Below are 57,671 nucleotides of genomic sequence, written 5' to 3' on the forward strand. Positions count from 1 at the left end.
TTCGGGTCGGGCTGGGGGGCCTGGGCCTTGGCTTTGGGGGAAAAGCTGGGGAGTGGAAAACCTTTCCCGGTTTTTTGGGGGTTTTTTGGGGTTCTCCCACCCCCCCGAAACACTCACGACATCTTCTCCAGACTTCCGGCGGGCTGTCCTGGTCACTGCGCGGACGGCCCGCCGGATCCCCACCCACGAGAACCGCCCACCGGAGTCCGGTGGGCGGTTCTTCGCGTCAGGCAGGAACCGGCCGCCCACGTAGTGAATGACTCATTCATGTCGTCAGACGACATGAATGAGTCATTCACTACGTTCGGGCCTCAGCGCACCCCGTAGAACTCCCGGACCCGGTCGGCGATGTAGTCCTGGTCCGCTTCGGACAGTCCCGTGTGCGTCGGCAGGCACAGGCCCTCGGCGGCGAACCGGGCGGCCTTCAGCTCGGTCCAGGACTCGCGGAAGTACATCGGCTGACGGCTCATCGGCGGGAAGAACGGCCGGGTGTCCACCCCCGCCGACGTCAGGTGGGCGCGCAGCTCCTCGCGGTCGTCGGCCAGCAGGTCGTACATCCACAGCACGTCCCGGCCCGGCATCCGCGTGACACCGGGGAAGTCGAGGCGCTCGTCGTAGCGCTTCTCGATCTGGGCGCGCAGCTCGAGGATCTCGTCGAAGCGCTCCACCTGGGCCAGCGCCACCCCGGCCTGCAGGTTGGTCATCCGGAAGTTGTACGCGAGCTGCTTGTGGACGAAGTCGTGGGCCTTGCCGGCCGCCATGCCGCGCAGGTGCGCCATCTGGGCGGCCAGCCGCGGGTCGTTCGTCAGGCAGATGCCGCCCTCGCCGGAGGACACGATCTTGTTGGCGTACAACGAGAAGCACGCGACGTCGCCGACCGGGCGGACGCCGTGCGCCTCCGCGGTGTCCTCGACGACGCGCAGGTTGTACTGGAACGCCAGGTCCATCACCGCGTCCATGTCGCAGCGGCGGCCGTGCACGTGGACCGGCATGATCGCCTTGGTGCGCGGGGTGATCGCGGCCTCGGCGAGCGCCGGGTCGAGCGTGAGGTCGCTCAGGCAGTCGACGAACACCGGGGTCGCGCCGGTGTAGGTGACCGCCCACGCCGAGGCCACGTAGGTGAACTCGGGCACCAGCACCTCGTCGCCCGGGCCGATGCCCAGCGCGCGCAGGGCGAGCGTCAGCGCCGCCGTGCCCGACGAGCAGGCGACGCCGTGCGCCTGGTCGTTCCACGCGGCGAACGCCTCCTCGAACCGGCGGACGAACGGCCCCTGCGCGGAGATCCAGCCGGTCTCGACCGCTTCGGTGACGTAGTCGATCTCCCGGCCCGTGAGGTACGGCTGGGAGACGGGGTAACGGATGGCCATCGGGTCCTCGCAAGCCTTCGGGGATACCGGAAAGCTGCAGGATGGGCCGGAACGGCAAGGGAAATCACCAGTGATCGCCGCGGAACCCGGGCATTGTCGAGTGTTTTCCCGAGTCGGCGGGGCGTCCAATGATGGCGATCAACGGCAGTCTCGGGTAGCCGTGGGCGTGGCCGGCCGGTGGACGTGGGAGAACCATGACAAAACGAGCATTGATCACGGGCATCACGGGGCAGGACGGCTCCTACCTCGCCGAGCACCTGCTCGGCCTGGGGTACCAGGTCTGGGGCCTGGTGCGCGGCCAGGCCAACCCCCGCAAGTCGCGCGTGAGCCGGCTGGCCGCGGAGCTGAACTTCGTGCACGGCGATCTGCTCGACCAGGCGAGCCTCGTCGCGGCCGTGGACCTCGTCCAGCCGGACGAGGTGTACAACCTGGGTGCGATCTCGTTCGTCCCGATGTCCTGGCAGCAGGCGGAGCTCACCACCGACGTCAACGGCATGGGCGTGCTGCGCGTGCTCGAGGCGATCCGGATGGTCTGCGGGCTCGACAAGTCGCGGGCCGCGCCGGGCGGGCAGATCCGCTTCTACCAGGCCTCGTCGTCGGAGATGTTCGGCAAGGCGGCCGAGACGCCGCAGAACGAGCTGACGATCCTGCACCCGCGCAGCCCGTACGGCGTCGCGAAGTGCTACGGCCACTACATCACCCGCAACTACCGCGAGTCCTACGGGATGTATGGCGTCTCCGGCATCTTGTTCAACCACGAGTCCCCGCGCCGCGGCATGGAGTTCGTCACCCGCAAGATCTCCAACGCCGTCGCGCGGATCAAGCTGGGCGTGCAGGACGAGCTGCGGCTGGGCAACCTCGACGCGGTCCGCGACTGGGGTTTCGCCGGCGACTACGTGCGCGCCATGCACCTGATGCTGCAGCAGGACGAAGCCGTCGACTACGTGATCGGCACCGGCCGGATGCACACGGTCCGCCAGGCGGCCGAGCTCGCCTTCGCCGCGGCCGGGCTCGACTGGCGCGACCACGTCGTCGTCGACCCGGGCCTGGTGCGCCCGGCCGAGGTCGAGGTGCTCTGCGCCGACGCGACCCGCGCCTACGCCGGGCTGGGCTGGCGGCCGACCGTGTCGTTCGAAGAGCTGATGCGGATGATGGTCGAGTCCGACCTCACCCAGACCAGCCGTGAGCTGGACCTGGGCGAGGCGCTGACGGCCGCCGTCTGGTAGGCACGCGCTTTTTCCCGAGAGGGACACCAAAGACATTCGCGCCCCGGGCGGCAGGCCGCCGGGCGCCGGGTTGGGCGGAGCAGCAGCCGTCCCGGGGCGCACCGCTCGCCGTCGTGTCGGGATGGGTTGCTGATTCATGGACAACGAACAGAAGCTCCGGAGCTACCTCAAGCGGGCGAGCGCGGACCTCGTGCGCACCCAGCAGAAGCTGGAGGAACTGGAGAGCCGCGCGGCCGAGCCGGTCGCGATCGTCGGGGTCGGCTGCCGCTACCCCGGTGGGGTCGCCGGGCCCGAGGACTTCTGGGAGCTGCTGAGCTCCGGGCGCGACGGCGTCACCGGGCTCCCGGCCGACCGCGGCTGGGACCTCGGCGCGCTCGCCGCGGACGGCGGCGAGGCGGCGATGTCCGGCGGTTTCCTGCTCGACGCGGCCGAGTTCGACGCGGGGTTCTTCGGCATCTCGCCGCGGGAAGCGGCCGAAATGGACCCGCAGCAGCGGATCCTGCTCGAGACGGCGTGGGAGGCGGTCGAACGCGCCGGGATCGTGCCCGCGACGCTGAAGGGCACCCGGACCGGCGTGTTCGTCGGGGCGATGGCCCAGGAGTACCTGACCGGCGCGGCGGGCCCGTCCGAAGGCTTTCTCCTGACCGGCAACACGAACAGCGTGCTGTCCGGCCGGCTGGCCTACGTCCTCGGCCTGGTCGGCCCGGCGGTCACCGTGGACACCGCGTGCTCGTCGTCGCTGGTCGCGATCCACCTGGCCGCGCAGTCGCTGCGCGCGGGGGAGTCGGAGCTCGCCCTGGCCGGCGGGGTCACGGTGATGTCCGCGCCGACGACGTTCGTGGAGTTCAGCCGCCAGGGCGGGCTGTCCCCGGACGGCCGCTGCCGCTCGTTCGCCGACTCCGCCGCCGGCACCGGCTGGGCCGAGGGCGCGGGCGTGCTGGTGCTGGAACGGCTTTCCGACGCCCGCCGCCACGGCCACCCGGTGCTCGCCGTGGTCCGCGGCAGCGCGGTCAACTCCGACGGCGCCACGAACGGCCTCACCGCGCCCAACGGGCCTTCCCAGCAGCGCGTGATCCGCGAGGCGCTGAAGGCGTCCCGGCTCGCGCCCGCTCAGGTCGACGTCGTCGAGGCGCACGGGACCGGCACCACGCTGGGCGACCCGGTCGAGGCGCAGGCGCTGCTGGCGACCTACGGGCAGGACCGGCCGGCGCCGCTGCTGCTCGGTTCGGTGAAGTCGAACTTCGGGCACACCCAGGCCGCCGCGGGGGTCGCCGGGGTGATCAAGGTCGTGCTGGCCATGCGCGCGGGCCTCGTGCCGCCGACGCTGCACGTCGACACGCCGTCGTCCCATGTGGACTGGACCGCCGGGCGCGTGGAGCTGGCCACCGCCGCGACGCCGTGGCCGGAGACCGGCGAACCGCGCCGCGCCGGCGTTTCGTCGTTCGGGCTGAGCGGCACGAACGCGCACGTGATCCTCGAGCAGGCCCCGGCCGCGGAGGAACCGGCTCCCGAGCGTGTCACGCGGCCGGTGCCGATCGTGGTCTCGGGCCGGTCCGAGGACGCGGTGCGCGCGCAGGCCGCGCGGCTGGCCGAGCTGCTCGACCGGGGCGCTCCGCTCGCCGACGTCGGGTTTTCGCTCGCCACCGCGCGCACGGCGTTCGACGTCCGGTCCACTGTGGTCGGTTCGGAGCCCGCCGCGGTCGCGGAGTCGCTACGGGAGCTGACCGCGTTCGGCGCGCCGCGGGTGAAGGGCCGGACCGCGTTCCTGTTCACCGGCCAGGGTTCCCAGCGGCTCGGGATGGGCCGCGCGCTGCACGCCGCGTACCCGGTGTTCGCGGCGGCGTTCGACGACGTCCTCGCCCGGCTCGAGCCCGGGCTGCGGGACGTCGTGTGGGGTGACGACGCCGCGCGGCTCGCGGACACCGCCCGGGCCCAGCCGGCGATCTTCGCCGTCGAGGTCGCGCTCTTCCGTCTCCTGGAGTCGTGGGGTGTGCGGCCCGCCGTGCTCGCCGGGCACTCGGCCGGCGAGATCGCCGCCGCCCACTGCGCGGGTGTGCTCTCCCTCGACGACGCCTGCACGCTGGTCTCGGCCCGCGCCCGCCTGATGGGCGCGTTGCCCGCCGGGGGCGCGATGGTCGCCGTGCGCGCGTCCGAAGAGGACGTTCGCGCGTCGCTTGTGGACGGTGTGGACATCGCGGCGGTGAACGGGCCTTCGGCCGTGGTGGTGTCCGGTGTGGAGGATGCCGTCCTGGCGATCGCCGCGCGGTTCGAGCGCACGACGCGACTGCGCGCCTCCCACGCGTTCCACTCGCACCTGATGGACCCGATGCTGCCCGCGTTCCGCGAGGTGGTCTCGGGACTGACCTTCACCGAGCCGTCGGTGCCGCTGGAGACGGCGGGCGACGTCACCGACCCGGAGTTCTGGGTGCGGCACGTCCGCGACACCGTCCGCTTCGGTGACGTCCTCGCACGCCTGGCCGGGTCGGGAGTGAACCGGTTCGTCGAGGTGGGGCCGGAAGCCGCGCTGACGCCGCTGGTCGAGGTGCCCGGCGCGCTCGCCGTGCCGGTGCTGCGCAAGGACCGCGACGAGACCACCGCCGTCGCCGAGGCGCTCGGCCGGCTGCACGGTGACGGCGTCGCCGTGGACTGGCCCGCCTTCTTCGCCGGCACCGCCACCCGGGTCGACCTGCCCACCTACGCCTTCCAGCGGCAGCGGTTCTGGCCGCGCGACACCGGCCGCGGCCGCGGCGACCTGCGCTCGGCCGGGCTGCGCAGCGTCGACCACCCGCTGCTGGGCACGGCGGTCGAGGTCGCCGACGCCCGCGGCCTGCTGCTGACCGGCCGTCTGGACGCGGGCACGCACGCCTGGCTCGCCGACCACCGCGTCGGCGGCGCGGTGGTCGTGCCCGGCACCGCGCTGCTGGAGCTGGCCGTGCGCGCCGGCGCCGAGACCGGCTGCCCGGACGTCGAAGACCTGACGCTCACCCGCCCGCTGGTGCTCGGCGCGGAGCGGGTCGTCGTGCAGGTCTGGGTCGGCGCCCCCGACGAGCAAGGCCGCCGGCCGGTGGCCGTGCACTCCCGCCCCGACGGCGAGGTCAGCTGGACCTCGCACGCCGTCGGCCGGCTGGCCGAACGCCTCGACGTCACAGCTTCGGCTCTCGAGACCTGGCCGCCCGCGGACGCCACGGCCGTCGACCTCGCCGGCTTCTACGACGAACGCGAGTACGGCCCGGCGTTCCAGGGCCTGCGGGCGGCCTGGCGGGCCGGCGACGACGTCTTCGCCGAGGTCGCGCTCCCCGACGACGTCGAGGCCGAGACCTTCGACCTGCACCCCGCGCTGTTCGACGCGGCGCTGCACGCGGCGGCGCTCTTCGGCGGCCCGGGCGGGGTGCCGTTCTCGTGGCAGGACGTCGCCGTGCGCGCGGTCGGCGCGACCGCGCTGCGCGTCACGCTGCGCAAGACCGGCGACGAGACCCTGGCGCTGGCACTGACCACACCGGACGGCGACCTCGTCGCGACGGCCGGGTCGCTGATCGTGCGCCCGATCGTGACCGAAGCCCCGGTCACCGGCGGCGGGATCCACCGCGTCGACTGGACCGAGCCCGTCACCGGCGTCACGGACGCCGACGCCGACGTCGTCACCCTGGCCGTCCCGGACGGCACCCCACCCGAAGCCGCCCGCGCGCTCGCGGAAGAGGCCCTGGAGCTGCTGCGCGAACGGCTGACCGAGGACGCGCGCCGGCTGGCGCTGGTCGTCCCGGCCGGGCTGCCCGGGACCGCCGTGCGCGGGCTCGTGCTGGCAGCGCAGCAAGAACACCCCGGCCGGTTCGTGCTGGTCGAGTCCGCCGAGCCGGTCGCCGAGGACGTTCTCGAGACGGCCCTGACCACCGGCGAGCCGCGGCTCCTGGTCCGTGACGGGCGGATCCTCGCGCCCCGGCTGGTGCGCACGACGACCGGCGAGCCGGGGGAGTGGAACCCGGCCGGGACCGTCCTGGTCACCGGCGGCACCGGCGAGCTCGGCCGCGCCCTCGCCGGGCACCTCGTGCGCGACCACGGCGTCCGGCACCTGCTGCTGGTGAGCCGGCGCGGAGCCGCGCCCGAGGGCCTGGTCACCGAGCTGGCCGGGCTGGGCGCGGACGTCACCGTCGCCGCCTGCGACGTGAGCGACCGCGACGCGCTGGCCGCGCTGCTGGCCGGGATCCCGGCCGCGCACCCGCTCACCGCCGTCGTGCACGCCGCCGGTGTTCTCGACGACGGGCTCCTCGACCGCCTCGGCGCCGGCCGCCTCGCGACGGTGTTCGCGCCGAAGGCCGACGCCGCGTGGCACCTGCACGAGCTGACCCGCGACCTCGAGCTCGACGCGTTCGTGCTGTTCTCCTCGCTCGCCGGCACGCTCGGCGCGGCCGGCCAGGCCAATTACGCCGCGGCCAACGCGTTCCTGGACACCCTCGCCCAGGAACGCCGGGCCGCGGGACTGCCCGCGGTGTCGCTGGCGTGGGGCCCGTGGGGCGGGGACGGCATGGCGGGCGCCGCCGGTGGCCGCTTCGCCCGGCTGGGCATCCCGGCGCTCACCGAGGCCGAGGGGCTCGCCCTGTTCGACGCCGCGCTGGCGGCCGGGGAGCCGGCCGTCGTGCCGGTCCGGTTCGACCTGCCGGTGCTCGCCGCCCAGCCGGACCCGCCCGCCCTGCTGCGCTCGCTGGCCGGCGGCCGCCGCGCGGTACGGGCCGCCGGGGGCGCCGGCCGGCTGGCGCAGCAGCTGTCCACTTTGGACGACGCCGGCCGGGTCGCGCGGGTGACCGACCTGGTCCGCCGCGAGGTCGCCGCCGTGCTCGGCCACGCCGGTGCCGCGGCGGTCGAGCCGTCGCGCTCGTTCGCCGAACTCGGCTTCGACTCGCTGACCGCCGTCGAGCTGCGCAACCGCCTCGACGCGGCGACCGGCCTGCGGCTGTCCGCGACCACGGCGTTCGACTACCCGACCCCGGTCGCCCTCGCCGACCACCTGCGCGACCGGCTGCTCGGCGCCGACGCGGGCGCTCCGGTCCGCACCCGGACGGCCGCCGCCGACGACGACCCGGTCGTCATCGTCGGCATGAGCTGCCGCTTCCCCGGCGGCATCACCTCGCCGGAGGACCTCTGGACGGCGGTGGCCGAGGGCCGCGACACGACGTCGCCGTTCCCGGTCAACCGCGGCTGGGACCTCGGCGCGCTCTACCACCCGGACCCCGACCACCCCGGCACGTCCTACACCCGCGAAGGCGGTTTCCTGCACGACGCGGGCGAGTTCGACGCCGCGTTCTTCGGCATGAGCCCGCGCGAGGCCGAAGCCACCGACCCGCAGCAGCGCCTGCTGCTGGAGGCGTCCTGGACGGCGATCGAGCGCGCCGGCATCGACCCGCGCACCCTGCGCGGCAGCACGACCGGCGTGTTCGCCGGCGTGATGTACCACGACTACGGCCTGGTGCTGGCCGGCGGCGACTTCGAAGGCTTCCAGGGCAGCGGGACGGCGGCCAGCGTCGTGTCCGGCCGCGTCGCCTACACCCTCGGCCTCGAAGGGCCCGCGGTCACCATCGACACGGCGTGCTCGTCGTCGCTGGTGGCGCTGCACTGGGCGGCCCAGGCGCTGCGCTCGGGGGAGTGCTCGCTCGCGCTCGCCGGCGGGGTGACGGTGATGTCCACCCCGAACTCCTTCGTCGAATTCTCCCGCCAGCGCGGCCTTTCCCCCGACGGCCGGTGCCGGTCCTACGCGGACGACGCCGACGGTGTCGGCTGGTCCGAGGGTGTCGGTGTGCTGGTGCTGGAGCGGCAGTCGGACGCGCGCCGGCACGGGCACCGCGTCCTGGCCGTGGTGCGCGGCTCGGCGGTGAACTCCGACGGCGCGTCCAATGGCCTGACCGCGCCGAACGGGCCTTCGCAGCAGCGGGTGATCCGTGCGGCGCTGGCCACGTCTGGTCTGTCCACTTCGGACGTCGACGTCGTCGAAGGGCACGGCACCGGCACCACGCTGGGTGACCCGATCGAAGCCCAGGCGCTGCTGGCGACCTACGGGCAGGACCGCTCGACGCCGTTGCTGCTCGGCTCGGTGAAGGCGAACATCGGGCACACGCAGGCCGCGGCCGGCGTCGCGGGCATCATCAAGATGGTCCTCGCGATGCAGCACGGCACGGTGCCGGGTTCACCGCACGCGGGCGAGCCGTCGTCCCATGTGGACTGGACGGAAGGCGCGGTGTCGCTGGCTTCGGCCGCGACGCCGTGGCCTTCGTCGGACCGGCCGCGACGCGCGGGCGTCTCGTCGTTCGGCATCAGCGGCACCAACGCGCACGTCGTGCTCGAAGCGGCCCCGGCCGTCGAGCAGGCGGCCGTCGACACGCTCGAAGACGCGCCGCTGGTGCTTTCGGCCCGGACCGCCGAGGGGCTGCGGGCCCAGGCCGCGAACCTGGCCCGGCTCGACTTCCCGCGCGGTGACCTGGCGTGGTCGCTGGCGACGACGCGGACGGCGTTCGAACACCGGGCCGTCGTGCTCGGCGCGGACCGTGCGCCGGCGCTGGCCGCGTTGGCGGCCGGCGCCCCGGCGCCCGGCGTGGTGAGCGGCGTGGTCACCGGCGGCGGGCTCGCGTTCGTCTTCCCCGGCCAGGGTGCGCAGCGGCTCGGGATGGGCCGCGAGCTGGCGGCGCGGTTCCCGGTGTTCGCCGACGTGTTCACCGACGTGCTGGACCGGTGCGACCCGGGTCTCCGTGACGTGGTCTGGGGTTCGGACGCGGCCGCGCTGGAGAGGACCGGCAACGCGCAGCCGGCGCTGTTCGCGTTCGGCGTGGCGGCGTTCCGGCTGCTGGAGTCGTGGGGCGTGCGCCCCGACGTCGTCGCGGGGCACTCGGTCGGCGAGATCGCGGCCGCGCACGTGTCGGGAGTGCTGTCGCTGGACGACGCGTGCACACTGGTGTCCGCCCGCGCGCGGCTGATGGAGGCGCTGCCGGGCGGCGGGGCGATGGTCGCGGTGCGCGCGTCCGAAGAGGACGTCCGCGCGTCCCTTGTGGACGGTGTGGACATCGCCGCGGTGAACGGCCCTTCGGCCGTGGTGCTGTCGGGGGTCGAGGAGGCCGTGCTGGCGGTCGCGTCCCGCTTCGGCAAGTCGACGCGGCTTTCGGTGTCGCACGCGTTCCACTCGCACCTGATGGACCCGATGCTGGACGCGTTCCGCGCGGTGGTCTCGCCGCTGACTTTTTCCCCGCCGGCGCTGACTTTCCTTTCTCACGGCGACGTGTGTTCGCCGGAGTACTGGGTCGAGCACGTGCGCACGACGGTCCGGTTCGCGGAGGCAGTCGAGGACGCGGCGTCGACGTACCTGGAGCTGGGTCCGGACGGCACGCTGTCGGCGCTGCTGGACCGCCCCGGAACGGTGCCGCTGCTGCGCAAGGACCGCCCGGAGCCGGAGTCGGCTCTGTCCGCGCTGGCGACCCTGCACACGCGCGGCTGCCGGGTGGACTGGCGCGAGTACCTGGGCGGCGGGCGCGTGGTCTCGTTGCCGACGTACCCGTTCCAGCGTGAGCACTATTGGGCTTCGGCTGCCCCGCGGGTTGCGGAGCAGCCGGAGGGCCCGCTGTGGGAGGCAATCGGCCGCGGCGACGCGTCGGAGCTGGCGGGGTTGCTGGACCTGGGGGAGGAGCAGCGCTCATCCCTGGAGACGCTCCTCCCGGCGTTGACGGGCTGGCGCGACCGCCGGGCGGCCGAGGAGACGGCGAAGTCCTGGCGGTACCGGACGGAGTGGCACCCGTTCCGGACGGCGGAAACCCCAGCGTTGAGCGGCCGTTGGCTGCTGGTGACGGCATCGGCGGAGGAGGGAGCCGAGCTCGAGGCCGCACTGGCCGCCCACGGCGCAACGGTGACCCACATCGTGACGGCGGCCCTCACGGCCGGCGATCCCGCGGCCACCGGGCAACCCGCAGCCGAGGCAGTGTCGGCGGCCGGCGACCCCGCAGCCACCGAGGCAGCTGGCGCCGTGCCGCCCTTCGACCACTCCGCCGTCGACCGCGCCACCCTCGCCGCCGCGCTCGCCGCTGCCGGGCCCGCCGAAGGCGTCATCCACCTCCCGACCCCGCACGACCGCGGCCTCCGCGATCTCCTCACCCTCGTCCAAGCCCTCGGCGATGCCGACCTCGACCTCCGCCTCTGGTGCCTCACCACCGGCGCCGTCGCCACCCCCGGTGACCACGCCCCCGATCCCGCCGCCGCACGCCTCTGGGGCTTCGGTCGCACCGTCGCGCTTGAACAACCCGCGCTCTGGGGTGGCCTCGTCGACCTTCCCGCCACCCTCGACCTCCCCGCCACTCGCCGCCTGGCCGCCGTCCTGGCCGGCACCGGTGAAGACCAGATCGCCCTGCGGGCCCAAGGCGCTTTCGGCCGCCGGGTCGTGCGGTACCGGCCGGTCGAGGCTCCGGGCCGGTTCCGGGCGCGCGGCACCGTCCTGGTCACCGGGGGCACCGGCGCGCTCGGCGCGTCCGTCGCGCGGTGGCTCGCGAACGCCGGGGCCGACCACCTCGTGCTCGTCAGCCGCCGCGGGTCCGACGCGCCTGGCGCGGACGAGCTCGAACAAGAACTCACCGCCGCCGGGGCGCGCGTCACGATCGCGAAAGCCGACGTCGCGGACCGCGCCGCCGTCGAATCCCTGCTCGAGCAGCACTCCGACCTCACCGGCGTCGTCCACACCGCCGGGGTCGCGCAGGCGATGGACCCCGTGCACACCACGGACTTCGCCGAGCTGACCCGCGTCACGGCCGCCAAGACCGACGGCGCCGCGCACCTCGACGCCCTGCTCGCCGGGCACGACCTCGACTTCTTCCTGCTCTTCGGCTCCGTCGCCGGCGTCTGGGGCAGCGGGGGCCAGGCCGCCTACGCCGCCGGGAACGCCTACCTCGACGCCCTCGCCGAGGCCCGGCGCGCCACCAGCCGCCGGGCGACCTCCATCGCCTGGGGCGCCTGGGCGGAGGAGGGCATGGCCACCGACGAGCACGTCGCCGGTCAGCTGAGCCGGCGCGGCCTCGGGTTCCTCTCGACCGAAAACGCCCTCGCCGAGCTCGAACGCGCCCTCGTGCGGGACGACACCACCGTCGTGGTCGCCGACGTCACCTGGGACACCTTCCTGCCCGTCTTCACCGCCACCCGCCCCACCCGGCTCTTCGACGCGTTCGCCGAGGCCCGGCCCGAACCGGTGAGTGCCGTCGTCAGCGCCTTCGCCGCCCGCTTCGCCGGGATGTCCGAGGACGAACGCGACCGCGCCCTGCTCGACCTGGTCCGCGCCGAAGCCGCCGCCGTGCTCGGGCACGTCACCGCGGACGCCGTCGCCGAAGAACGCGCTTTCCGCGACCTCGGCTTCGACTCGCTCACCGCCGTCGAGTTCCGCCGTCACCTCGCCGAAGCGACCGGCCTCGCCCTGCCCGCGACGCTCGTCTTCGACCACCCGACCCCGCTCGCGCTGGTCGCGTTCCTGCGGGCCGAGATCGACGGTTCGGGCACCGCCGACGCCGTCGTCGCGACGACCGGCGCCACCGACGAGCCGATCGCCATCGTCGGCATGGGCTGCCGCTTCCCCGGCGGGGTCACCACGCCCGAAGAACTCTGGACGCTGGTCACCGGCGGCGTGGACGCGATCTCGTCGTTCCCCGGCGACCGCGGCTGGGACGCCGCCGGCCTGTTCGACCCCGACCCCGAACGCGGCGGCAAGACCTACTCGACGCTCGGCGGTTTCCTCGAGAACGCCGCCGAGTTCGACGCCGGCTTCTTCGGCATCTCGCCGCGCGAGGCGCTGTCGATGGACCCGCAGCAGCGGCTGCTGCTGGAAGTCTCGTGGGAGGCGTTCGAACGCGCGGGCGTCGACCCGGCCGCCGTCCGGGGCAGCCGGACCGGCGTGTTCGTCGGCTCCAGCTTCCAGGACTACGGCGTCGCCACCGGCGACGGCACCGAGGGCCACCTCGTCACCGGCACCATCCCGAGTGTCCTTTCCGGACGGTTGTCGTACCTGTTCGGGTTCGAAGGCCCGTCGGTCACCGTCGACACGGCGTGTTCGTCGTCGCTGGTCGCGCTGCACCTGGCGTGCCAGTCGCTGCGCTCCGGCGAATCCGAGCTGGCCATCGCCGGCGGCGTCACGGTGATGGCGTCACCGGACCCGTTCGTCGCGTTCAGCCGCCAGCGGGCCCTCGCCTTCGACGGCCGCTGCAAGGCGTTCTCCGACGAAGGCGACGGCATGTCGCTCGCCGAAGGCGCCGGGATGCTCGTGCTGGAAAGGCTTTCCGAGGCTCAGCGGCTCGGTCACCCGATCCTGGCCGTGGTTCGCGGCACCGCCGTCAACTCCGACGGCGCGTCCAACGGCCTCACCGCGCCCAACGGCCCGTCGCAGCAACGCGTCATCCGACAGGCGCTGGCCAACGCCGGGCTCACACCGTCCGAAGTGGACGCTCTCGACGCGCACGGCACCGGCACCGCCCTCGGCGACCCCATCGAAGTCCAGGCGCTGCAGGCCACTTACGGCCGGGACCGCGAGCGGCCGCTGCTGATCGGCTCGGTGAAGTCCAATATCGGGCACACCCAGTCGGCCGCGGGCGTCGCCAGCCTGATCAAGATGGTGCACGCTATGCGCCACGGTGTGCTGCCACGCACGCTGCATGTCGGTCGGCCGTCCACGAAGATCGACTGGTCGGCCGGGGCGGTCGAGCTGCTCGCCGAGGAGACGGCCTGGCCGGAGACCGGGCACCCGCGCCGCGCCGGCGTTTCGTCGTTCGGCATCAGCGGCACCAACGCCCACGCGATCATCGAAGCGGCGCCCGCTCTCGATGCGGCGCCGGAGCCGTCGCACTCCGGAACGGTCGTGTGGCCGCTGTCGGCGAAGAGCGCGGCCGCGTTGAAGGCGCAGGCCTCGCGGCTGCTGGACTTGCTCGACGACCCGCGCCCTGTCGACGTCGGCTGGACTCTCGCCCACGCCCGCGGGACGTTCGAGCACCGGGCCGTGGTGGTCGGCGAAGACGCCGCCGACCTGCGGCGCGGCCTGACCGCGCTCGTCGGCGACACCGCCGATCCTGCGCTTGTGCAGGGTGTGGCCAAGCGGTCCGGCGCGCCGGTTTTCGTTTTCCCCGGCCAGGATTCGCAGTGGCCGGGCATGGCCCGTGAGCTCCTGACCTCGTCCCCGGTGTTCGCCGCCCGGCTGGCCGAGTGCGCCGCCGCGCTCGACCCCTTTGTCGACTGGTCGCTGGGGGACGTGCTGCACGAGGACGCCTTGACTCGCGTTGACGTTGTACAGCCGGTGTTGTGGGCTGTGCTCGTATCGCTGGCGGAGCTGTGGCGTGCGCACGGCGTCGAACCGGTCGCCGTGATCGGGCATTCGCAGGGGGAAATCGCCGCTGCGTGTGTCGCGGGTGCACTGTCCCTTGAGGACGGTGCGCGCGTGGTGGCGCTGCGGTCGAAGCTGATCGCCGAATGCCTGTCCGGGCACGGCGCGATGCTGTCCGTCGTGGCGGGCGGCGACGAAGTGCGGGCGCTGATCGGCGACCTGGCCGACCGGATCGCCGTCGCGGCGGTGAACGGGCCGCGTTCGGTGACGGTGTCCGGCGAGCCCGCCGCGCTGGCGGAGTTCGAGGTCCGGCTGGCCAAGGCCGGGCTGATGCGCTGGCGGCTGGACGGGGTCGACTTCGCGGCGCACTCGCCGCAGGTCGACGGGATCGCGGCCGAGCTGGCCGAGCTGCTGGCCCCGGTGTCCCCGCGCGACACCGGCGTCCGGTTCTACTCGACGGTCACCGGCGGCCTCGTCGAGCCGGGGGAGCTGACCGGTGACTACTGGTGCCGCAACCTGCGCGGCACGGTCGAGTTCGCGGCGGCGCTGGCGGCCGCGGTCGCCGACGGGCACGCGGTGTTCGTCGAGTCGAGCCCGCACCCGGTGTTCGGCATGGCGATCGGGGAGCTGGCCGAGACGGCCGGCGTCCCGGTCACGGCGCTCGGCACGTTGCGCCGCGACGACGGCGGCGCCGACCGGTTCCTGAAGTCCCTCGCCGAGGCGCACACGCGAGGGGTGGCGGTCGACTGGGCGGACACGCTCACCGGCGGCCGCCGCGTGGACCTGCCGACCTACGCGTTCCAGCACGAGCACTACTGGGCCATCGACGAAGCTCCAGCTCCCACCGCGCCGGCCGACGACGAGCTGTGGCAGGCCATCACCCGCGACGACCGGGCGGGGCTGACGAACCTGCTCGACCTGGACGATCGCCAGCAGTCCGCTTTGGACGACCTGCTGCCGGCGTTGTCGGCATGGCACGCCCGCCGCGACGAAGAGTCCACGGTGGACGCCTGGCGCTACCGGATCACGTGGCGCCCGGTCCGCCCGGCCGGGACGACCCTGTCCGGCACCTGGCTGGTGCTCGGCACCGGCGTGGAGGGTGAAGAGGAGATCGCTGAGACCCTGCGCGGCCACGGCGCCGAGGTGCGCACGGTGGTGCTCGGCGAAGACCAGATCGGCCGTGAGGATCTGGCCGCGGCGCTTGGCGCGGGCGGCTTGGGCGGTTCTAGGGATGTCACTTTGCTCGGCGCCGCTGACCTGGGCGGTTCCGAGGATGTCGCCGCGCTCGCCTCGCGCGGCTCGGCCAGTGCCGAGGATGCCACTTCGCTCGGAGCGGGTGGCTCGGCCGATTCCCCAGATCCCGCGCCCGGGGATCTCGAAGGCATCACCGGGATCGTCTCCCTCCTCGCCACCGACCACACTCCGACCGACCACCCCGGGCTCGACCGCGGCCTCCTCCGCACCCTCTCGCTCGTCCAAGCCGTCGCCGGGAGCGAGCCTGCTCCGCGCGTCTGGGCGCTTACCCGCGGGGCCGTCTCCACCGGGCCTTCCGACCCCGTCCGCGACCCCGCGCAAGCCCAGGTCCACGGCCTCGGCTGGTCCGCCGCCCTCGAACACCCCGCGCAGTGGGCGGGGCTCGTCGACCTGCCCGAAACCCTCGACTCCGCCGCCGCCCGGCGGCTCGTCGCGGTGCTAGCCGGGGCCGGGGACGAAGACCAGTTCGCCGTCCGCTCAGGGGGTGCCTTCGCGCGGCGGCTCGTGCCCGCCCCGGTCAAAGACACGCCGCGGCGGGCCTACCGCGCCCACGGCACCGCCGTCATCACCGGCGGGACCGGCACCCTCGGCCCGCACCTGGCCCGCTGGCTCGCCGCCGAAGGCATCGAGCACCTCGTGCTCACCGGACGCCGCGGTCCCGACGCGCCCAACGCCCAAGCGCTCCGAGACGAGCTCGGCACCTCGGCCGAGGTCGTCTCGCTCGACGTCACCGACCGGGACGCCGTCGCCGGCCTGATCACCAGGCTGAAGAGCGAGGGCCGGCGGATCACCACCGTTGTGCACACCGCCGCCCACATCGCGCTCGCTCCGCTCACCGGCACCACCCCGGCCGCCTTCGCCGAGGTTCTCGACGCCAAGGTGACCGGCGCCGCCAACCTCGACAGCGTCCTCGACGAGCTCCTCGACGAAGGCGAGCTCGAGCACTTCGTGCTGTACTCCTCGACCGCCGGCCTGTGGGGCAGCGGGGACCACGGCGCCTACTCCGCGGCCAACGCCCACCTCGTCGCGCTCGCCGAGCAGCGGCGCGCCCGCGGGGTGCCCGCCACCACCGTCGCCTGGGGCATCTGGGCCGACGACCGGGAGCTGGGCCGGGTCGACCCCGGCCGGATCCTGCGCAGCGGCCTGCGGTTCATGGAACCCCGGCTCGCGCTCGCCGGGCTCAAGCGCGCGCTCGCCGACGACGAGACCTCCCTGCTCATCGCCGACCTCGACTGGGACCGCTACCACCCGGTGTTCACGTCGGTGCGGCCGAGCCCGCTGTTCTCCGAGCTGCCCGCGGTCCGGCGGCTCGCCGCGACGGCCGACGACACCGCCGACGCCTCGGCGTTCGCGAGCCGGGTCCGGGCGCTGCCCGCGACCGCCGGCCGCCGGCTCGTCGTCGACCTCGTGCGGGCCGAGGCGGCCGCCGTGCTCGGGCACCCGAGCGGGGACGCCGTCGAGGCCGACCGCGCGTTCCGCGAGCTGGGCTTCGACTCGCTCACCGCGGTCGACCTGCGCAACCGCCTCGAGGTCGTGACCGGCCTCAGCCTGCCCAGCACCGTGGTGTTCGACTACCCGAACGCGGCCACCCTCGCCGGCTTCATCCTGTCCACAGTGGATGGTCCGGTGGCTGGAGAGACCGTCGTCGCGGCCACCGCCGTCGACGAGCCGATCGCCATTGTCGGCATGAGCTGCCGGTTCCCCGGCGGCGTGACTTCACCGGAAGCGTTGTGGCAACTGGTCATCGGCGGTGGCGACGCGATCTCGTCGTTCCCGCCGGACCGCGGCTGGGACAACGCCGGGCTGTTCGACGCCGACCCCGACCGCAGCGGCAAGACCTACTCGACGCTCGGTGGTTTCCTCGACGGCGTCGCGGACTTCGACGCGGGGTTCTTCGGCATCTCGCCGCGTGAGGCGCTGTCGATGGACCCGCAGCAGCGCCTGCTGCTGGAAGTCGCCTGGGAGACCTTCGAACGCGCCGGGGTCGACCCGGCCGCGGCGCGGGGGAGCCGGACCGGCGTGTTCGTCGGCGCCAGCTACCAGGACTACGGCTCGACCGTGCTCAACGCGGCCGAGGGCTCCGAAGGCCACATGATCACCGGCGCGGTGTCGAGTGTCCTTTCCGGCCGGATCGCGTACCTGTTCGGGCTGGAAGGCCCGGCCGTCACGCTCGACACGGCGTGCTCGTCGTCGCTGGTCGCGCTGCACCTGGCGTGCCAGTCGCTGCGCTCGGGTGAATCCGAGCTGGCCCTCGCCGGCGGCGTCACCGTGATGGCCACCCCGGCGCCGTGGATCGGGTTCAGCCGCCAGCGCGCGATGGCGCCCGACGGCCGCTGCAAGGCCTACTCCGACAACGCCGACGGCATGAGCCTCGCCGAGGGGGTCGGGCTGGTGCTCGTCGAGCGCCTGTCCGACGCCCAGCGCAACGGCCACGAGATCCTCGCGGTCGTCCGCGGCTCGGCGATGAACTCCGACGGCGCGTCCAACGGCATGACCGCCCCGAACGGCCCGTCCCAGCAACGCGTGATCTGCCAAGCCCTCGCGAGCGCCGGGCTGTCCACTTCGGACATCGACGCGGTCGAGGGGCACGGCACCGGCACCCCGCTCGGCGACCCGATCGAGGTCCAGGCGCTGCAGGCCACCTACGGCCGCGACCGCGAGCGGCCGCTGCTGCTCGGCTCGGTCAAGTCCAACCTCGGCCACACTCAGATGGCGTCGGGCATCGCCGGGGTGGTCAAGCTCGTCATGGCGATGCGCCACGGCGTGCTCCCGAAGACCCTGCACGCGGGCACACCGTCGTCGCACATCGACTGGTCCGGCGGGGCGATCCGGCTGCTCGACGAAGCCGCCGACTGGCCGGAGACCGGTGAACCCCGGCGGGCCGCCGTGTCCTCGTTCGGGCTGAGCGGCACGAACGTCCACACGGTACTGGAGCAGGCCCCCGCGCCGGTTGTCGCCGAAGAGCCGGAACCGGTGGTGCCTGGGACCGTGCCCGTGGTGGTCTCGGCCCGGACCCCGGAAGCCCTGCGCGCCCAGGCCGCCCGCCTCCGGGCGTGGCCGGCCGAGCCCGCCGACCTCGCCTTCACCTTGGCCACCGCGCGCGCCGACCTGAGCCACCGCGCGGTGATCCTCGCCGCGACGGCCGAAGAAGTCCGAAGTGGACTCGCCGCGATCGCCGAGGACGAACCCGCCGCGCACGTCCTGCGTGGCACCTCGACCGCCCGGCCCACGACGGCGTTCCTGTTCACCGGCCAGGGCAGCCAGCGGCCCGGCGCCGGGCGTGAGCTGTACGAGCGGTTCCCGGTGTTCGCCGAGGCCCTCGACGAGGTCCTCGCGCACCTCGAGCTGGACCGGCAGCTGCTCTTCGCCGAGCCGGGCACGCCGGAAGCCGCCCTGCTGAACGAAACCCGTCACGCGCAACCCGCGCTGTTCGCGATCGAGGTCGCGCTGGTCCGGCTCCTGGAGTCGTGGGACGTGCGGCCTGATCACGTCGCCGGGCACTCCGTCGGCGAGATCGCCGCCGCGCACGTCGCCGGGGTGCTGTCCCTGGCCGACGCGGCCACGCTGGTGCAGGCCCGCGGCCGGCTCATGCAGGCCCTTCCTGGCGGCGGCGCGATGGTCGCGGTCCGCGCGACCGAGGCCGACGTCCGCGCCCAGCTCCCTGACGACGTCGACATCGCCGCGGTCAACGGGCCCGAGTCCATTGTGGTCTCCGGGCCCGAGGACGCCGTGCTCGCCTTCGCGGAGCGGTTCGAAAAGACCCGCCGGCTGACGGTCTCCCACGCGTTCCACTCCGCGCTGATGGAGCCGATGCTGGCCGAGTTCCGCGCAGCCATTGCCGGGCTCACCTTCTCCGCGCCGGAACTGCCGTTCGTCTCCACCGTCGCCGGCGCGGACCTCGCCGACGGCCCGGACTACTGGGTCCGGCACGCCCGGGAAGCCGTCCGGTTCGCCGACGCGGTCACGACCCTGGACGAAGCCGGCGTCACCGCGTACGTCGAGCTCGGGCCGGACGCGGTGCTGTCGGCGATGACCGACGCAAAACCGCTGCTGCGCAAGGGCCGGCCGGAGGAGGAGACCGTCGCCGCGGTGCTCGGCGACCTGCACACGCGCGGCTACCGGCCCGACTGGGCCGCGTTCTTCGCCAGGACCGGCGCCCGCCGGGTCGACTTGCCGACGTACGCGTTCCAGCGGTCCCGCTACTGGCCGGAGCCCGCGCCCACGGCGCCGGAGGCCGACACCGGCTTCTGGACCGCGCTGGAAGCCGCGGACGTCGAAGAGCTGTCGTCCACCTTGGACGTCGACCGCGACGCGCTCGGCACCGTCCTGCCCGCGCTCACCGCCTGGCGCCACCGCGTGCGCGAAGAGTCCGAAGTGGACGACTGGCGCTATCGCGTGGTCTGGCGCCCGGTCCGCACCGAGCCCGCCGCGCCGAGCCGCGTGCTCGTCGTGGCCCACGACGACCCGTGGGCACAGTCGGTCGCCGAAGCCGTCGGCGGTACCCGTGTCGAGCCGGACGCCGAGCTGATCGAAGCCGACCACGTGCTCTCGCTGCTGACCGACCCCGCCGAATCCCTGCGCCTCGCGCAAGCGGTCGGCGACCGGGCCCCGCTGTGGTGGGCCACCCGCGGCGCCGTCAGCACCGGCGCGGCCGACCCCGCGCCCGACCCGCGCGCGGCGGCGCTCTGGGGCCTCGGCCGGGTACTGGGCCTGGAACAACCGCACCGCTGGGGCGGGCTCGTCGACCTCCCCGAGGTCCTCGACACCCGCGCGGTCGGCCGCCTCTTCGCCGTCCTGCGCGGGATCGGCGACGAAGACCAGGTCGCCATCCGCCCCTCGGGCGTCTTCGCCCGCCGCCTCACCACCGCACCCGCGGGCCGTATAACGGACTACACCCCGCGGGGCACGGTGCTGGTCACCGGCGGCACGGGCGGCCTCGGCGCGGAGGTCGCGCGGCAGCTCGCCGACGCGGGCGCCGAGCACCTCGTGCTGCTCAGCCGCCGCGGCCTGGACGCACCGGGGGCAGCCGAACTGGCCGCCGAGCTGAATGCGACCGTCAAGGCCTGCGACGTCTCCGACCGCGACGCGCTGGCCCGGGTCATCGAGGCGATCCCGGACCTGACCGCCGTGGTGCACACCGCCGGCGTGGTCGACGACGGCACCACCGGCTCGCTGACCGCCGAGCAGTTCGAGACCGTGTTCGCGGCCAAGTGCCGCGGCGCGGAGCACCTCGACGAGCTGACCGCGGACCTCGACCTCGACGCGTTCGTGCTGTTCTCCTCGACCGCCGGCACGTTCGGCGCGGCCGGGCAGGGCAACTACGCGGCCGCCAACGCCCACCTCGACGCGCTCGCCGCGCGCCGCCGGACCGCCGGCCGGGTCGCGACGTCGATCGCGTGGGGCCCGTGGGCGGGCGCCGGCATGCTCGGCGGCCAGGCGGGGGTGCAGGACCGCGTCGGCCGCGGCGGGCTCGCGCTGCTGCCACCGGACCGGGCCGTCGCCGCGATGCGGCGCGCGATCGGCGCCGGCGACACCGAGATCCTCGTCGCGGACATCGACTTCACGCGGTTCGTGCCCGCCTTCACCCTCGGCCGGCCGTTCCCGCTGCTGGCCGACCTGCCGCGCGCCAAGGCCGTGCTCAGCGAGGCGCGGGAAGCTGGGGAGCGCGGCGACCTGCGCGGCACGCTGGCCGGGCTGCCGGCCGCGGACCGCGAGAAGCACCTGCTGGGCCTGCTGCGCACGCAGGTCGCCATGGTGCTCGGCCACGCCGACGCCGGCGCGGTCGCCCCGGACGCCGCGTTCGCCGACCTCGGGTTCGACTCGCTCACCGCGGTCGAACTGCGCAACGGCATCGGCGCGGCGACCGGGCTCGCGCTGCCGTCGTCGCTGGTGTTCGACCACCCGACCCCGCGGGTGCTGACCGCGTTCCTGCTCGGCGAACTGCTCGGCGCCGACACGCCGGTCCCGGTCCTGGGCACCACCCGCGCCACCGCGGACGACCCGATCGTGATCGTCGGCATCGGCTGCCGCTTCCCCGGCGGCATCACTTCGCCGCGCACCTTCTGGCAGCTCCTGGAAGACGGCGGTGACGCGATCGGGCCGTTCCCGGCCGACCGCGGCTGGGACCTGGGGAAGCTCGGTGACGGCCACGGCGGGTTCCTGCCCGACGCCGCCGGGTTCGACGCCGGCTTCTTCGGCATCTCCCCGCGGGAAGCCCTGGCGATGGACCCGCAGCAGCGCCTGCTGCTGGAGACGTCGTGGGAGTCGCTGGAGCACGCAGGCATCAACCCGGCGAGCCTGCGCGGCACCGACACCGGTGTGTTCGTCGGCACCAACGGCCAGGACTACACCGGAGTGCTGCTCAACTCCGACGCAGATGTCGCCGGGCACATGGCCACCGGCACCACGGCGAGTGTCCTTTCCGGACGGCTGTCCTACACCCTCGGCCTGGAGGGCCCGGCCGTCACGGTCGACACGGCGTGCTCGTCGTCGCTGGTCGCCCTGCACTGGGCGGCCCGCGCGCTGGCCGACGGCGAGTGCTCCCTGGCGCTGGTCGGCGGGGTCACCGTGATGACCAGCCCGTTCTCCTTCACCGAGTTCGACGCCCAGGGTGGCCTCGCCGGCGACGGCCGGTGCAAGGCGTTCTCCGACCACGCCGACGGCACGGCCTGGTCGGAAGGCGCGGGGGTGTTCGTCGTCGAGCGGCAGTCCGACGCGCTCCGGCACGGCCACGAGATCCTCGCGGTGGTGCGCGGGTCCGCGATCAACCAGGACGGCGCCTCCAACGGCCTCACCGCGCCGAACGGCCCTTCGCAGCAACGCGTGATCCGCGCGGCACTGGCCGACGCCGGTCTGTCCACTTCGGACGTCGACGTCGTCGAGGCACACGGCACGGGCACCACCCTGGGTGACCCGATCGAGGCCCAAGCGCTGCTGGCGACCTACGGCCAGGACCGCGAGACGCCGGTGCTGCTGGGGTCGGTGAAGTCCAACCTCGGGCACACCCAGGCCGCCGCGGGCGCCGCGGGTGTGATCAAGATGGTGCTTTCCCTCGGCCGCGCCGTGGTGCCGAAGACGCTGCACGTCGGCACGCCGTCGTCCCATGTGGACTGGACGGCCGGGTCCCTGGACCTGGTCACCGAGGCGACCGCGTGGCCGGAGACGGCCCGTCCGCGTCGTGCGGCCGTGTCGTCCTTCGGGGTCAGCGGCACGAACGCGCACGTCATCCTGGAAGCCCCGCCCGCCCGTGATGCGGTCACGGGGACCGCGCCCGCGGTGGTGCCGTGGCCCGTGTCCGCGCGGTCCGAGACGGCGCTGGACGAGCTGCTGTCCACTGTGGACGGCGAGGCGCTCGACACCGGGTTCACCCTGGCCACCGGCCGGGCCGCGCTCGACCACCGTGCGGTGCTGGTCGGCGGCGAGGTCGTGAGCCGGGGAGTGGCCCGCGAGCGGGTCACCGCGTTCCTGTTCTCCGGCCAGGGCGCCCAGCGCCTGGGCATGGGCCGCGAGCTGTACGCGCGGTACCCCGTGTTCGCCGACGCCTGGGACGAGGTCTGCGCGCACCTCGGGACGGCGCTGGGCGACGTCGCCTGGGGCGAGGACGCGGCCGAGCTGAACCGGACCGGCTGGGCCCAGCCCGCGTTGTTCGCGTTCGAGGTCGCCGCGTTCCGGCTGCTGGAGTCGTGGGGTGTGCGCCCGGACTTCGTCGCCGGGCACTCGATCGGCGAGGTCGCCGCCGCCCACGTGGCCGGGGTGTTCTCGCTGGAAGACGCAGCCACGCTGGTTGCCGCCCGCGCCCGGCTGATGCAGGAGCTGCCCGAGGGCGGCGCGATGGTCGCGCTGCGAGTGTCCGAGGAGGACGTTCGCGCGCGGCTGACCGACGGGGTGGCGATCGCCGCGGTCAACGGCCCGGAGTCCGTTGTGCTCTCCGGCGAGGAAGACGCCGTGCTGGCGGTGGCCGGGACCTTCGGCGGGGGACGGCGGCTCAGCGTCAGCCACGCCTTCCACTCGCCGCTGATGGACCCGATGCTGGACGGCTTCCGGACCGTCGTCAACGGACTGCGGTTCGCGCCGCCGGTCCTCCCGCTGGTCACCGGCGGCGACGTCACCGACCCGGAGTACTGGGTGCGCCACGTCCGCGAGACCGTCCGCTTCGGCGATGCCCTCGACCGGCTGGCCGAGGTGTCGCTGTTCGTCGAGGTCGGGCCCGACGCCGCATTGGCGCCGCTGGTCGACGATCGCCTGGTCGTGCCGCTGGCGCGCCGTGGCTGGTCCGAAGAGGACAGTGCGGCCATCGCGCTGGGCACGCTGTTCACCGCGGGCGTGAACCCGGACTGGGCCGCGTGGTTCGCCGGCACCGGCGCCCGCCGCGCCGAGCTGCCGACCTACCCCTTCGAGCACGAGCGCCACTGGCCCGAGGTGGTCACCGGCGGCCCGGCCGACGACGGTTTCTGGGCCTCGGTCGACCGCGCCGACACCGCCGGGCTGGCCGAGCAGCTCGCCGTCGACCCGGCCGCGGTCGACGCGGTCCTGCCCGCTCTCGCCGCCTGGCGGCGCAAGCAGGCCGAGGCCGCCGCGGCCGACAGCCTGCGCTACCGGATCACCTGGCAGCCGGTCACCGTCGCCGAGCCGAAGCCCGCGAACATCGTGGTCGTCCCCGGCGACGACGCCGAGTGGGCCGAGCGGGTCACCGAAGCCCTCGGGGCCGGCCGCGACCTGGCCGGCGCCGACCTCGTCGTTTCGCTGCGGGAAACCGTTGCGGGAACAAGGGAACTGCTCGCCGAGGTCGACGTCCCGGTCTGGTGCGTTACGCGCGGCGCCGTCGCCGTCAACCCGGCCGAGCGCGTCGACGGCCAGGCCGCGCTCTGGGGCTTCGGCCGGGTCGCGGCGCTGCACGACCCGATGCGCTGGGGTGGGCTCGTCGACGTCCCGGCCGAGCTGGACACCCGCGCCGCGGCCCGGCTGCGCGCGGTGCTCGGCGGGGACGAAGACCAGGTCGCCGTCCGTGCGGCCGGGAGCTACGGCCGCCGCCTGACCCGCGCCACCGCGGGCGGGGAACGCTGGGAGCCGCGCGGCACCGTGCTCGTCACGGGTGACGGCCCGGCCGCGCTCCTCGCGGACCACCTGCCCGGCGTCGACGTCGTCCGTGATCCGGCCGCACTGGCGGGACCGCCGGACGCGGTCGTCCACAGTGGAAGCCTCGAAGAGGCCCGGCGGTACGCCGAGTGGCCGCTCGAAGCGTTTGTCCTGCTCACCTCGGTCGCCGGGGTCTGGGGTGTGCGCGGCCGCGGGGACGAAGCCGCCGAGGCCGCCGAGCTGGAAGCCTTCGCCCGGCAGCGGCGGGACCGCGGGGAACCGGCGACCGTGGTCGCCTTCTCGGCCTGGGCGGGCGCCGGTGAGGACGAAGCCCACCTGCGGGACAGCGGGCTGCCCGTGCTCGACCCGGCCGCCGCGACCACCGCGCTGCTCGCCGCGGTGCGGTCGGCCGACCTCACCACGGTTGTCGCCGACGTCCGGTGGGACCGCTTCGGCCCGGCGTTCACCGCGCCTCGCCCGAGCCCCTTGCTGTCACCGTTGTTCACCCCGGCTCCGGCGACCGGGCCCGGCCTGCGCGACGTGCCGCCGGGCGAGCGCTCCGACGTCGTCCTGGAGCTGGTCCGGACGGCGGCCGCGACCGTGCTGCGGCACACCGGCACCGACCGGATCGAAGCCGACCGCGCGTTCTCCGCGCTGGGCTTCGACTCGCTCACCGCGATGGACCTGCGCACGGCCTTGAGTGCCGAGACGGGGCTGCGGCTGCCGGCGACGCTGGTCTTCGACCACCCGACGCCGCGCGAGCTGACCACGTTCCTCCTCGCCGAGCTCTTCGGCGACGAAGAAGTCACCACCGAAGCCGCCCCGGCGGCGCTCGGGGACGACCCGGTCGTCATCGTCGGCATGAGCTGCCGCTACCCCGGCGGCATCGGCTCACCCGAGGACCTCTGGCGGGCGGTCGTCGACGAGCGGGACGTCGTCGGCGGCTTCCCCGCCGACCGCGGCTGGGACCTCGCCACGCTGACCGGGGACGGCCCCGGCAGCAGCGCCGCCAAGGAAGGCGGCTTCCTGCACGACGCGGCCGAGTTCGACCCCGGCTTCTTCGGCATCGCACCGCGCGAAGCGATCGTGATGGACCCGCAGCAGCGGCTCGTCCTCGAAGTGGCCTGGGAGGCGTTCGAACGCGCCGGCATCAACGCCACCGGGCTGCGCGGCGGCGACACCGGTGTGTACATCGGCGGCGGCTCGGGCGACTACACCCCGCCCACCGACACCCCCGGCCACCAGGCCACCGCGCAGGCCGCCAGCCTGCTCTCCGGCCGCGTCTCCTACACCTTCGGGCTGGAAGGCCCGTCGGTGAGCATCGACACCGCGTGCTCGTCGTCGCTGGTCGCGCTGCACCTGGCCGCCCAGGCGCTGCGGGCGGGGGAGTGCTCCCTCGCCGTCGCCGGCGGGGTGATGGTGATGTCGAGCCCCACCGGGTTCGTCGAGTTCGGCGAGATGGGCGCGCTGTCGGCGGACGGGCGCTGCAAGGCCTTCGCCGACGCCGCCGACGGCACCGGCTGGTCCGAAGGTGTCGGCATGATCGTGCTGGAACGCCAGTCGGACGCGCGCCGCCACGGGCACCGGATCCTCGCCGTGGTGCGGGGTTCGGCGGTCAACTCCGACGGTGCGTCCAACGGGCTCACCGCGCCCAGCGGCCCGGCCCAGCAACGCGTGATCAAGCGCGCCCTGGCCGTGTCCGGGCTGGCGCCGTCCGAAGTGGACGCCGTCGAAGCGCACGGCACGGGCACGAAGCTCGGCGACCCGATCGAGGCGCAGGCCCTGCTGGCCACCTACGGCCGCGAGCGCGAACGGCCGCTGCTGCTCGGCTCGGTGAAGTCCAACCTGGGCCACACCCAGGCGGCAGCCGGCGCGGCCGCGGTGATCAAGATGGTGCTGGCCATGCGGCACGGGCTGCTGCCGAAGACCCTGCACGTGGACAAGCCGTCCGAGCACGTCGACTGGTCGGCGGGCCGCGTCGCGCTGCTCACCGAGAGCACGCCGTGGCCGGAGACCGGGCACCCGCGCCGGGCCGGGATCTCCGCGTTCGGCGCCAGCGGCACCAATGCCCACCTGGTGCTGGAGCAGGCGCCGCCGGCCGAGCCGCGCCCGGCCGGGGCCCCCGCGACCGTGCCGGTCCGGCTGTCCGCGCGCGGCGACGACGGCCTGCGAGCCCAGGCCCGCGCCCTGCGCGACCACCTGGTCGCGCACCCCGAGCTCGCGCTGTCCGACGTCGCCTTCTCGGCGGCGGCGACCCGCGCCTGGTTCGAGTCGCGCGCGGTCGTCGTGGCCGGGGACCGGGAAGAGCTGCTGACCGGGCTCGGCGCGCTCACCGCCGGGACGCCGTCGCCGCTGGTGCACACCGGCAAGCCGGCGACCGGGAAGCTCGCGTTCCTGTTCTCCGGCCAGGGTTCGCAGTACCCGGGCATGGGCCGCGACCTGTACGAGCGGTTCCCGGTGTTCGCCGCCGCGTTCGACGAGGCCTGCGCGCACCTGGACCTCGAGCTGCCCGGCTCGCTGCGTGACGTCGTCTTCGGCGACGACGCCGACCTGCTGGCGCAGACCCGGTGGTCGCAGCCCGCGGTGTTCGCCGTCGAGGTCGCGCTCTACCGGCTCGTCGAGTCGTGGGGCGTGCGGCCCGACCACCTGGCGGGCCACTCGATCGGCGAGTTCGCCGCCGCGCACGCGGCCGGGGTGCTGTCGCTGGCCGACGCGGCCCGGCTGGTCGCCGCCCGCGGCCGGCTCATGCAGGAGTTGCCCGGCGGGGCGATGGCCGCGCTGCAGGTCACCGAAGCGGAAGCGGACGAGCTGATCGCCGGCCGCCCGCTGTCGATCGCCGCGGTCAACGGGCCGGAGGCGGTGGTCGTCTCCGGTGACACCGACGCGGTGGCCGAGGTCGCGGACCTGGTCGCGGCCCGGGGCCGAAAGTCTAGACTTTTAAGGGTCAGCCACGCGTTTCACTCGTCGCATATGAACGCGATGAGGGACGAGTTCGGGCGGATCGCCGCGGGGGTGCAGTTCGCCCCGCCGGCGCTCCCGGTCGTGTCCACCGTCACCGCGTCTCCGGTCACCGACGAGCTGGGCACGCCGGAGTACTGGGCCGACCACGTCCGCCGGCCGGTGCTGTTCGCCGGCGCCGTCGCCGCGCTCGACGGCCTCGGCGTCACCAAGTACCTCGAACTGGGCCCGGACAGCACCCTCGCGGCGCTGACCCGGACGCTCACCGGCGAGTCCGCCACCGTCACCGCCGCCCTGCGCGCCGGCCGCGAAGACGCGCCGACGCTGGTCTCGGCCCTCGCGCGGCTCGATGTCACGGGCACGCCGGTCGGCTGGGCGGGCCTGTTCGACGGGGCGCGCCCGGTCGACCTGCCCACCTACCGGTTCCACCACGAGCGCTTCTGGCCGGACACCCCGGCGGTCACCGTCACGCCGGACTTCCTGTCCGGCCTGGACGCCGACGTGCTCGCCAAGGAGATCGACGTCGACCCCGCCGCGCTCGACGCCGTGCTGCCCGCGTTGCTGGACCTGCAGCACCGGCGCGCGCAGCAGTCCACTGTGGACGAACTGCGGTACCGCGTCGCCTGGAAGCCGCTCGGCGGCGCTCCGGGTGCGGTGCCGGACGGGACGTGGCTGGTCGTCGTGCCCGCCGGCTTCGCCGAGGACCCGTGGGTCGCCGGAGTCGTCCAGGCGCTCGGCGCCGAACTGGTGGAGTTCACCGGCCCCGAGAGCGTGGAACGCGCCGATGTCACCGGCGTGGTTTCCCTGCTGGGCCTGGACGAATCCACCCCGACCGCGGGCGCCGCGGCCACCACCGCGCTGCTGCAGGCCCTCGCCGGCACCGGCAGCGCGGCCCGGCTGTGGTGCCTGACCCGCGGCGCGGTCACCGCCGTGCCGTCGGACCGGGTCACCTCGATCGCGCAGGCCGCGCTGTGGGGCCTGGGCCGCGTCGCGGCGCTGGAGCAGCCGCAGCGCTGGGGCGGTCTCGCCGACCTGCCCGCCGGCCTCGACGACCACGCTTTCGCCCGGCTGGGCGCGGTGCTCGCCGGGACCGAGGACCAGGTCGCGGTGCGGGCGGCGGGCACGTTCGCCCGGCGCCTCGTGCGCGCCCCGGCCGGACCGCCGGCACGGGCGTGGCAGCCGCGCGGCACCGTGGTCGTCACCGGTGGCACCGGCGCGCTCGGCAAGCACGTCGCCCGGTGGGTGCTCAGCGAAGGCGCCGCGCGGGTCGTGCTCACCGGCCGCCGCGGCCCGGACACCCCCGACGCCGTCGCGCTGCTGGCCGACCTCGGCCCGCGGGCTTCGGTCGTCGCGTGCGACCTGACCGACCCGGCCGCCGTCCGCGAGCTGCTCACGCCCGACGTCACCGCGGTCATCCACGCGGCCGGCGTACTCGACGACGGCGTGCTCGAAGGCTACGGCCCGGACCGGTTCGACAGCGTCTTCGCGGCGAAGGCCGCTTCGGCGCTCGTGCTCGACCAGGTGTCCCGCGACCTGGACCTCGATGTCTTCGCGTTGTTCTCCTCGGCGTCCAGCTCGGTCGGCAACGCCGGCCAGGCCAACTACGCCGCGGCGAACGCTGTGCTCGACGCCGTCGCCGAACAGCGGCGCGCGGACGGCCTGCCGGGCACCTCGATCGCCTGGGGCGCTTGGCGGGCGGGCATGGCCGAGACCGCCGACGCGGCGGCCCGGGCCCAGCGCACCGGCACCCGCCCGGTGCCGCCGGAGCTGGCGCTCACCGCGTTCGCGCAGGTCGTGCTCGCGACCGACGCGGCCCCGGTGGTCGCCGACATCGACCACGCGACGTTCCTGCGCGCCTTCACCGCGGCCCGGCCGGCCCCGCTGCTGACCGACTTGCCGGAGTACCACCGCCTCACCGCGGAAGCGCCGGTCACCGCGGGCGCGGTGCTGCGGGAGCGGCTGGGCAAGCTGCCACCGGCCGACCGCGAGAAGGCCGCGCTCGACGTCGTCCGCACCCAGGTCGCCGCCGTGCTCGGGTTCACCGGGCCGCACGCGGTCGACCCGGAGCGGCCGTTCTCCGGGCTCGGGTTCGACTCCCTGAGCGCGATCGAACTGCGCAACCAGCTAGCCGCGGCGACCGGGCTCGACCTGCCCGCGACCCTCGTGTTCGACCAGCCGTCCCCGGCCGTGCTCGCCGCCGACCTGGTGCGGCAGCTCGCCGGTGACGAGCAGGACCCCGGCGACGTCGACACCGAGCTGCGGGCCCTGCTCGCGGCCGTTTCCCCGGCGCGCCTGCGGGAAAGCGGCGTGCTGGACACCTTGCGCCGCCTGGCCGGGCCCGACCCGGCCGGGGACGAGGCCGCCGACTTCGACGGCATGTCGGTCGACGACCTGGTCCGCGCGGCACTCGACGGCGAGGCCACCTGACCCCCGATGAACCTACGGAGCTGACACATGTCCACCCCGAGCGACCGGGTCGTCGAAGCACTCCGTGCCGCGATGAAGGAGTCCGAGCGGCTCAAGCGGCAGAACCAGGAGCTGCGGGCCGCCGCCACGGAACCGATCGCCATCGTGGCCATGGGCTGCCGGTTCCCCGGCGGCGTCCGCGGCCCCGAAGCGCTGTGGCGGCTCGTCGAGGACGGCGGGGACGCGATCGGGCCGTTCCCGGCCGACCGCGGCTGGGACGTCGAGGCGGTCACCGGCGCTCGAGTCGACGAGCGGGGCATGGGCGTCAGCCAGGCCGGCGGGTTCCTCGACGGCGTCACGGACTTCGACGCGGGGTTCTTCGGGATCTCGCCGCGCGAGGCGGTGTCCCTGGACCCGCAGCAGCGGCTGCTGCTGGAGGTGTCCTGGGAGGCGATCGAACGGGCCGGGATCGACCCGCGGCGGCTGCGCGGCAGCCGCACCGGCGTCTTCGCCGGGACGAACGGGCAGGACTACGCCTACCTGATGGTCCGGTCGCTGGCCGACGCCGACGGCTCGGTCGGCACCGGCATCGCGGCGAGCGCGCTGTCGGGCCGGATCGCCTACACCCTCGGCCTCGAAGGCCCGGTCGTCACGGTCGACACGGCGTGCTCGTCGTCGCTGGTCGCGGTGCACTTGGCCGCGCAGGCGCTGCGCGCGGGGGAGTGCACCCTCGCGCTGGCCGCGGGCGTGAACGTGATGTCGACCCCCGGGTCGCTGCTGGAGTTCAGCCGCCAGGGCGGGCTGTCGGCCGACGGCCGCTGCAAGGCGTTCTCCGACGACGCCGACGGCACCGGCTGGTCCGAGGGCATCGGCGTGCTGGTGCTGGAGAAGCTGTCGGACGCGCACCGCAACGGGCACGAGGTGCTCGCCGTGGTCCGCGGCACCGCGGTGAACTCCGACGGCGCGTCCAACGGCTTCACCGCGCCGAACGGTCCTTCGCAGCAACGTGTCATCCGCGCCGCGCTGGCCTCGTCCGGACTGTCCACTTCGGACGTCGACGTCGTCGAGGCGCACGGGACCGGCACCAAGCTCGGCGACCCGATCGAAGCGCAAGCCCTGCTGGCCACCTACGGCCAGGACCGCGAGACGCCGCTGCTGCTGGGGTCGGTCAAGTCCAACATCGGGCACACGCAGGCCGCCGCCGGCGTCGCCGGGATCATCAAGGTGGTCGAGGCGATCCGGCACGGGGTGGTGCCGCGGACCCTGCACGCCGAGACGCCGTCGTCCCATGTGGACTGGAGCGCGGGCGTGGTCCGGCTCGCCACGGAGAACGAGCCGTGGCCCGCGGTGGACCGGGCGCGCCGCGCCGGGGTCTCGTCGTTCGGGGTCAGCGGCACGAACGCCCACGTTCTGGTCGAACAGGCGCCGGCCGCGCCGGTCGTCCCGGCCGAACGCACGCCGGTTCCCGCGCCCTGGCTGGTTTCCGGACGGACCCCCGCCGCGCTGCGCGCCCAGGTCGCCCAGCTCGCCGGTGTGCCCGCCGACCCGCTGGACGTCGCGTTCTCGCTGGCCACCACCCGCTCGGCGTTCGAAGAGCGGCTGAGCGTCTCGGGGCCGGACCCGCGCGCGGCGCTGACCGCCTGGCTGGAGACCGGGGACGCGCCCGGCGTCGTCACGGGATCGGTCGACCGGCCGCCCGCTCTCGCGTACGTCTTCACCGGCCAGGGCGCGCAATGGCTGGGCATGGGCCGGGCGCTGGCCGCGCGGTTCCCCGTCTTCGCCGACGCCCTCGCCGCGTCGCTCGACCGGCTCGACCCCGCTGTCCGCGAAGTGCTGCAGGGCACCGACGCCGCCGCGCTGGACCGGACCGGGCACGCGCAGCCCGCGTTGTTCGCGGTCGAGGTCGCGCTGTTCCGGCTCCTGGAGTCCTGGGGGATCCGGCCCGACTTCGTCGCCGGGCACTCGGTCGGCGAGCTCGCCGCCGCGCACGTGTCCGGGGTGCTGTCGCTGGACGACGCCTGTGTGCTCGTCGGCGCGCGGGCCCGGCTGATGCAGGCGCTGCCCGCCGGCGGCGCGATGGTCGCCGTCCGCGCGAGCGAGGCGGATGTCCGGCCGTACCTGGGTGACGACGTCGCCATCGCCGCGGTGAACGGGCCGCGGTCGGTGGTGCTGTCCGGGACCGAGGACGCCGTGCTGGCAGCCGCCGCGCACTTCGAGCGCCCGCGCCGGCTGTCGGTGTCGCACGCGTTCCACTCGCCGCTGATGGACCCGATGCTCGACGACTTCCGCGCGGTGGTCGCCGGGCTGACGTTCGCCGAGCCGGTGCTGCCGTTCATCGCCTCCGGGGCCGTCACCACGGCGGAGTACTGGGTGCGCCACGTCCGGGAGCCGGTCCGGTTCGCCGACGCCGTGGCGAAGCTCGCCGAGGCCGGGGTCTCGGTGATCGCCGAGCTGGGCCCGGACGCCGCGCTCACCCCGATGATCGAAGACGTCACCGCGGTTCCGGTGGCCCGCCGGGACTCCGACGAGCCCGCGGTGCTCACCGAAGCGCTGGCCCGGTTGCACACCGCCGGGGTGCGCGTCGACTGGACGAAGTTCTACGCCGGAACCGGCGCCCGCACGATCCCTCTGCCGACCTACCCGTTCCAGAGCCAGCGTTTCTGGCCGTCCACTGTGGACGTAGCCGCCGATGCCGCCGGGCTCGGGCTCGACCCCGTCACGCATCCGCTGCTCGGCGCGTCCGTGGCCCCGGCCGGGTCCGACGGGCTGCTGCTGACCGGACGCGTCTCCGCGCGCACCCACCCGTGGCTCACCGACGGGGTGTTCCCGGGCACCGGGTTCGTCGAACTCGCCCTGCGCGCGGGCCTCGACCTCGGCTGTGACCTGGTCGAAGAGCTCACCCTCGGCGCTCCGCTGGAGCTGGCCGCCGACGAGGCCGTCGACCTGCAGCTTTCGGTCGGGGAGCCGGACGGGACCGGCCGCCGCCGGCTCGACATCCACACCCGGGCCGCAGACAGCTGGGTTCGCCGGGCGGAGGGTGTTCTCGCCACCGGGGCGCACCACGAAGACTTCACCGACTCGGACCTCGAAGTCGCGTTCGGTGAGGACGAAGCCGAGACGGCGCGCTTCGGGCTGCACCCGCGGCTCCTCGCGGACGTCCTGCAGGCGGCCGGGATCACCGGATACCCCACCCGGTGGAGCCGGGTCTCGCTGCATGCGGCCGGCGCTGCCCGCGTCCGGGTCCAGGTCGGTACCGGCCTGGCTCTCGCGGACACCGCCGGGCAGCCGGTCGCGTCGATCGGTTCGGTGCATGCGGAAGCCGTGGCCGCACAGTCCGATGTGGACTCTCTGTTCGAACCGCACTGGGTGCCGGTCGTGCTGCCGCCGGAGGCCGCCACCGACGTCACCCTCGTCCGGCTCACCACCGACGGTAGCCCCCTCGACGGCCTCACCTCGCTGACCACCCGCGCCCTCGAACTGGCCCAGAACTGGCTGACGGACGGTTCCGCGAAGTCGCGGCTCGTCTTCGTGACCGAAGCCGGTGACCTCGCCGCCGCGGCGGTATGGGGCCTGATCCGCACGGCCCAGGCGGAAAACCCGGGCCGCTTCGTCCTGGTCGACACCGACACCGAGACCACCGACGACGTCATCCGGCGTGCCCTCGCCCTCGACGAACCCCAGCTGCAGCTGCGCGACAACACCGCCCACGCGGCCCGCCTCGCCCGCGCCAACCCGGAGCTTTCACGTGAAAGCTACGCCTGGAACCCGGACGGGACCGTCCTGATCACCGGGGGAACCGGGGGACTGGGGGCAGAGCTGGCTCGGCACCTCGTGCGGGAGCACGGTGTCCGGCACCTGCTGCTGCTCAGCCGCCGCGGCCCGGACGCGCCTGGGGCGCGGGAACTGCGCGAGGAACTCGGCGTCGAGATCCGCGCCTGCGACGTCGCCGACCGCGAGGACCTCGCCGCCGCGCTCGCCGCGATCCCGGCCGAGCACCCGCTGACCGCGGTCGTCCACGCGGCCGGGGTGCTCGACGACGGGGTGGTCACCGCCCTCACCCCCGACCGGCTCGCGCCGGTCCTGGCCGCCAAGGCCGCGGCCGCGTGGCACCTGCACGAGCTGACCCACGACCTCGCCGCGTTTGTGCTGTTCTCCTCCGTCGCCGGGATCATGGGCGGCGCCGGCCAGGGCAGCTACGCCGCCGCCAACAGCTTCCTCGACGCCCTCGCCGCCCACCGCCGCGCCGCCGGCCTGCCCGGCCTCTCCCTGGCCTGGGGCTCCTGGACGGTCGGCATGGCCGGCTCGCTCGCCGACGCCGACCGCGCACGGATGGCCCGCTCCGGCATGCCGCCCCTCGAGCTCGAGCACGGCCTGGCGCTGTTCGACACCGCCGTGACCCGGCCGCAGCCGGTGGTCGTGCCGGTCGCCGTCGACCTCGCCGCGCTGCGCCTGCTCGACGAGCTGCCGCCGATCCTGCGCGGGCTCGCCGGCGGCATCCGCCGCTCGGCCGCGACGACGTCCGCGGCCGCCGCCGACCTCGCCGGCCGGCTGCGCGTCCTGAGCGACGACGAACGGCTCGCGCAGGTCACCGACCTCGTCCGCGGCCGCGCCGCGACCATCCTCGGCCACTCGGACCCGGCCGCCGTCGGCGCCGCGAAGTCGTTCTCCGAACTGGGTTTCGACTCGCTCACCGCGGTCGAGCTGCGCAACCGGCTGGCGGCCGTGACCGGGCTGCGGCTGCCGTCGACGCTGGTGTTCGACCACCCGACACCGGTCGCGGTGGCCCGGCTCGTGCTCGCCGAGCTGTTCGGCGCCCCCGGCGCACCCGCCGCGGTGACGTCCGGCCGGCGGGACGACGACCCGATCGTGGTCGTCGGGGTCGCCTGCCGGTTCCCCGGCGGCGTGGAAAGCCCCGAAGACCTCTGGGACCTCGTCGCCGACGGCCGCAGCGGGGTGTCGAGCTTCCCGACCGACCGCGGCTGGGACGCGGCCGCGCTCGCCGCGTCCGACACCCGCGCCGGAGGATTCCTTTACGACGCCGCCGAGTTCGACGCCGGCTTCTTCGGGATCTCGCCGCGTGAGGCCGTCGCGATGGACCCGCAGCAACGGCTGCTGCTGGAAGTGTCCTGGGAGGCGTTCGAACGCGCCGGCCTCGACGCGACGGGTCTCCACGGCTCGCGCACCGGCGTTTTTGTCGGCACGAACGGCCAGACCTACTCCGACCTGTTCCTCACCGGCGACGTCGAGCTGCGCGGCCAGACCGGCACCGGCATCGCCGGCAGTGTCGTGTCCGGCCGGCTGTCGTACGTGCTCGGGCTCGAGGGCCCGGCCATGACGATCGACACGGCGTGCTCGTCGTCGCTGGTCGCGATGCACCTCGCCGCGCAGTCGCTGCGCGCGGGGGAGTGCGACCTCGCGCTCGCCGGCGGCGTGACCGTGATGGCCACACCGGGTGGGTTCGTCGGGTTCAGCGGCCAGAACGGCCTCGCCCCGGACGGCCACTGCAAGGCGTTCTCCGACAACGCCGACGGCACCGGCTGGTCCGAAGGGGTCGGTGTGCTGGTGCTGGCGCGGCAGTCGGAGGCACTGCGGGCCGGGCACGAGATCCTCGCCGTCCTGCGCGGCTCGGCCGTCAACCAGGACGGGGCATCGAACGGGCTCACCGCGCCGAACGGCCCGTCGCAGCAACGGGTCATCCGCGCGGCGCTGGCCGACGCCGGTCTGTCCACTTCGGACGTCGACGTCGTCGAAGCGCACGGCACTGGCACGACGCTCGGTGACCCGATCGAAGCGCAGGCACTGCTGGCGACCTACGGCCAGGACCGCGAAACGCCGCTGCTGCTGGGCTCGGTCAAGTCCAACATCGGCCACACCCAGGCCGCCGCCGGGGTCGCCGGGGTCATCAAGGTGATCGAGGCGATGCGGCACGGGATCGTGCCGAAGTCGCTCCACGTCGGTCAGCCGTCGTCCCATGTGGACTGGGAAGCCGGTGCGGTCGAGGTGGTCGCGGAGGCCGTCGAGTGGCCGGAAGCGGACCGCGTCCGCCGCGCGGGCGTGTCCTCGTTCGGGATCAGCGGCACCAACGCCCACGTCATCCTCGAAGCCCCCGAGCCGCGCCCGGCCGAGGCCGCGCCCCGGCCCGTGCTCCCGGTGGTGCCGTGGGTCGTCTCCGGCAAGACCGAAGACGCCCTCACCGCCCAGATCGAGCGGATCACCGCCGCCGGGCTCGACCCGCTCGACACCGGGCACTCCCTGCTCACCACCCGCGCGGGCTTCCCGCACCGCGCGGTGCTCCTGGCCACGCCGGACGGCGTCCGCGAAGCCGCGCGCGGCACCGGGGACGCGCCGTCGGTCGGGTTCCTGTTCACCGGCCAGGGTTCCCAGCGGCTCGGCATGGGCCGTGAGCTGTACGCGGTGTCGAAGCCGTTCGCCGACGCCCTCGACGAGGTCCTCGCGCACCTCGACCCCGGCCTGCGCGACGTCCTCTGGGGCGACGACCCGAGCCTGCTCGCCGAGACCGGCTGGGCGCAGCCCGCGCTGTTCGCGCTCGAGGTCGCGCTCGCCCGGCTGGCCGAGGCGCACGGCGTCCGGCCGGCGCGGGTCGCGGGACACTCGGTCGGCGAGATCGCCGCGGCCCACGTCGCCGGGGTGCTGTCCTTGGAAGACGCTTGCACGCTGGTGACCGCGCGCGGCCGGCTGATGCAGGCGCTGCCGCGCGGCGGCGCGATGGTCGCGGTCGAAGCGTCCGAAGAGGACGTTCGCGCCCGGCTGGCCGACGGCGTCGACGTCGCCGCGGTCAACGGTCCGCGCGCGGTGGTGCTCTCCGGCGCCGAGGCCGCCGTGCTGGCGGTGGCCTCGCACTTCGGGAAGACCAAGCGGCTCACCGTCAGCCACGCGTTCCACTCGCACCTGATGGACCCGATGCTCGACGAGTTCCGCGCGGTCGTCGAGGGGTTGACCTTCACGCCCCCGCGGATCCCGGTCGTCACCACCGGCGACGTCACCGACCCGGAGCACTGGGTCCGGCACGTCCGCGACACCGTCCGCTTCGCCGACGTCCTCGCCGCGCTCGACGTCACGGCGTTCGTCGAGGTCGGTCCTGACGGCGTCCTTTCGGCGATGGTCGACGCGCCCGGCGCGCTCGTCACGCCGCTGCTGCGCAAGGACCGCCCGGAACCGGAGGCGTTCCTCACCGGGCTGGCCCGGCTGCACGTCGCCGGCGCGGGTGTCGACTGGACGCCGTGGTTCCCCGGCGCCCGGCGGATCACCCTGCCGACGTACGCCTTCCAGCGCCGGCACTACTGGCCGCGGGTCACGCCCGGCCGCGGCGCCGTCGAGCGCCTCGGGCTCACCCCGGCCGGGCACCCGCTGCTGGACTTCGCCGTCGACCTCGCCGACTCCGGCGGGGTGGTGCTGTCCGGGCTGCTGTCGACCGACACGCGCCCGTGGCTGGCCGACCACGTCGTCGGCGGGCACGTGCTGTTCCCCGGCACCGGGTTCCTCGACCTCGCCGTCCGCGCGGCGGACCAGGTCGGCTGCGCCGCTGTGCAGAGCCTGTCCATCGCCGCGCCGCTGTGGCTGCGCCCCGAGGAGCCGGTGCTGCTGCAGGTCGCCGTCGGCGGCCCGGACGACGCCGGGCGCCGCGAGCTGACGATCTCCTCGCGCGGCACCGGCCCGCACGCCGGGTGGGTGCCGCACGCGGCCGGCTTCGTCGCCGTCGGCGAACACCCGGTCGCGCCCGGGAGCGACTGGCCGCCCGCCGGCGCCACCGAGCTCGATGTGTCCACTGTGTACGACGAGCTGGCCACGACCGGCCTGGCCTACGGGCCGACCTTCCGCGGCCTGACCCGCGCCTGGCTGGACGGCGACACGCTGCTCGCCGAGGCGGAGCTGCCCGGCGACCCCGACGGCGACTACGGCCTGCACCCGGCCCTGTCCGACGCGGCCCTGCACGCCCTCCACCGCCTCGACACGGTCGCGGGTGGTCTTCCGTTCGCCTGGTCCGGGGTGTCGCTGCACGCTTCGGGCGCGACGCGGATCCGCGCCCGGATCACCCCGGTGGACCGCGAGTCGGTGGCCATCGCCGTCACCGACGAGACCGGTGCGCCGGTCCTGACGGTCCAGGCGCTCCAGCTGCGCGAAGCGGCCCAGCGCGACGCCGACGACGACTCCCTGTTCCAGCTCACGTGGGTCCCGGCGGCCCTGGCCAAGGACGCCCCGGCCGGAACGTGGGCCCTCCTCGGCGACGACCCGCAGCTGGCGAAGGTGGCCCGGCCGTGCGTCGACCTCGACGAGGCCCTCGCCCGCGAACCGGACGTCCTGCTGGTCCCGATCGGCGCCGGGGACGACGACCTGCCCACCGCCGTCCGCGCCGTCACCGCGCACACGCTGACTGTGCTGCAGAACGCCGACGAGCGTGCCCGGCGGGTTGTTTTCGTGACCCGCGAAGCCGTCGCGGTCGAGCCCGGTGACCGGATCGCCGATCCCGCCGCCGCGGCGGCCTGGGGGCTCGTCCGCTCCGCGCAGTCCGAGCAGCCGGACCGGTTCGTCCTCGTCGACCTCGAAGCCGGCGCGGCGCTGCCCGGCACCGGGTTCGTCGTCTCCGGGGAACCCCAGTTCGCCGTGCGCGGCGAAAGCGTCCGCGTCGCCCGGCTCGGCCGGCTGGCCGGCAACGGCGACCTCCTGCCTCCCGCGGGACCGGCGTGGCGGCTCACCGCCGGCCCCGCGGGGATCGACGACCTGGGCGCCGAGGCGTGCCCGGACGTGCTCGACGACCCGCCCTCGGGCCAGGTCCGGGTCCGCCTCGAAGCGGCCGGGCTCAACTTCCGCGACGTCCTGTCCGTGCTCGGCATGTACCCGGGCAAGCTCGGCGACCTCGGCGCGGAAGGCGCCGGCGTGATCGAGGCGGTCGGCCCCGGCGTCGACCCGGCCCGCGTCGGCGAACGCGTCTTCGGCATGCTGCCCGGCTCGTTCGGCACCCACAGCGTCGCCGACCCGCGCTACCTCGCGCCGGTGCCCGCCGGGTGGTCCGCGCGCACCGCCGCGTCCGTCCCGCTGGTGTTCCTGACCGCCTACTACGCGCTGGTCGACCTCGCGGACCTCAAGCCCGGCCAGAAGATCCTGATCCACGCGGGCGCGGGCGGTGTCGGCATGGCCGCCATCCAGCTCGCCCGCCACCTCGGCGCCGAGGTCTTCGCCACGGCGAGCGCGGGCAAGCAGCACGTCCTGCGGGAGCTCGGGGTCGACGGCGACCACATCGCCTCCTCCCGCTCGCTCGAGTTCGAAGCCGACTTCCGCCGCGTCACCGGCGGCTCGGGCGTCGACGTCGTGCTCAACGCGCTGGCCGGCGAGTTCGCCGACGCCTCCCTGAACCTGCTCGCCGACGGCGGCCGGTTCCTCGAGATGGGCAAGACCGACATCCGCGACGCCGCCGCGCTGCCGCGGGTCCGCTACCGCGCGTTCGACCTCGGCGAGGCCGGCCCGGACCGCACGGCCGAGCTGCTCGGCGAGCTGCTGCGGCTCTTCGGCGACGGCGTCCTCACCCCGCTGCCGATCCGCAGCTGGGACCTGCGCCAGGCCCCGGCCGCGTTCCGGCACATGAGCCGCGCCAAGCACGTCGGCAAGATCGTGCTGACCCTGCCGCCGCGCTGGGAACCCGACGGCACCGTGCTCATCACCGGCGGCACCGGCGGGCTGGGCCGCGAACTGGCCCGGCACTTCGTGCGCACCCACGGCGTCCGGCACCTCCTGCTCACCAGCCGCCGCGGCCCCGACGCCCCCGGCGCGGCCGAGCTGCGGGCCGAGCTGGGCGACGGCGTCACCATCGAAGCCTGCGACGTCGCCGACCGCGACCAGCTCGCCGCCGTGCTCGCCCGGATCCCGGCCGCGCACCCGCTGCGCGCCGTCGTGCACACCGCGGGTGTCCTCGACGACGGCGTGGTCGCCTCGCTCGACCCCGCGCGCCTGGACACCGTGCTGCGGCCCAAGGTCGACGCCGTCGTCCACCTCGACGAGCTCACCCGCGACCTCGACCTCTCCGCGTTCCTCGTCTTCTCCTCGGTCGCCGGCACGGTCGGCTCGGCCGGGCAGGGCAGCTACGCCGCCGCCAACGCCTTCCTCGACGCCTTCGCCCAGCGCCGCCACCGCGAGGGGCGCGCCGCGCTGTCCCTGGCCTGGGGCGGCTGGGAAACCGGCATGGTCGGCACGCTCACCGACGCCGACCGCGAGCGGATGGCCCGCGGCGGGGTGCCGCCGCTGACCGTCGAGCAGGGCATCCGGCTGTTCGACCGGGCGACGCGGTCGCCGAGCCCCGTCGTCGTGCCGATGCGCGTGGACATGACGGCCATGCGCGCCCAGGGCGAGCTGCCGTGGCTGCTGCGCCCGGTCGCCAAGCCGGGCCGCCGCCGCGCGGGCGGCGACGCCGAGCACGTGCGCGGCTCGCTGCGCGAACAGCTCGCCGGGATGCGCCCGGCCGAGCAGCTGCGCCTGCTCGTCGGCCAGGTCGCCACCGAGGCCGGCGCCGTCCTCGGCCACGCGCCCGACGACGTCGAGCCGACGCGGGAGTTCCGCGAGCTGGGCTTCGACTCGCTGACCGCGGTCGAGTTCCGCAACCGGCTCGCCGCGGTGACCGGGCTGCGGCTGCCCTCGACGCTGGTGTTCGACTACCCGACCCCGGGCGCGGTCGCGGAGTTCCTGCGCGGCGAGCTGGTCGGCTCGGCCGGCGCCGGCGCCGCCGTCGTGGTGGCCGGCCCGGTGTCCGACGACCCGGTCGTGGTCGTCGGCATGGCCTGCCGGTTCCCCGGCGGGGTCACCGGCCCGGACGGGCTGTGGGACCTGGTCGCTTCGGGCGGCGACGCCGTCTCCGGCTTCCCGGCCGACCGCGGCTGGGACGCGGCCGCCCTGGCCGCCAGCGACACCCAGGCGGGCGGGTTCCTCTACGACGCGGCCGAGTTCGACGCCGCGTTCTTCGGGATCTCGCCGCGGGAAGCGGTCGCGATGGACCCGCAGCAGCGGTTGCTGCTGGAAGTGTCTTGGGAGGCCTTCGAACGCGCCGGGCTCGACGCGACGCGGCTGCGGGGTTCGCGCACCGGCGTCTTCGTCGGCACGAACGGCCAGACCTACTCCGACCTGCTCATGACCACCGACGCCGACCTGCGCGGGCAGACCGGCACCGGCCTGGCCGCGAGTGTCGCCTCGGGCCGCCTGTCGTACGTGCTGGGCCTGGAGGGCCCGGCCATGACGATCGACACCGCCTGCTCGTCGTCGCTGGTGGCGCTGCACCTGGCCGCGCAGTCGCTGCGCGCGGGGGAGTGCGACCTCGCCCTGGCCGGTGGCGTGACCGTGATGGCCACCCCGGGCGGGTTCATCGGCTTCAGCGGCCAGAGCGGTCTTGCCCCCGACGGCCGGTGCAAGGCGTTCTCCGACGACGCCGACGGCACCGGCTGGTCCGAGGGCGCGGGGCTCCTCGTGGTCGAGCGGCAGTCCGACGCGCTGCGGAACGGGCACCGGATCCTCGCCGTGGTCCGAGGTTCCGCCGTCAACCAGGACGGCGCGTCCAACGGGCTCACCGCGCCGAACGGCCCGTCCCAGCAACGCGTCATCCGCGCGGCGCTCGCGAACGCCGGACTGTCCACTTCGGACGTCGACGTCGTCGAGGCGCACGGCACCGGGACGACCCTGGGCGACCCGATCGAAGCCCAGGCGCTGCTGGCGACCTACGGCCAGGACCGGGCCCGGCCGCTGCTGCTCGGCTCGATCAAGTCCAACATCGGCCACACCCAGGCCGCCGCCGGGGTCGCCGGGATGATCAAGGTGATCGAGGCGATGCGCCACGGCGTGGTGCCGAAGTCGCTGCACGTCGGCGAACCGTCGTCCCATGTGGACTGGGAAGCCGGTGCGGTCGAGGTCGTTTCCGAAGCCATCGAGTGGCCCGCGGTGGACCGTGTCCGCCGGGCCGGGGTCTCGTCGTTCGGGATCAGCGGCACCAACGCCCACGTCATCCTCGAAGCCCCCGCGCCCCGCCCGGAAGCACCCCGCGAGGAGGCCGCCGCGACGCCGGTGCCGCTCGTCGTCTCCGGCCGGACCGCCGACGCGCTGCGCGACCAGGCGGCCCGGCTCGCTGACCGGCTCGAAGCGCCGGGCCGGCTGCTCGACGTCGCCTTCGCGGCGGCCACCACCCGCGCGAGCTTCGCGCACCGGGCCGCGATCGTGGCCACCGAGCCGGAAACGGCGATCCGCGAGCTGCGGGCGCTGGCCGGGTCCACCGAGGCCGGCCGCCCGCCGCGGCAGGCGTTCCTCTTCACCGGTCAGGGTGCGCAACGGCTCGGGATGGGCCGCGAGCTGGCCGAGGCCTACCCGGTCTTCGCCGCCGCGCTCGACGAGGTGTTCGCCTTCTTCGAGCCCGGCCTGCGGGACGTCGTCTGGGGCTCGGACGCCGACGCGCTGGCCCGGACCGGGCACGCGCAGCCCGCCCTGTTCGCCATCGAGGTCGCGCTGGTGCGGCTGCTGGAGTCGTGGGACGTGCGCCCGGACTTCGTCGCCGGCCACTCCGTCGGCGAGATCGCCGCCGCGCACGTCGCCGGGGTGCTGTCCCTCGAGGACGCTTGTGCGCTGGTGTCCGCGCGGGGCCGCCTGATGCAAGCGCTTGCGCCCGGGGGCGCGATGGTCGCCGTCGAAGCGTCCGAAGAGGACGTTCGCCCGCTGCTGACCGGCGATGTCGACCTCGCCGCGGTGAACGGGCCGCGCTCGGTGGTGCTCTCGGGCACCGAAGACGCCGTGCTGGCCGTGGCCGCGCGGTTCGGGAAGACCAAGCGGCTCAGCGTCAGTCACGCGTTCCACTCGCACCTGATGGACCCGATGCTCGACGACTTCCGCCGCGTGGTCACCGGGTTGTCCTTCGCCGAGCCGGAGATCCCGGTCGTCACCGCGGGCGACGTCACCGATCCCGGGTACTGGGTCGGGCACGTCCGTGGCACCGTCCGGTTCGCCGACGCGGTCGCCGGGCTCGCCGAGCGCGGCGTGACGGCGTTCGTCGAGGTCGGGCCGGACGCGGTGCTCACCGGGCTGGTCGACGTCCCGGGCGCGGCCGTCGTCCCGGTGCTGCGCCGCGACCGCGACGAGCGTGCCGCCGTCGCCGCGGCGGTGGCCGCCCTGCACACCGCCGGCACCCGGATCGACTGGGCCGCCTGGTTCGCCGGCACCGGCGCCCGCGGCACGGACCTGCCCACCTACGCCTTCCAGCGCCGCCGCTACTGGCCCGAGCCCGCCGCGCGGACCGCTGCGGACGACTCCTTCTGGTCGGTGGTGGAGAACGGCGACCTCGTGTCGCTCGCGGCCGACCTCCAGGTCGACGCCCCGGCGCTGGCGTCGGTCGTCCCGGCCCTGTCGGCCCTGCGGGCCCGCCGGCAGCGGCAGTCCGTTGTGGACGGCTGGCGCTACCGCGTCGAATGGCGGCCCCTCCCGGCCACGACCGCTTCGAGCCGCGACCGGCTGGTCCTCGTCCCGGCTTCGGAGGACCCGTGGTTCGGCGAGGTCGCGGCCGCGCTGGGCACCTCGCTGACGGTGTCCACTGTGGATCGCGCCGAGCTGGCCGGCCTCCTGCGTGACCACCTCGCCCCGGTGGTCGTCTCGCTGCTCGCGCTCGACGGGACCACCGCGCTCGTCCAGGCTCTGGACGACCTCGGCGCCGACACGGCCTTGTGGTGCGTCACCCGGGGTGCGGTGTCCACCGGCCCGGCCGACCCCCTCACCGCGCCCGCCCAGGCCGCGATCTGGGGCCTCGGCCGCGTCGCCGCGCTGGAATACCCGCGCCGCTGGGGTGGTCTCGCCGACCTCCCGGCCGACCTCGACGCCCGTCTCCTCAGCCGCTTCGCCGGGGCTCTCGACGGTGACGACGACCAGATCGCCGTCCGCGCCTCGGGTGTCTACGGCCGCCGCCTCACCCCGGCCGCCGCCGCGACCACGCCGTGGCAGCCGCGTGGCACCGTCCTGGTCACCGGTGGCACCGGCGCGCTCGGCCGGCACGTCACGAAGTGGCTGCTCGGCCAGGGCGCCGACCGGGTGGTGCTGGCCAGCCGTTCCGGCGGTGAACCCGGCCCGGACGAGCGGGTCGTCGTCGCGCGCTGCGACGTCGCCGACCGCGCCCAGCTCACCGAGCTCCTCGAAACCCACCGGCCCGACGCCGTCGTGCACGCCGCCGGTGTCCTCGACGACTGTATCCTCGGCAGCCTCACCCCGGACCGCTTCGACGCCGTGTTCCGCGCGAAGGTCGACTCGGCCCTGCTGCTCGACGAGCTCACCGGCGATCTCGACGCGTTCATCCTGTTCTCCTCGGTGGCCGGCGCCGTCGGCAACCCCGGCCAGGCCAACTACGCCGCCGCCAACGCCGTGCTCGACGCGCTCGCCGAAGCCCGGCGCGCCCGCGGGCGGACCGCGACGTCGATCGCCTGGGGCGCCTGGGCGGGCGACGGCATGGCCGCCGGCCTCGGCGGCGGCCTGGACCCCGACCTCGCCGTCACTGTGCTGGCCGACGCGGGCGGCCCGGCCGCGCAGCTGGTGGTCGCCGACATCCAGAACGCCGACGTCCTGCGGCCGCTGCTGAGCGTCCGCCGCAGCCCGCTGCTGGCCGACCTGCCGGTCGTCCGCCGGGTGGTCGCCGAGCTCGAGACGGCTCCCGCGGCCGGCGGCGCGCTGGCGACGAGGCTGCTCGCGACCCCGGCCGCCGAACGCGCGAGTGTGCTGCTGGAGCTGGTCCGCGAGCACGTCGCGACCGTGCTCGGGCACGCGGGCACCGCCGAAATCGGGGCCACGCGGGCGTTCTCCGACCTCGGGTTCGACTCGCTGACCGCGATCGAGCTGCGCAACCGGCTCGACGCCGCGACCGGGCTGCGGCTGCCCGCGACGCTGGTGTTCGACCACCCGAACCCGCTCGCCCTGGCCGAGCTCCTCCTCACCGAGGTCCTCGGCGGTGACGCCCCGGTGACCGCCGTGGCGGGCCCGGCGGGCACCACCGACGACCCGATCGTCGTGGTCGGCATGAGCTGCCGCTTCCCGGGTGGCGTCCGCTCGCCCGAAGACCTGTGGACGCTGCTGGCCGAGGGCCGCGACGCCATCACCGGCTTCCCCGGCGACCGCGGCTGGGACATGTCGGCCCTGGCCGGCGAAGGCCGCGGCAGCAGCTACGTCGACCGCGGCGGGTTCCTGCCCGACGCCGCCGACTTCGACCCCGAGTTCTTCGGCATCTCCCCGCGTGAGGCCCTCGCGATGGACCCGCAGCAGCGCGTGCTGCTCGAGACGTCGTGGGAGGCCGTCGAGCGCACCGGCATCGACCCGACCGGCCTGCGCGGCAGCCGCACCGGCGTGTTCGTCGGCACCAACGGCCAGGACTACGCCGGGGTGATCGTCCGCTCGGCCACCGACGTCGAGGCGCACGCGGGCACCGGTGTCGCGGCGAGCGTCGTGTCCGGCCGGCTGTCCTACGTGCTCGGTCTCGAGGGCCCGGCGATGACGATCGACACCGCGTGCTCGTCGTCGCTGGTCGCCCTGCACCTGGCGGCGCAGGCCCTGCGCGCGGGGGAGTGCGACCTCGCGCTCGCCGGCGGTGTCACGGTGATGGCCACGCCGGTCAGCTTCGTCGGCTTCAGCCGGCAGAACGGCCTCGCGCCGGACGGGCTGTGCAAGGCGTACTCCGACTCCGCCGACGGCACGAGCTGGTCCGAAGGCGCCGGTGTCCTGGTCGTCGAGCGGCTGTCGGACGCACGACGGCACGGTCATGACGTCCTCGCGGTGGTCGCCGGTTCGGCGATCAACTCCGACGGCGCGTCCAACGGCCTCACCGCCCCGAACGGGCCTTCCCAGCAGCGCGTCATCCGGCAGGCCTTGGCGAGCGCCGGGCTGCGTCCGTCCGAAGTGGACGTCGTCGAGGGCCACGGCACCGGCACGACTCTCGGGGACCCGATCGAAGCGCAGGCGTTGCTGGCCGCCTACGGGCACGACCGGGCCGCCCCGCTGCGGCTCGGCTCGATCAAGTCCAACCTCGGCCACACCCAGGCCGCGGCGGGCGTCGCCGGTGTCATCAAGATGATTCTGGCCCTGCACCGGGAACGGATCCCGGCGTCGCTGCACGTGACCGAGCCGTCGACGCACGTCGACTGGACCCCGGGCGCGATCGAGCTGGTCACCGAGGCCGTCGACTGGCGGGAGAACGGGCGCCCGCGCCGGGCCGGCGTCTCGTCGTTCGGGCTGTCCGGCACCAACGCGCACGTGATCATCGAGCAGGCCCCGCCGCTCCCTTCGGCGCCGCCGGAGCGGGCGGTCACGCCGGGCGTGGTGCCGTGGCTCGTGTCCGGCCGATCGGAAGCCGCCCTCGACGCCCAGCTCGCCGCCCTGCCCGAGGGGCTCGACCCGCTCGACACCGGCTTCTCGCTCGCCACCACCCGCTCGGCGTTCGAACACCGCGCCGTGCTGGTCGACGGCACCCCGGTCGCCCGCGGGACCGCCCGTGAGCGGACGGTCGCGTTCCTGTTCACCGGCCAGGGTTCGCAGCGGCTCGGCATGGGCCGGGGGCTCTACGAGCGGTTCGGGGTGTTCGCCGACGCCTTCGACACGGTGTGCGCGCACCTCGACCCCGCTCTGCCGCGTCCGCTGCGCGAGGTCGTCTTCGGCGACGACGCCGCGCTGCTCGACGAGACCGGCTGGGCCCAGCCCGCGCTTTTCGCGCTGGAAGTCGCGCTGTTCCGCCTGGTGCGCTCGTGGGGGGTGCGGCCGGCGTTCCTCGCCGGGCACTCGGTCGGCGAGATCGCCGCCGCCCACACCGCCGGGGTGCTGTCCCTGGCCGACGCGTGCACGCTCGTCGCGGCGCGCGCCCGGCTCATGCAGGCGCTGCCGTCCGGCGGGGCGATGGTCGCCGTGCGCGCCACCGAGGACGAGGTCCGGCCGCTGCTGACCGGCGACGTCGCGCTCGCCGCGGTGAACGGGCCGTCGTCGGTGGTGCTGTCCGGCGCCGAGGACGCCGTGCTGGCCGCGGCCGCCGGCTTCGAGCGGACCAAGCGGCTCACGGTGTCCCACGCCTTCCACTCGGCGGCGATGGACCCGATGCTCGACGACTTCCGCGCGGTTGTCGCCGGATTGACCTTCGCCGAGCCGGAAATCCCGGTGGTCGGCGACTTCACCTCATCGGAGTACTGGGTGCGGCAGGTGCGCGACACCGTCCGCTTCGCCGACACGACCGCGAGCCTGCTCGAAGCGGGGGTCACGGCGTTCGCCGAGCTCGGCCCGGACGCCGTGCTCACCGCGCTCGTCGACGGTGAGGTCCTCGCGCCCGTGCTGCGCGCCGGGCGCGACGAGGAGACCACCGCCGTGACCGCGCTCGCCGCGCTGCACGTCGCCGGCGTGCCGGTCGACTGGGCGGCGCTGTTCGAGGGCACTGGGGCCGGGCGCGTCGCGCTGCCGACGTACGCGTTCCAGCGGCAGCGGTACTGGCCGCGGCTCGTCCCGGGCGCGCACCAGCTCGGCATCACCGCGGCCGGGCACCCGCTGCTCGGCGCGGTCACCGAGGTCGCCGGCTCCGGCGAGGTCGTCTTCTCCGGCCGGCTTTCGCCGTCGTGGGTCGAGGACCACGTGATCGGCGGCCAGGTGCTGTTCCCCGGCGCCGGGTTCCTCGAGCTGGTGGTGCGGGCCGGCGACCAGGTCGGCTGCGGCCGGGTGGAGGACTTCACGGTGGCGGCGCCGCTGGTGCTGTCCGGCGCGACGCTCGTGCAGGTCGTCGCCGGCGCCCCGGACACCGACGGCCGCCGCGAGGTGAGCGTGTCTTCGCGCGCCGACGCCGAGTGGGTCCGGCACGGCACCGGCGTCCTGGCCCCGGGCACGCTCCCGACCGGCTTCGACGCGGGGGAGTGGCCGCCCGCCGGAGCGTCCGAAGTGGACTTGACCGGGTTCTACGACACCTTCGCCGAGGCGGGTTTCGCCTACGGGCCCCCGTTCCGCGGTCTGCGCCGGGTCTGGCTGCGTGACGGCGAGGTCTTTGCCGAAGCGGAGCTGCCCGGCGACGACGCCGCGGACTACGGCCTGCACCCGGCCCTCCTGGACTCCGTGCTGCACGCCATCTCCTTCGCCGATTCGGTGCCGGGTGGGCTCCCGTTCTCCTGGGCGGGCGCCGAGCTGCACGCGACGGGCGCCGGCCGGGTCCGGGCGCGGATCGCACGGCTCGGCGACGACTCGGTGTCCCTGGACCTGGCCGACGAGACCGGCGCACCGGTCCTGTCGGTGGACTCACTCACGCTGCGCGCGGCGACACCGGTCGAGTCCGGCCCGGAGGCGCTGTTCCGCCTCGACTGGCTGCCGGTGCCCGGCGCCACCCCGGACGGCGCCTGGGCGGTGCTCGGCTCCCGGCTCGCCGAGCTCGGCACGCCGTATCCGGACCTCGCAGCGGCGCTGGCCGCCGAGCCGGACGTGCTGCTGGTCCCGGTGCACGGCGACGGCGACGTGCTCGCCGACGTCCGCCGGGTCACCGCCGAGGTCCTCACCGTCCTGCAGACCCCGAACGAGACCACGCGCGTCGTCTTCGTCACCGAGGGCGCCGTCGCCGGGGAAGACCTCGCCGCCGCCGCGGTCTGGGGGCTCGTCCGCTCCGCGCAGACCGAAAACCCCGGCCGGTTCGTGCTCGCCGACGTCGACGACGCCTCCCTGGCCGGACTTCCGGCCGCCGTCGCGACCGGGGAGCCGCAGCTGCTGCTCCGGGACGGCACCGCCCGGGTCGCCCGGCTCGGCCGGGCCCCGCGGGCGGAGCTTTCACGTGAAAGCTCCGACCTGGGACCCGAGCTTTCACGTGAAAGCTCGGGCTGGAATCCGGACGGCACCGTCCTCGTCACCGGCGGCACCGGCGGCCTCGGCCGCGTCTTCGCCCGGCACCTCGCCGCCGAGTACGGCGTCAAGCACGTCCTGCTCGCCAGCCGCCGGGGCGGGAACGCCGACGGGATCGTCGAGCTCGTCGCCGAGCTCGCCGCACACGGCACCGAAGTCACCGTCGCCGCCTGCGACCTCGCCGACCGCGACGCCGCCGCGAAGCTGCTGGAGGGCATCCCGGCCGACCGGCCGCTGACCGCCGTCCTGCACGCCGCCGGGGTGCTCGACGACGGGGTGGTCGGCTCCCTCGACGCCGGGCGCCTCGAGACCGTGCTGCGCCCGAAGGCCGACGCCGCCTGGAACCTGCACGAGCTGACCGACGGCCTCGCCGCGTTCGTGTTGTTCTCCTCGGTCGCCGGCACCATCGGCTCGCCGGGGCAGGCGAACTACGCCGCCGCCAACGCCTTCCTCGACGCGCTCGCCGCCCACCGGCACGCCCGCGGCCTCGCCGCGACGTCCTTGGCCTGGGGCGCCTGGGAGACCGGCATGGTCGGCACGCTCACCGACGCCGACCGCGAGCGGATGGTCCGCGCGGGCATGCCGCCGCTGCCGGTCGAGCAGGGCTGCGCGTTGTTCGACCGGGCCGTCACGCTCGCCGAACCCGCGCTCGTCCCGGTGCTGGTCGACCTGCCGCGCGTCCGCGCCCTGCCCGAGCCGCCGTGGCTGCTGCGCCCGGTCGGCCGGCCGGGCCGGCGCGGCGCGAGCCGGGCCACCCCGGCCGCGAACGCCCTGCGCGAACGGCTTTCCGGCCTGCGGGAGAGCGAACAGCACAAGGCGCTGCTGGAGGTCATCCGCACCCAGGTCGCCACCGTCCTCGGCTTCGACGCCGCGAAGGTGGACGTCGAACGGGAGTTCCGCGGCCTCGGCTTCGACTCGCTCACCGCGGTCGAGTTCCGCAACCAGCTCGCGACCGCGACCGGCCTGCGCCTGCCCGCGACCCTGGTGTTCGACCACCCGACCCCGGTGGTGCTGGCCGGTTTCCTGCGCGGCGAGCTCGCCGGCGAGGACGTCCCGGTCGCCCGCACCACGGTCCGGGCGCCGGTCTCCGACGACCCGATCGCCATCGTGTCGATGGCCTGCCGCTACCCGGGCGGGGTCACCTCGCCCGAAGAGCTGTGGCAGCTCGTGCTCGACGGCGGCGACGGCGTCGGCCCGTTCCCGGCCGACCGCGGCTGGGACCTCGCCGGGCTCTTCGGCGCCGACCGCGGCCGTTCCTACACCCGCGAAGGCGGTTTCCTCGGCGAAGCCGGGATGTTCGATCCCGGCCTGTTCGGGATCTCGCCGCGGGAAGCCCTCGCGATGGACCCGCAGCAGCGGCTGCTGCTGGAGACCTCCTGGGAGGTGGTCGAACGCGCCGGTGTCGACCCGCTTTCGTTGCGCGGCAGCAGGACCGGGGTGTTCGCCGGGGTGATGTACCACGACTACGGCCAGGGTGTGCAGTTCCCGGAGGAGGCCCTCGGCTTCCTCGGCATCGGCACGGCGGGCAGCGTCATGTCCGGCCGCGTGGCCTACGCGCTCGGCCTCGAAGGCCCGGCCGTCACGATCGACACGGCGTGCTCGTCGTCGCTGGTCGCGATGCACTGGGCCGCGCAGGCCCTGCGGGCCGGGGACTGCGAGCTGGCGATCGCCGGCGGGGTCACGGTGATGGCGACCCCGGGTGCCTTTGTCGATTTCTCGGCCCAGGGCGGCCTCGCCGCCGACGGCCGGTGCAAGTCGTTCTCCGACTCGGCCGACGGGGTCGGCTGGGCCGAAGGTGTCGGGGTCGTGCTGCTGGAGCGCCTTTCCGACGCGCGCCGCAACGGCCACGAGGTCCTCGCCGTGGTGCGCGGGTCGGCGGTCAACCAGGACGGCGCGTCCAACGGCCTCACCGCCCCGAACGGCCCGTCGCAGCAGCGGGTGATCCGCCAGGCCCTGACGGTCTCCGGGCTCACGACGTCCGACGTGGACGTCGTCGAGGGCCACGGCACCGGCACCCCGCTCGGCGACCCCATCGAGGCGCAGAGCCTGCTGGCCACCTACGGCCGGGACCGGGAGACGCCGCTGCTGCTGGGTTCGGTGAAGGCCAACATCGGCCACACCCAGGCCGCCGCCGGGGTGGCGGGCGTGATCAAGATGGTGCAGGCGATGCGCCACGGCGTGGTCCCGAAGTCGCGGTACTCGGCCGAGCCGTCGTCCCATGTGGACTGGACCGAAGGCGCGGTCGACCTGGTCCCGGACACCACCGCGTGGCCCGAGACCGGACGGGTCCGCCGGTCGGCAGTGTCGTCGTTCGGGATCAGCGGCACCAACGCCCACGTCATCCTCGAACAGCCGGCGGACCGGCCGGCGCCCGGGCCCGCCGCGGCCGAGGCCGGTCCGGTACCGGTCGTCGTCTCCGGCCGGACACCCGAAGCTCTGCGCGCCCAGGCCGCCCGCCTGGCCGAACACGTCGAGGCGAGCGGCGACCCGCTCGCGGACCTGGCACACGCGGCCGCGGTGACCCGGGCCGCGTTCACCCACCGCGCCGCGGTCGTCGGCAGCGAACCCGCCGAAGTCGTCGCCGGGCTTCGCGCCATCGCGGCCGGGAACCCGGCCGTGCAGGGCGAAGCCCGGGTCGCCCCGCCGGTCGCCTTCCTCTTCGCCGGCCAGGGCGCACAGCGAGTCCACATGGGACACAGCCTCGCCGCCGCGCACCCGGTGTTCGCGGCCGCGTTCGACGAGGTCCTGGCGCTGCTCGACCCCGAGGTGCGCGCGGCGCTGGCCGACGACGAGCGCATCGACCGCACGGAGTTCGCGCAGCCGGCGCTGTTCGCCTTCGAAGTCGCGCTGTTCCGGCTGCTGGAGTCGTGGGGTGTGCACCCGGATTTCGTGACCGGGCATTCGGTCGGCGAGATCGCCGCCGCGCACGTGGCCGGCGTGCTGTCCCTGCCGGACGCGTGCGCGCTGGTGTCCGCGCGTGCCCGGCTGATGGGCGCGCTGCCCACCGGTGGTGTGATGGTCGCGGTGCGGGCGTCCGAAGAGGACGTTCTCCCGTTCGTCGGCGAAGGGGTCGACGTCGCCGCGGTGAACGGCCCCGGCTCGGTGGTCCTTTCCGGACACGAAGAAGCCGTTGTCGCCGTCGCCGCGAAGTTCGCCAAGCACCGGCGTCTGCGGGTCTCGCACGCCTTCCACTCCGTGCTGATGGAACCGATGCTCGCCGAGTTCGGCGACGTCGTCGCGAAGCTGGCGTTCGCCGAGCCGCGGGTGCCGGTCGTGTCGGCGGGCGACGTCACCTCCCCGGCGTACTGGGTCAGCCAGATCCGCGACACCGTGCGTTTCGGCGACGCGATCGGGCGGCTCACCGAGGCCGGGGTGACGGTCTTCGCCGAGCTGGGCCCGGACGCCACGCTCACCGCGGTCGTCGACGAGCCGGCCGCGCACGTGATCCCGGTGCAGCGCAAGGACCGTGACGAAGCCGCCGCGGTCGCCGAAGCCCTCGCGCGGCTGCACGTCGCCGGGGTCGCCGTCGACTGGGCCGCCCGGTTCCCGAAGGCCCGGCCCGTCGCGCTGCCGACGTATGCGTTCCAGCACGAGTGGTTCTGGCCGCTGCCGGCCGCCGGGGGTGACGCCACCGGCCTCGGCCTGGCCCCGGCCGGGCACCCGCTGCTCGGCGCGACGCTCGCCCTGGCCGACTCGCCGGGGGTGGTGTTCTCCGGACGGCTGTCCGCGGCCACCCAGCCGTGGCTGCGCGACCACGTCGTCGGCGGCACGATCCTGTTCCCCGGCGCGGCTTTCCTCGAACTGGCGGTCCGCGCGGCCGACGAGGTCGGCTGCGCGGCGGTCGAGGACCTGACCCTGGCCGTGCCGCTCGTGCTCGACCCGGACGGCGCCGTCGTGCTGCAGCTGGCCGTGGGCGAGCCCGGCGAAGGCGGCCGCCGGGAGCTGACGATCTCCTCGCGGGCCGACGACGACTGGACCCGGCACGCGACCGGCACGCTCGTCCCGCGGGCGGTGGCGGCCGAGCCGCTGCCGGACGTGTGGCCGCCCGCCGGCGCCGTCGAAGCGGATCTCACCGTCTTCTACGCCCAAGCGGCCGAAGCCGGGTTCGCCTACGGACCCGCGTTCCAGGGGCTGCGGCGCGTCTGGCGCTCCGGCGCCGAGGTCTACGCCGAACTGGCCCTGCCGGACGGCGCGGAAGCCGGCCGGTTCGGTCTGCACCCCGCGCTGCTCGACGCGGCCCTGCAGGCCATCGGCTTCGGCGAAGGCGCCCCGGCCGGGCTGCCGTTCGCCTGGACCGGCGTCACCCTGCACGCTTCCGGCGCGAGCCGGGTCCGTGTCCGGATCACCCCGGCCGGCGGCGACTCGGTGTCCCTGGCGCTGGCCGACGACGCCGGGAAGCCGGTCCTGACCGCCTCCGGTGTCACCCTCCGCGCGGCCGAAGCCCCCGCCGAGGCCGACGCGCTGTTCCGGCTGCGCTGGACGCCGGTTCCGATGCCCGAGCCGGGCGCGGAGACCTGGGCGGCCGTCGGGGACGACCTCGCCGCCGCCCTCGGTGTCGACGCCCAGCCGGACTTCGCGGCCGCGCTGGTGTCCGGCGCCGACGTCGTCGCGATCCCGGTCACCGGCGGTCCCGACGCGGCGGCTTCGGCCCACGCGCTCACCGCGGAAGTGCTGACCTACCTGCAAAGTCCCGCACCGCGGCTGGTGTTCGTCACCCGCGGCGCGATCGGCGGCGACGACGTCGCCTCGGCGGCCGTCTGGGGCCTGGTGCGCTCGGCGCAGTCCGAGGAGCCCGGCCGGTTCGTCCTGCTGGACGTCGACGAGCCCGACGGCGAAACCCTCCGCGCGGCCCTGGCGACCGGCGAACCCCAGCTCCTCCTGCGCGACGGCGCCCTGAGCGTCGCCCGCCTCACCCGAGCCGAGCTTTCACGTGAAAGCTCGGGCTGGGACCCCGAGGGCACTGTGCTCATCACGGGCGGGACCGGAGGACTGGGCCGGGTCTTCGCCCGGCACCTCGTGGCCCAGGGCGCGCGCAAGCTGGTGCTGCTCAGCCGGCGTGGTCCGGCCGCCGACGGGATCGACGAGCTGGTGGCGGAGCTGGCCGGAGCGGACGTCCGGGTGGTCGCCTGCGACGTCAGCGACCGGGACGCCCTCGCCGCCGTGCTCGCCGATGTCCCCGACCTGACCGCCGTCGTGCACACCGCCGGCGTGGTCGACGACGGGGTGCTCGCGTCGCAGTCGCCCCGGCGGCTCGAGACGGTGTTCGCGCCGAAGCTCGACGCGGCCTGGCACCTGCACGAGCTTGTCGGCGACCGCGCGGCGCTCGTGCTGTTCTCTTCGGTGGCGGGCACCATCGGCACCCCGGGCCAGGCGAACTACGCGGCGGCGAACGCCTTCCTCGACGCCCTCGCCGAGCACCGTCGCGGCCGGGGGCTGGCCGGGGTGTCGCTCGCCTGGGGCGCGTGGGACACCGGCATGACCGGCGACCTGACCGACGCCGACCGCGAACGCATGGTCCGCGGCGGCATGCCCCCGCTGGCCGCCGACCAGGGTACGGAGCTGTTCGACCGCGCGGTCGGCGGCGACGTCGCGCACCTCGTCCCGGTGCGCGTCGACCTGCCGACGCTGCGCACCCGCGGCGAGCTGCCGTGGCTGCTTCGCCCGGTGGGCCGGCCCGGACGCCGCAGCGCGGCCGCCGGTCCGGACCGGGCCGCCGCGGCCGACCTGCGGGCGCAGCTGGCCGGGATGCGGGAAAGCGAGCAGGAACGCACACTGCTTTCCCTGGTGCGCACCCAGGTTTCCGCGGTGCTCGGGCACCCGGCCGAGCAGGTCGGGGCCGGGCTGGAGTTCCGCGAGCTGGGGTTCGACTCGCTGACCGCGGTCGAGTTCCGCAACCGGCTCACCGCGGCGACCGGGCTGACCCTGTCGGCGACGCTCGTTTTCGACTACCCGACCCCGGCCGGGCTCGCCGGGCACCTGCGGGCGGAGCTGGCGCCGGCGCCGGTCGTCGCGACCTCACTGCCGGACGGGCTCGACCGGCTCGAAGAGCTGGTCGCCGCGGGCACCGCGGGCGAGCTCGCGGAGGCGGACGTCGCGGCCCGGCTGCGCCGGCTCCTGGCGAAGATCGCCGACGCCGAGCCCGCGCGCGAAGACGTCTCCGAGCGGCTCGACGCGGCCAGCACGGACGAGGTCTTCGCCTTCATCGACCACGAACTGGGCCGGCTCGGCGACGGGTCCGGACTCGAGCAGGAGGGCTGAGGCCGTCATGACCGAGGACAAGAAGCTCGTCGAGTACCTGAAGTGGGTCACCGCCGACCTGGCCAAGACGCGCAAGCGCGTCGAAGAGCTGGAGGCGGCGGAGCCGGAACCCGTGGCGATCGTCTCGATGGCCTGCCGCTACCCGGGCGGGGTCAGCTCGCCCGAGGGGCTGTGGGACCTCGTGCTCGACGGCGGTGACGGCATCGGCGCGTTCCCCGAAGACCGGGGCTGGGACCTGGGAGGTCTGTTCGGTGACGAAAGAGGACGTTCGTACGTTCGTGAAGGCGGTTTTCTCGACCGCGCGGGCCGCTTCGATCCTGGGCTCTTCGGCATCTCCCCGCGGGAGGCGCTGGCCATGGACCCGCAGCAGCGCCACCTCCTCGAAGTCTCCTGGGAGGTGATCGAACGCGCCGGCATCAACCCGCTTTCGCTGCGTGGCAGCAAGACGGGCGTGTTCGCCGGCGTGATGTACCACGACTACGGCCAGGGTGCGCAGTTCCCCGAAGAGGCCCTCGGCTTCCTCGGCGTCGGCACCGCGGGCAGCGTGCTGTCCGGGCGTGTCTCCTACACCCTCGGCCTCGAAGGCCCCGCGGTCACGGTCGACACGGCGTGTTCGTCGTCGCTCGTGGCGATGCACTGGGCCGCGCAGGCCCTGCGGGCCGGGGACTGCGAGCTGGCGATCGCCGGCGGGGTCACGATCATGGCGACCCCGGGGTCCTTTGTGGACTTCTCGGCTCAGGGCGGCCTCGCGCGCGACGGGCGGTGCAAGTCCTACGCCGAGTCCGCCGACGGGGTCGGCTGGGCTGAAGGGGTCGGTCTCGTCCTGCTGGAGCGGCTGGCGGACGCGCGCCGCCACGGGCACGAGGTCCTCGCTGTGGTGCGCGGGTCGGCGGTCAACCAGGACGGCGCGTCCAACGGGCTCACCGCCCCCAACGGCCCGTCGCAGCAGCGGGTGATCCGGCAGGCGCTGACGGTCTCCGGGCTGACGGTGTCCGAGGTGGACGTCGTCGAGGGCCACGGCACCGGTACCCCGCTCGGCGACCCGATCGAGGCGCAGAGCCTGCTGGCCACCTACGGCCGCGACCGGGAGACGCCGCTGCTGCTGGGTTCGGTGAAGTCGAACATCGGGCACACCCAGGCGGCCGCGGGCGTCGCGGGGGTGATCAAGATGGTGCAGGCGATGCGCCACGGCGTGGTGCCGAAGTCGGTGCACCTCGACGAGCCGTCGTCCCACGTGGACTGGACGGCGGGCGCCGTCGAGGTCGTCACCGAGCACACACCGTGGCCCGAGACCGAGCGCGTCCGCCGGGCGGCCGTGTCGTCGTTCGGCATCAGCGGCACCAACGCCCACGTCATCCTCGAACAGCCGGAGCCCGTCGAGCAGACCGCCACCGAGGCGCGACCCGGGGTTCGCGCGTTCGTCGTCGCCGGACGCACCGAAGCCGCGCTCGCCGCCCAAGCCGCCCGCCTGCGCGAGCACCTCGACACCACCGGCGCCGAACCGGCGGACATCGCGTGGTCGCTGGCGCACTCCCGGGCCGCGCTCGAACACCGCGCCGTGATCGTCGCCGAAGACCCGCGCGAGGACCTCGCCGCGCTGGCGGCCGGCACCCCCGGCCCGGCGGTCACCACCGGCGTCGCCGACGTCGACGGCCGGGTCGTGTTCGTCTTCCCGGGCCAGGGCGCGCAGTGGGCCGGCATGGGCGCCCGGCTGCTCGACGAGTCGCCGGTGTTCGCCGCCCGCATCGCCGAATGCGAAGCCGCGCTGGCGCCGTACCTCGACTGGTCGCTGACCGACGTCCTGCGGGGCACCGCCGCGCTCGACCGCGTCGACGTCGTGCAGCCCGCGTCCTTCGCCGTCATGGTCGGGCTCGCCGCGTTGTGGCAGGCCCACGGGATCACCCCGGACGCCGTGGTCGGGCACTCCCAGGGGGAGATCGCCGCGGCCTGCGTGTCCGGCGCGCTCAGCCTTCACGACGCCGCCCGCGTGGTCGCGCTGCGCAGCCAGGCGATCGCCCGCCGGCTGGCCGGCGCCGGGACCATGCTGTCGGTCTCCGTGCCCGCCGCCGACATCGAAGCCCGGCTCGCCCGGTTCGAGGGCAAGCTGTCGGTCGCCGTGGCCAACAGCCCGTCGTCCGTCGTGGTCGCCGGCGACCCGGCGGCGGGGGAGGAGCTCCTGGCCGAGCTGACCGAGGCCGGCCTGCGGGCCCGCCGCATCGACGTCGACTACGCCTCGCACTCCGCGCACGTCGAGCTGATCGAAGACGAGCTGGCGACCGCGCTCGCCGGGCTGAAGCCGCGTCCGCCGGAGATCCCGTTCTTCTCCACTGTGGACGGTGAGTGGGTCGACACCGCCCGGCTGGACGCCGGCTACTGGTACCGCAACCTGCGGCAACGCGTCCGGTTCGAAGAAGCCATCCGCGAACTGCTTTCCCTGCAGTACCAGGCGTTCCTGGAGATCAGCTCGCACCCGGTGCTCACCGTGCCGCTGCAGGAGATCGCCGAGGACGCCGGCGCCCGCGCGGTCGTCACCGGCACCCTGCGCCGCACCGACGGCGGCCTCGCCCGGTTCCTGACCTCGGTCGCGAAAGCGCACGTCCGCGGGGTCAGCCCGGACTGGGCGAGCCTCCTGGCCGAGGGCGCGAACGTCGTCCCGTTGCCGACCTACGCCTTCCAGCACGAGAACTACTGGCCCGAACCCGCGCCGGCGGGCACCGCGGACCCGGCGGAGGCCGCGTTCTGGACCGCGGTCGACGACGCCGACTTCACCGCGCTCAGCAGCACGCTCGACGTCGAAGAGGACGCGCTCACCCGCGTGCTGCCCGCCCTGTCGTCGTGGCGCCGCCGCCGTGGTGACCAGTCCGTTGTGGACGGCTGGCGGCACCGCGTCACGTGGAAGCCGTTGCCCGCTGGGACTCCCGCGCCCGGCCGCTGGCTCGCGCTGGTTCCCGAAGG

5 protein-coding genes (1 of these 5 running past the window's edge) are annotated in these 57,671 nt (G+C 74.9%); 4 read left to right on the forward strand and 1 reads right to left on the reverse strand.

All coding sequences use genetic code 11. The features are described 5' to 3' along the window. Positions 1-311: 311 nt before the first annotated feature. Positions 312-1,367, reverse strand: a complete 1,056-nt coding sequence (locus ACZ63E_RS44475) for a DegT/DnrJ/EryC1/StrS family aminotransferase (RefSeq protein ID WP_465342362.1) — start codon at positions 1,365-1,367, stop codon at positions 312-314. 194 nt (positions 1,368-1,561) lie between these two features. Here ACZ63E_RS44475 and ACZ63E_RS44480 point away from each other — a divergent pair, with 194 nt between their 5' ends. The 4 genes from ACZ63E_RS44480 to ACZ63E_RS44495 form a co-directional block, all read left to right on the forward strand. Then, entirely contained in the window at positions 1,562-2,593 is a 1,032-nt protein-coding gene (locus tag ACZ63E_RS44480) for a GDP-mannose 4,6-dehydratase (RefSeq protein WP_465342363.1), read from the forward strand. Positions 2,594-2,729: 136 nt separating this feature from the next. Further along, the gene (locus ACZ63E_RS44485; RefSeq protein WP_465342364.1) at positions 2,730-29,621 is read left to right on the forward strand and encodes a type I polyketide synthase; all 26,892 of its coding nucleotides are present in this window, start codon (positions 2,730-2,732) and stop codon (positions 29,619-29,621) included. A gap of 27 nt (positions 29,622-29,648) precedes the next feature. Next, positions 29,649-54,716, forward strand: a complete 25,068-nt coding sequence (locus tag ACZ63E_RS44490; RefSeq protein ID WP_465342365.1) for a type I polyketide synthase — start codon at positions 29,649-29,651, stop codon at positions 54,714-54,716. A 7-nt stretch (positions 54,717-54,723) separates the two neighbouring features. Further along, positions 54,724-57,671: the 5' portion of an SDR family NAD(P)-dependent oxidoreductase gene (locus tag ACZ63E_RS44495; RefSeq protein ID WP_465342366.1), read on the forward strand. 6,502 nt of this gene lie beyond the right edge of the window; 2,948 of the gene's 9,450 nt are visible here — the first part of the coding sequence; the start codon lies at positions 54,724-54,726; its stop codon lies off the right edge, out of view.

Source organism: Amycolatopsis sp. NPDC104819, assembly GCF_055583145.1.

What these genes read in the sequence shown, in the direction of transcription:
- ACZ63E_RS44475 (WP_465342362.1), bottom strand. Translation starts at nt 1,367, where the DNA reads ATGGCCATCCGTTACCCCGTCTCCCAGCCGTACCTCACGGGCCGGGAG.
- ACZ63E_RS44480 (WP_465342363.1), top strand. Translation starts at nt 1,562, where the DNA reads ATGACAAAACGAGCATTGATCACGGGCATCACGGGGCAGGACGGCTCC.
- ACZ63E_RS44485 (WP_465342364.1), top strand. Translation starts at nt 2,730, where the DNA reads ATGGACAACGAACAGAAGCTCCGGAGCTACCTCAAGCGGGCGAGCGCG.
- ACZ63E_RS44490 (WP_465342365.1), top strand. Translation starts at nt 29,649, where the DNA reads ATGTCCACCCCGAGCGACCGGGTCGTCGAAGCACTCCGTGCCGCGATG.